Origin of the sequence: Collinsella sp. AM15-2 (assembly GCF_003471985.1) — a bacterium.
Taxonomy (GTDB): domain Bacteria; phylum Actinomycetota; class Coriobacteriia; order Coriobacteriales; family Coriobacteriaceae; genus Collinsella.
Map to the genome: position 1 here is coordinate 1 of NZ_QRKO01000015.1, position 49,429 is coordinate 49,429.

Here is a 49,429-nt window from a genome sequence, read left to right on the forward strand (position 1 = left end):
CTCCTGGGTCATCGGCGAGGGGCACAACTTCGTCAAGACCATGAAGGCGCTCTCCGACCGCGTCGCCGACCCGGACGACAAGCTCGAGCAGGTCACCGTCGTGGACGATCAGCTGGGCCGCCTGACCTTCACGCGCGACATGGCCGAGGCCATCTTCCACGTGCTGGGGACGCACGCCCCCTACGGCACCTACGACTGCACCGGCTCCGGCGCCGTGAAGAGCTGGGCGGACATCGCCCGCGCCGTCTTCGAGGCCGCCAACGGCAACGGGGGCAAGGTCGTGCCGGTGTCGACCGCCGACTACTACGCGAATGCCGCCGGCCCCGTCGCCCCGCGCCCGGTCCACTCCGCGCTCGACCTGTCCAAGCTCGAGTCGACCGGCTTCCACATGCCCGACTGGGAGGATGAGCTGGAAGAATACCTGTTTGGCTCTTCTGAAAAAGCAAATATGGAGCAGCTGTGAAAGTACTGATGCAGACCCGCCAAAACGTTTTTGATCTAGCGGGCGGTGACACGACACAACTTGTAAAGACGAAGGAGGCCCTTGAATCAAAGGGTATTGATGTCGACCTGTCCTTGGACTTGCGACCCGATGTTTCTGGATACGATGTGGTCCACTTGTTCAACCTCACGCGGGTCCAGGAAACTTTCATCCAGTCGAAAAACGCCAAGGAGGCCGGAAAGCCTGTCGTGCTCTCCACGATTTACTGGCCGACTGACAGCTTCGAAAAAAGCGCAGCAAACGGCCTGAGAGGTTTTTTGGGAAAACATCTTAGCGTCGATGGAATGGAGCGCCTCAAGGCCTTCGGAAAGTACGTCTTGCGCGGGGAGCGCAGCGAGGGTGCACGCTACCTTATGACACATAGCTTCCAAAAGATGCAGCTCGAGATATTGGACAACTGCGATGTGTTCCTGCCAAATGCAAAGACCGAGATGGACCAGATAGCGGCTCATCTCGGCTTTCGCACCGACAACTATGTGGTCGTCCCCAATGCCGTCGACGTCGCGAGCATTAAGGCCGCGAAAGAGGTTGAATCAACGGGGTACGAGCGATTCAGTGGATGGATTGTTTGCATCGGCCGCATCGACATTCGCAAGAACCAGCTCAACCTAATCAAGGCGGTGGAGGGGTCGGATTACAAGGTCGTCTTTGTGGGAAAGAAGTCTCCCGGGCATATCGAGTATGCGAACAAGGTTGTGTCGGAGATAGAAGCCAATCCGAACATGGAATGGATCGAGCAAATTCCCAACGAAGACATCTACAAGCTGTGCCGCGAGTGCCGTGTGAGCGTGTTGCCTAGTTGGTTCGAGACGCCGGGCCTCGTGAGTCTGGAGGCAGCCGCTATGGGGTGCAATATCGTGGTATCTCCCAAAGGAACGACGCGGGATTATTTCGGTGACAGCGCGTTTTATTGCGATGTCAGCAGCCCTTCCTCCATCAGGGCTGCGCTGGATGAGGCTTACGCCTTCAATTACGACGAGGTTTTCGGCCGAAAGGTAATTACGGAATACACGTGGGAGAAGGCTGCTGAGAAAACTCTCGACGGCTATCAACTTGCTTTGAAAGGCTGATATGAAAAAAGTTATGCTCGTCTTCGGCACTCGCCCGGAGGCCATTAAGATGTGCCCGCTCGTGAACGAGCTGAGGGCGCGCCCCGACGAGTTCGACACGGTGGTGACGGTCACCGGTCAGCACCGTGAGATGCTGGACCAGGTGCTTCGCGTGTTCGACGTCAAACCCGCCTACGACCTGGCCGTCATGAAGCCGGGACAGACTCTGTTCGACGTTACGTGCGACGTGCTGCTCAAGCTCAAGGCGGTCCTCGAGGACGAGAAGCCCGATGTCGTGCTCGTACACGGCGATACCACGACCAGCTTCGCCGCTGCGCTCGCGTGCTTCTACCTGCAGATCCCTGTGGGCCACGTTGAGGCGGGCCTGCGCACGCACGACATCTTCAGCCCCTGGCCGGAGGAGTTCAACCGTCAGGCGGTCGACATCGTGAGCGAGTACTATTTCGCCCCCACTGAGGCCAGCAAGAAGAACCTTCTGGACGAGGGCAAGCCGGAGTCGAAGATCTGGGTTACCGGCAACACGGGAATCGACGCCCTTCGCACCACCGTTCGCGATGGCTATACCCACCACGAGCTCGAGTGGGCGGAGGGCTCCCGCCTCATCCTCATCACGGCGCACCGTCGCGAGAACCTGGGCGAGCCCATGCACCGCATGTTTCGCGCCATCCGCCGCGTGATGGAGGAGCACCCCGACACCAAGGCGATCTACCCCATCCACATGAACCCGCTCGTCCGCAAGGCGGCGCACGAGGAGCTTGACGGCTTCGACCGGCTGCATATCATCGACCCGCTCGAGGTTCTCGACTTCCACAACTTCATGGCCGTCAGCCACATCATCCTCACCGACTCGGGCGGCATCCAGGAGGAGGCCCCGAGCCTGGGCAAGCCCGTGCTCGTCATGCGCGACACCACCGAGCGTCCCGAGGGCGTGGCAGCAGGCACGCTGAAGCTCGTCGGCACCGAGGAGGAGGCCATCTACCGCGAGTTCAGTAGGCTTCTTTGCGACGACGAGGAGTACGTCGCCATGTCCCGCGCCTCCAATCCCTACGGCGACGGACATGCGAGCGAGCGGATCGCGGAAGCTTTGGGTCGTTCTTCTCTCGAGGCTGGAATACGTGATGGTGAACGTCGATGAATCTTTATAATTGCGGACAAATCAACGAGAAGCTTAAAGGTTTGTTTTGGAAACTCCCGTTGAGCGCTGAATTTAAAGAAAACCTCAGAGTCAGGCGTTATGAGCGTATTCTCGTACGCGAAGCGGCAGCCGATGCGGGCTCCTTGCGTATTGTGGCTGATAATGACCTTTTGAGCTCTTACGCCGAGTATGTCCTAGAAAGTTATGATGCGCGTGCCGAGGGCTATGTCGGCTATCGAAGGCATGATGAGGCTAAGTCGGACGTGCTGTTGGTGGCATATTATTTGACGCAATTCCACCCCAATGCTCAAAATGACTCCTGGTGGGGACGAGGAACCACTGAGTGGAACAATGTTTGCAAGGCCGTCCCTCAGTTCACGGGGCATTATCAGCCAAGGAAGCCCGGCGAGCTCGGCTATTACGATTTGCGCTTGAAATGCAATATGCAAAGGCAGATTGAGCTTGCGAAGAATTATGGCGTAGGAGCTTTCTGTTTTTACTACTACTGGTTCGATGGTGGTCAGAGACTTCTCGAAGGACCTTTAGATATGTTTCTGGATGACTCAAACCTTGACATGCCTTTCTTTTATTGCTGGGCGAATGAAAACTGGACAAAGCGATTCAGCGGTACGAGCAACGATGTCTTGATGGAGATCACCCAGAGTTCCGAGAACTACACCGCCTTCATGAGGGATGTTGTCCATGATTTCAGCGATGAGCGATATCTCCGAATAGACGGCAAGCCCGTCCTATCCGTGTATCGCCCGTCGCTTATTCGAGATCCGGAGCATGTGATTTCTGAGTGGCGCCGCATTTGTAAGGACGAATGCGGCTCAGAACCCTATCTTATTGCCGTGCAAGAGCGTGATACCAACATTGATTGGTCGGCAGTTGGCTTTGATGCCGAGAGCGAGTTCCAACCCAAGCAGGTGCAGCACAACTGTCGCAACATAACCAAACAGGTGCGTCCGTTGCGCGAAGATTTCGGCGGCACCGTCTATGACTATGCGGATTTGGTCGAGAATAAGCGATATGCGACTTGGAGCCGCGATAAGAAGGTCTATCCCGCCGTTATGCCCATGTGGGACAACACGGCCCGAAGGAATCACAGAGGAACGATTTTTCACGGGAGCACGCCTGAGCTATATGGACGATGGCTTGCGGACACGATTGACGAGGTGCGCCGTAGGCGCGACTTAGACAAGAAGATGGTCTTTCTAAACGCTTGGAACGAGTGGGGAGAAGGTGCCTACCTGGAACCTGATTCACTGTGGGGGTATGCATATCTTGATGCGACATTGCGGGCCATCATGCAGGATGGGCCAAACGAATGAAAAAGAAGAAACTGTTCATTGCCATAACGCTTTCGAACTATCTTATTGACCGTACGGGTACGCCGAAGGTCGTTATGAGTCATCAGGTTGCTGCCAATGACGCTGGCATCAAGTATGTTGCCTTATTTCCCATTGGCGGTTCTTCTAAATTTACAAAGAGGCTTTTCAGCAACTCATTCGGTGTGATATGCGATGGTAAGTTCGCAGGAGTTTTCAGCCTTGAAGCTTTCTTGGCTAGGGTAGGACGTTTGCTCGATGGCGAGTATGAACTGGGATGCATTTACATCCATCACTTCATGGGATGGAACCTTGAATCGATTGCTGGCATAGTATCTTCGTATCCTAAGGTCCAGCTGGTCGTATATGTGCATGACTACTACCTGTGCTGCACAAACTATAATTTGATACAGGACAGTACACAATTATGCGGATCTGCTAGATTAGGCGACGCACAATGCGTGGGATGTGCCTATTACGCTGACAGCATTATTCGTGAAGATTGCATCTGGAGGCTTCTGCACAACGAGCTTCATCGCATAGTATTTGCTTGCCCTTCAAGCGTTGTCGAAAGAATGGTGCAATCTTTCCATCCGGAAGCAAAGGGGCATTGCACGGTAATTCCACATCAAAGATACGTCGGGGTTTATCTTGACAACAAGGAGATGCTTCCTCCCAATCATGCGATCAAAGTTGCATATCTTGGGAAACAACAGTCTATAAAAGGCTGGGACTGTTGGTGTCGCCTTGTTGACGCGTTTCGTGGCCAGGGAAAATATGAATTCGTTGTGTTCAACAACGAGACGAAGCCTTTACCTAGCGGAATGAGACGGGTCTTCGTCGAATTTTCACCAGGAAAACCCAATGCTATGATTGACGAGCTGCGACGCGAGAATGTGGACGCTGCTTTACTTTGGTCTCAATGCCTAGAGACGTATTCGTACACCTGCATGGAGGCATATGCCTCAAATGCTTTTATCATCACTTGTCCATCAAGCGGTAACATAGCTGAGTTTGTGAGTATGACGCATTGTGGCCAGGTTCTTTCTTCGGAGCAGGAGCTGAGCCAGCTGCTCGACGAGCCTGATAAGTTGCTGGATTTGTTGAACGGGTTCCGCGCTAATCACGATGGGGGCGCGATGGCCCTCGCGACCAATGACGCATTCATTGCTTTGGCGAAACCGAGCATGCCGACTGCGCAAAATGCCGTCGAAAATGAGAGGCAATGCCGAACCTACAGATTCCGGCTAGACAATTGCTTCTCTTTGCCGCTGCGTATTTTCTATTCATGTCGGGAGCGAAAAAAAATCGAGGCTGCAAATTCACGGAAACGTAAACAAGAGTTCGCCATATGAGTATTCTTGAGAAAAAAACAGGGTCGGGGATAGATGCACTGATAATCAGTCTGATTATGGCTAAGGTTTTTCTGCTTGAATACCTTGGTATGGCCGGAATCGTAAATAACGTTATCTTTCTTCTCATTGGAGTTCGCCTTATCTTCAGTGGCTGGAAGATTCCGAAGAAGCTGCTTTTCCTCGTCTGCCTAATTACGATGCTCCTTGTTTTGAGTTACTCTGCTGGGAGCATAGTTCCCGGTAAGACCTCATACAACCTTAAAGCCATACAGACCTTCTTTTTCTATGCGCTCTTCATCGTGATGCTGAAGACCAACGGGTCAGATTTGCTGGATTTCGGCAAGCGGCGATGGATTGTTTTCTTTAACGTTGTCTATGCCGTCAACTGTATAGTTATCCTAATTCAGGTCTATTACCCATATTCTCTTATGGCGGCCGCCCCCATGACGGGCCAAATTCCCTTCTATGAAGACCTGATTTCAGGTCTTTTCATGTATGCTTCGACCCATGCCGTTGCGTTGTTCTCGTGCTTCGTTTTGCTCATTGATTTGAACAGCATACGGGATGGAAGCGGGGAGTTGCGAATCCCCGTCGTTTGTTGCGCGGCGGCGGTTCTTGCTAGCTCACTTGGTATTGCCGCCTTGAACGACAACAAGGCCTTGTTCGCCTTGATGCCCATCGTTCTTCTGCTTTTCTATGCCGAAGGTTTGTCATCGATCAATTTCATGAGAATCGCCAAGGGCCTGATGTTTCTTGCTGTCCTGCTGGGAATTGTCTTCTTGCTGTACATATGCAATTCATCGTTCGCAAACTTTTTTGATGACAATGTCCTGTCGTTATTTGACCTTGTGGAAAGCTCTAGTTCGATAGGAACCGATGCGGTGGGCAGTGGAGAGAGAATTGCAATAATCGGTTATGCTTTAAATTTGGCGTCAAGCTGGCTTTTTGGTATCGGTTTGGGCGCAGCAACATTCCACGAGGGCGCTTTCTGCGGGTTTACTCATTTCGGCCAAGCTGATTTTGGATCGCTGGTCATCCTTCTGGGCGTTTGGTTCCTTATTGCCCTGTTTGCTTTCTATGTCTTCTGCGTGTCTTGCGGGTGTCGGGGGCGCAGACCATACGTTCTTTATCTTTCCCTTGTTGCGCTTGCGGCAACTGCGACAATCTACACTCAGTGTTTTACGAGGGCAAATAATGCCTTGCTGTTCTTGCTTATAGGGCTTGCGCTCGTCGAAAGGTGGAAGTCCATTGCTCAGAGTACGTCGACCCTTTCTAAGGAGTGACTGGTAATATGAAGGTCGGGATTGTTACTTTTACATTTGGGGACAATTATGGTCAGCGTCTGCAGAATTATGCTGTTCAGGAGCTGCTTCAAAGAAGGGGAGCGGATGCGAGCACGATTCGCCAAAGCGAGCCACGTTGCAGCCTAAAGCACCAGGTTAAAGTTTTTCTTGTCGATAGCTTCGCTGGTAAGAGGGGGGCCAAACGAGCGAGGCATTCAGCGTTTCTTCGATTCGATGAGGAACATATTAAATATGAGCCGAATTATTCTTTGCCGGATTTCCCGCCGAGAAAATCCGATGGTTTCGACGCTTTTGTAGCGGGAAGCGATCAGATTTGGTCCCCTTACATTCCTGATAGCAATGGTGCTATGTTTCTTTGCTTTGCCGAAAGTGTCAAGAGAGTGTCTCTCTCGGCTAGCATTTCTGCACCTGAGCTGCCCATGGCGAAAAAAAGCGCATACAGGGAAAGACTCGCTGCGTTTGATTTCATATCGGTTAGGGAGAAGAACGCCGCAAGATTGATTAAGGAATGCGCTGGGTTGGACGCGGAGGTTTTGATCGATCCAACCCTTATGCTTGACGCTGCAGATTGGGATAAACTCGCCGAAGCGCCTGCGGCTTTACTTCCTAGGCGCTATGCCCTGAAGTACTTTCTCGGTAGTGATTCTCCCAAGGTTGCGATGTTCGACGAATATTGCAAACGAGCGGGATTGGAGGTCGTAGATCTTCTGGGGGATCCTCGGTTCTTTGCCTGTGGACCTTCTGAGTTCATCTACCTCATAAGGAACTCTTCGCTTGTTGCTACTGATTCTTACCACGGAAGCATCTTTACGCTCCTATATCGTAAGCCGCTTCTGATGTTCGAACGCGCAGGTTCGCAATTCGACATGAGCGATCGGTTCGATACCTTGGCTGAGAAGCTTGGCCTAGGTAATTGGCGTGAAGCAAATTGGAATTACCTCGAAAGCGGGGAGCCAAAATCCTTTGATGTTGAGGATAAGCTTCGAATTGAGCGCGCAAAATTCGATTCGTTCCTTAATCGATCCCTGTTCAGCAAATCGAGAAAAGAAATTGTCTATCATGGTTAGCCAACGTAAGACCGGTGCGATACTCGGCTATGCAAACATCATAGTCAAGAACCTTGTCAACCTCGTCTATACGCCCATGCTGCTGGCATTCGTGGGCCAGGCTGACTACGGCGTATACCAGACGTCCAACTCGTTCGTATTCTCGCTTACACTTCTAACCTTCGGCTTTTCCGAGGCCTACATCCGCTTCTATACGCAGGAACGAGCGAAGGGTAGCGAGGGCGACATTCGCAGGCTCAACGGCATGTATCTCATGCTTTACATTGCGGTCTGTGTCGTGGCCCTTGCGCTGGGCCTACTCTTTTCTGCTAATGTTGGGACATTTTTCTCAGATAGTTTCACGGACAACCAGGTGGGACTCGCGGGTAAGCTCATGGTGATAATGTCGTTCAACGTCGCCGTGACGCTTTTTTCAACCGTCTTCGATGCGTACATTCTTGCCCATGAACAGTTCAAGTTTCAACAGTCGAGGCAGATGTTCACAACTTTGGCGACTCCTGGCGTGGCTTTCGTGCTGCTCAATCTTGGGATGGGGACGGCGGGCGTTGCGACGGCGCAGCTTGCAGTTACATTGACACTGTTGGTTCTGAACGCCAGGTTCGCAGTCTTAAAGCTTGGCATGAGATTTGATGTTTTCCACTTTGACGGGTCTCTCTTCCTCTCGATTGCCGCGTTCAGCGCGTGGATATTTGGTAATCAGATTTGTGAACTGGTTAACCAGAGTGTTCCAAATATGTTACTTGGCGCTCTTACGAGTGCCGTCACCGTATCAGTGTTTGCAATTTCAATTCAAGTTCGTAGCGTCTTCGTTTCCCTTTCAACGGTGATGTCGAATGTCTTTGTTCCAATGATCAATCGTATCGTAGCCACAAGCGATGACAACACTAAACTCACCCGACTCATGACGCGCGTGGGACGCTACCAGATGTTCCTATTCTGCTGGGTGTACTGTGGATTCGTCCTTCTCGGGCGCTTCTTCATTGCCAAGTGGGCGGGCGAGGGCTTCATGGACGCGTACTGGCTTATCTGCGCCATGGCGCTGCCACTGGGAATTCCTCTGTGTCAGAACACAGGAATCGAGATTCAGCGCGCCAAGAACAAGCACAAGGCTCGCTCCGTCGTTTATCTCTGCACGGCGGGCATCAACGTTGTGTTCACTTGGGCTATGTCACCTGTTCTGGGTTATTGGGCTCCGGCCATCGCCTACATTCTGAGCATTTCGTTGGGTAACGGCCTCTTTATGAACTGGTATTACCAGAAAAGGATTGGGCTCGATATGGTTTTCTACTGGCGCCGCAACCTTCCCGTGCTGTTGGTCTCCGCTTGCGTCCTCGCAGCATGCCTGCTGGGATCAGCCTTCGTGCCCGTCACTGGATGGGCGTTGTTCCTCTGCTGGGGTGCTGTCTACACCGTCCAGTTCATGGCCGCTATGTGGGCGTTCGTACTCGATGCCGACGAGAAGAACATGCTCGCTGCTCGCCTGCCGTTCCTTCGTTAGGAGTTCGCTGTGTCTTATGACGAGATGAAGATATCCAAGCTCGGCGATGCCTGTTGTGGCTGTGGTGCATGTGCCGCGAAGTGCCCTAAGTCGTGCATCTCCATGCAGGAGGATAAGTTTGGCTTCCTACATCCCGTTATCGATGCAGGCGCCTGTGTGGGGTGCCATGCGTGCGAGTCGGTATGTCCCGCGCTTGGCGGGGGCAAGTGCGACGAAGCTCTCGGGATCCGCTGGGCCAAGGGCAAGTCCAGTGAGCTGTTGGAGGCTTCCTCTAGCGGCGGCATCTTTGGCCTCCTGGCCGAAAGTGTGATTGCGGACGGTGGTGTCGTCTGCGGAGCCGCCTGGGCCGACGGTTGTCGCCGCGTCGAGCATGTTCTGGTCGAGGATGCTGCCTCTCTCGATTGCGTCATGCGATCCAAGTACGTCCAGAGTTGCGTCGACAGGGAGGTCTACGTGGGGATTCGCGATTCAATCCTCTCGGGTCGCCGTGTGCTCTTCGCCGGTACGGCGTGTCAGATCGTGGGCCTCAAGCGCTATCTGGGAAAAACGGGGGAGAGCGGCCTGCTCCTGACCGTCGACGTCATCTGCCACGGCGTCCCGGCGCCGCGCCTCTGGTCGGATTGGATTGACTACAAAAATGCGCTCCGTGGTTCGAACGTCTCTGACGTCAATATGCGGAGTAAGACAGCCGGATGGCTGTCTTACTCCGCTATGTATGAGTACATAGCGGAGAAAGACCCATTCTCTTCCTGCGAGTCCACCATTTTCAATCAAGACTGGTACATGAAAGCGTTTCTGGCCAATGCGTCGCTGAGGCCCTCGTGCTTCGTGTGTCCTGCCAAGAGGGGCTGCGGCTCCGATATCACCCTAGGTGACTTCTGGGGATTCCAGGGCATCCATCCCGAAGTCGATTATTCTAAGGGCGTTTCCGCTGTGATTTGCAACACCGAGAAAGGCGTTGCTGCCTTTGAGACAGTCGCGGATCTGGTTGATTGCGGCGATGCGACCATCGAACAGGTTCTCGCCGGCAACCCCAGCTTGGTCAAATCGGTTGCCCCGTATGAGAAACGCGACGAGTTTATGGAAGATCTTGCTTCAGGAATGGATATCGAGGAGTTGATGTCCAAGTATGACTTCAGGCCCTCTCTCGGACAGAGGCTCCACAATAAAGTTGCTTTAATTAAGCACCATTTAGCTAAGCCTATAAAAACTCTATTGAGGTAATTTTATTCAGCTTTTCCTGCATGTTGATCCGAGTTGGTGGGCCAGGCGTGGAGATGGTATGGGTGAAACGGCTGCTTTTAACATCATTTACTTGACTATTCGTGATTAAAGTATTTGATGCATTGGGTTCGAGTTTTCGAATTATTTTATGAGGGTTCCTTGATTATCCATATAGATGACAAAGATTTGTCAAACATTCTGCTCAGAAGGTCTGGTGATCTAGGAGATTTTAAGGCTTGGGATGCTGTCGGCTTAGTTCTCGGCGGATTTGTTGACTCTATATCCATATTTTTCTCCGATGTTAGTGGGTACATTAAAGGGGCTGTCGGGGTAATTGGTTTAGTTTTAATTCTGCGCGGTTTATTCCTTATATATAAGTCAGTCTTCCATCCTTATTCCGTGGATGATTTAAATAGAGAGATTCTTCAGGCTAAGCGTATTGAAATTAATAGCTCTCTTATTGCTCTGGTTGATGGGAACTATGAGTTTGGGACTAGGTTTCTTTTATATCATGATGATGGCTGGGACTGCGATTTTCTACCTAATCATAGAGGGGATGCTATCGGGGCAGGAGAATATGAAAGACAGGCGCTATCAGCTTCCTTATATAGAGGCTTTGGTATAACCATTAACCCTTCGGACATTTCTTTTGTTACCGAGTGCGATTCTAATAAACGGTCGACAGAGCATGATGGCGAACTTCGCTATTATCACTATCGTTTATACACGGCTGTCCTCTCTAATTTATCTCCAAATTGGAGAGAGTCCAGTTTCATTTCTCACAATAATCGACGTTGTCGGTGGATGACCATAGACGAAATGAGCAGTGATAGGCGTATAAGTGAAATTAATAGTGATGTCATCGCGTTGCTTAAAAATAATTTTTCCTAAGAGTCGAATTCGATAAAGCCAAACAGTCTTGATGCGCTTCTTTGCAACTTACCCGGCATCTAGCAGGCCGTGCGCTATATTGTCGCGACCGTAGCGACATCTTTGGCTCAGAAATGTGCGCTCCATCCAGGGCGTCATGAAGCGCGTGAAGGCCAAGGGTATGCCCGTGATGGTCTATGAGGTCAGGCACGATTTTGAGGCCTTAAAGCCGGCTGTGACGTGATAGTGGCCAACCGCTGGAACGACGAGCTCGCGGACGTGGCGGACAGGGTGAACATGAGAAATCTGTTTAAGAAGGGTTAGTCATCATATGGCTTCTATAAGGCGACCTGTTATTAGCCGCGTGGATGAAGAACCGACTTCATTTGCGATTCAGTCTGCTTTCGATAGAAATTCGCTAAGCAGAAAGGAAGATATTGCCATTTTCCTAAAAATGTTGCTCATGGTTAAACCACCTTATACTTTTATAGTGGATTCGCCTTGGGGAACGGGTAAGACTTTTTTCGTAAAACAAATTGAATGGATTCTTAAAAGTCTCAATCCGGCTTTTGGTGCTAATTGCATTGAATTGGGTTCTCAATTCAATGAGATATTGAAAGATGACGATATCTGCCATTTTGTTCCTTTGTATTTTAATGCATGGGAGAACGATCATTTTGAAGATCCGATTCTTCCTCTCCTGGCTTCCTTTTCCGAATCTATTGATGAGAGTTGCGTAGACACATCATTAAATATTCCGCTGTTAATTTCAGAAATCATCAACTGTTTTCTTGCAATTCACAATATTGATATTGATATTAAAAATCTATCCAACTGTTTCGATGAAAAGGATTTTCTAGAAGATTATAGGGCACGGACTGAGCTACGGCAGAAGTTAAATCGGCTTATATCGAGTTTAATTCCGAGAGTTGCAAGATTTGCCATTCTATTTATCGACGATTAAGATCGCTGTAGGCCTGAATTTGCTATTCGTTTTTTAGAGCAGACAAAAGCCATATTTCAACTTCCAAATGTAATCGTTGTTTATTCTACGGATATTGTTCAGCTTTCCCGTTCACTTGAAGGGGTCTATGGTTCTCATTTTTCTGGCAGGGCCTATCTAGAACGTTTCTATGATAAGCGTATAGAGCTTCAACGCATTATGCCTTTGGATTACTTAGAGTTTAAGGGGCTAAGAGTTAACAGGGGTCATCCGTTTATCGATATAATCGGAGAATTACTTGACTATAAAAACGCATCTTGTCGTGCTTTAAACAGATTGTTCGATCAAATTAGATCCATTTTTGAATTCATATATATTTCACCCTTTTATTCCTATAGAACCGCTGAAGTCTTTCCGAAGTTCGCGCTTCTTCCGGTTTTGATAGTGCTCTCTTATTATGAACCCGAACAATGGTATGAGGTTAAATGCGGCCGCTCATTCTCTTGTGTTTACAATTTGGCGAGCCATAGTGAACGTTTTATAAACCAGCTAGATTCTTCGATTATTGAAATTAATGAATCCACGTCGGACGAATCTCTTATTTCAGAGAAGAGTCGTCGAGCTTTTGTAGAGGGGGTATGCGCTTTAATTTATATCGGGAAATTAAATGACCCTCGAGTTGAAGCTGTAAATAAAGGGAGTTTTCTGTTCGCTAATACTTTTGCAGATGTGTTTTTTACCCTAAGGGTGCAAGACTAGCTCTTAGATTGAATAAAAAAGGCGTGCGTTACATATTTTAACAATGTATCTGTTTGAGGTGCCGTCAAGATTCTTTCGTAAATTGACGCATTTTGTCTCGTCCCCGTCTGGCCGCACACCGGAGAGCACGTGTTCCTTGAGTCGGGACAAGAAATCGCGCCAGGACTCCGCGGACTTGGTTTACCCCTCGGAGTCGTAGATGGGCTCCCGGTCGCCGACGGAGTTGACGCTGTTGGCGACCAGCAAGGCCATGTTCTCGTGGGACCTTACCCAGCTGCATTTGAGATAGCTGCCATTGATGAAAACTTAGCGGTTGCCGCCAAGTCGAATCCATTTCCAAGAATAATTAGTTGGTGCATTATTTCAATCCTTTCCTCGTATTGAACTGTGTGAATGGCTTTCTAGGTTTTTACCCGAATTCTAATGGTTTAGATAACGGGTGACGTCTCACCTACCCCAAGCTTCGGTAGGTCGCGTCAGCCATCAGGATATTGCCTGCCACCCTTGTGGTCGGCTCCCGTCTGTCGCGCTCCTGGTTGACCCGGAAGAGCTAGACGTACCAGTCGAGGTAGGCCTGCAGGTTCCTGTGCGACATCCCCGTGAACCGTCACAGGTAGCGCTTGGGCCAGGAGCACAGGCCGTTCACCATCTCCATCCGATTTAGGTATACCGAGTCGTTGACTCGGCCCTATGTGCCTCGCTCTCGAGCCCGCCGTCCCTGACCAGCGCGTTATGCGCCCTCTCCGGGTCGTGGATCAGCAGTGCCCCGGGCGCTATCCTGCCGCCCATGGGCTCCCTCATGCGCGCCGAGCTGGGCTTGCCGTGGCCGCAGACGACCGCGACGAGGTTCTTGCGCAAGTCGATGTCGACGCAGATGCAGAGCATCTGGCGGGATGGGCCGCGCATGCGAGCCTGCCCTTAGCCCTTGGAGGGATCCGTGTTGTTGATGCAGGTCTCGTCCACCCAGACGGTGTCGCGCGGCACGATCCGATCCTGGTAGCCGGACACCGTGGCGAGCACGCGGTGCCGCCACTCGAGGGCGGTCTTGTGGGTGACGCCGCACAGCTCGGCCGCGCACTCGACGGGGACGTTGTGTCGCATGAGCCTGATGAAGAAGACCCAGGTGGCGAGGGGCTTTCGGCAGTGCTCGAGGACGGTGCCGGTGAGGGAGGTGAACCTCCTGCCGCAGGAGCGGCATCGCCATCTCGGGACCCCGGCCGCGGTGGACCCGTCCCTCCAGGCGCCGCGCGCGCCGAAACCCGGGCACTTCGGGTCCGGCCGATAGGGCGCGGCGGCCTCGGCAAGCGTGCCGACGCCGACCTCATCGCGGCAGCGCCTCTCGTCGACGGCTTCTCTGAGCAGCATGAACTCGTCGGCGGCAAGGCCCGCCACGAGCGCCCTGAAGGGGTTCGCTCTTCCCATATGGATCTGTCCCATCCGCCCGAACGCCCACCTGGAGGGATTGTCGCCAAACAAAGATCCGGGTGGGCGCTCGGGCAAATTCTCTGTTTGGCTGGGAAGTTGATAATCAAGGTGGCTGGGAAGAGCATGGCATTCGGGGACCTTGCGGCCCCCGAATCATCAGCTGTTATCTAAACTGTTATCTCATAAGTCCACCAACAGGAATAGAATTGCATCATCATGAATATGGTTGCTTAAGGAGATGCTTTAATGCCCGGATTGTTCGCGATGCACTCACTTGTTGTCTATAGGCTTTGGGCAAATACCTATAGACACAAGGAGGAAAGACTTGATGTCTCGAATTACGGCAACAAACCTTTACTAGACTACATTTTTAGCTTTGTTAATGACAATAACGCGCCGTTTCAAGTAAATGAAGGTGAACGGTTCATTCAGTTCGATTCTTATAGGCAAATAAATGACAGTGTTTTAATCAATCTAAAATCTGGTCGCGCGGGACTTCATGTTGATGTCGTTGACACAAGAACAATGACCGATAGTGGAATTTCCTACACAGAGGAAATGGCCGGTATGGTCCCTTCTAGGCTACTCATTAAATGTACTCCTGGATTAGGCTATGCGCTGATTGGGATTGAATCAGTTCCGAATGGCGGAGGCGCCTCAGTGCCAGTTACAGCACTAAAGAATTATATTGCCAGTCATTCAACAGGAATATCCTTAAAATCAGAACGAGTGCAAGAAAGGTCTGCACTTGACGCATTTACGGGAGTGGAGCAATTCGAACTTCGCCGTTATCGCCCCTCCAAAAACATTGAAGACGGTACCGTGGCAAACGTGGGAACTATGTCATTCATTGCAAAGCATAAAAGAGGCCTTCGCATCCCTCTAGCGACAATTGATATGATTAAAGACAAGAAAGCGGTTGCGGAGTATTTTGGCGTTACGAGCAACTATTCTGGTCGAGAAGAAGTTTTTGCCACGCTAAAGCAACGTGACGGAAAACCTAAAACGTTTATGCTTGATAAGGAATTCGCAGTTCCCATAACTGAAGTATTAAATGAGTCAGGACAGCCGCCACTTTCTGATGATCAGTTTATCGCCGTTTGTCTTGATAGTTTCGCTAGAGCAGAGGATGTTTTCAATAGAGATAAATAGTCTATTACGTTACTCCGGAAGGTCGGTAACATGGGCAAAATTGACTTCTGGCAACTTCTAATCAAATATATTGATACACTCCGCAATTATCAAACTAATAAAATATCGCACGGCGATATATTTGTTCAGCTAATTGTTCCTGCTTTGCTGTCGGTGGCTCTGTTTTTTAATTGGCCTGACGGCTGCATTAACCTTGAAGATTTAATATCTAATCTCATTAGCTGCATCTCTATAATTTCTGGCCTTATGTGTGGTGTTGCGGTACTTCTCTTTCAATTGCGCTTGCAAATGAGCTCTCAAAAAGATCCAAAACCACTCGATCGCGAGTTTACAATGGTTGATGAATCTTTTCATATATCTATGTGGACTGTTTTGGATGGGCTCTTCGTTGTTGGCTTGCTATGTATGGCCCCATTGGCCAAGAGCATCAGTGAACTATTATCGAGAATCTTATTTTGTCTCGCCGCCTTCTTTCTTCTTAACTTTCTATTTGTCACGCTCATGGCTTTAAAGCGAATCAGTGCTGCGTACACGACTTTTTCACGTGGCTGGAAAATGTAGTCACCAAGTCTATGAGCTATCTTAGATAATGCTTTACGAGTCTCACATGCGCAGAAGAATCCAAATCGAATTAGAGCTTTGTAGATGCAGCCAACGATCTCGTTTGTACGCGCGATGATTCACGCACATCGCTTGACATGGCTCCTTCCTTTCACCGATTGGCAAAACGATTTACACCTAATTATTGGCACTTCTCTGGGGCATTTTCTTTGTCTCTGCATTGATCTCACTAAACTAATAACTGCTGCTACCAGGGCATTTTCTGGTGCACATTCTATTGGCTCCTGCGAAGATCGGAGCGGGTATGTTTGCTGCCGAGTCCTACACCAGCCGTCATTACATTGCGATTGTTGCCATGACCTGCCTATGCGTTTTGCTGGGCGTGCCTTCTTATGCCGCGGGCGCGGAGAGCCTCATCATCGCGGGCGCGAAGTACTACGAGCCGGGCGTGTCGGGCCCCGGCTGGGCCTGGACCGATGCCGACCACCTGGAGCTTAACGGCTACGCGGGCGAGGCCATCGGCGCCGAGGGCGACCTGGTGCTGACGCTTGCCGGGCAAAACTCCGTGACGGAGTCGCATGCGCCCGATGCGGACATCACGCTGTGCGGCATGGAGGTGTGGGGCAACCTGACGCTTCGCGGTACCGGGACCTTGACGGCGACGGGCTCGCAGTGCGGGATCCACGTTTCGCAGGCGCTCGTGGTGGACGGCTGCTCTGTCGATGCGCGGGCGGACGGAGCCGATATTACGGACGAGGCGGTCGCCGGCGTGATCGCCGGCAACATGGCCGTGCGCGGCGGCGGGCGCGTCGTTGCCGCTGGCGCCGGGTCCGGAGCGGGCGTGCGCGCCTACGGCGTGTATCTGCAGGACGCGGGCCTTGGCGATGGCGCGGCCGACTGCCGGCTTTCCGTCGAAGCTTCACGGCTTGATGCTACCGGCGCCGATGGCGGCGTTGCGTGCACGGGCGGCTCGCTTGTGTCCGCACGGTTTGTGACGCCTGCTGGCGGTTCCTTTGGTGCTAGTGGTGTGGTGAATGCCGCCGGTGCGGTGGCACCGCATGTGGTGGTTGAGCCCGAGGGCGCCACGCCTCCGGCGGGGGAGACCGACGGGGTCGATGTGCCTGGATGCGGGGCGGGCGAGCCTTCCGCCGATGCTAACCCCGCTGCCGGAGAGCCCACCACAGGGCCCACGACAAATCCGGCGCTGAAACCAGCGGCCGCGACAACCAAGACAACAACGACAGTAACCAAGACCACGGTCGCCAAGACCACTAAGCCCAAGACGGCTACCACGACAACCGCCACGCTCCCCAAGACCGGCGAGAACTGCTGGATCGCCGCGTCCGTGGCGCTTTTGCTGCTGGGGACAGTGCTGCTCGTCGCCGTACGCCGCTGCTGAAACACTAATTTTTCGGAAGTGCGGGGAAAGCAGAACCTGTCGACCGTAACCCGCTATTTATCAACAAAACCACAGGTCGCGAAAGCGTAAAACCGTGGGCTGGTCAGCAGATCTCGGTTTTATCCCGCACTTCCGGAATTGTCTCCATTAGAGGCCAACCAACAGTCGGCGATTGTATCTCATGCAGTCAGTTAGTTAAAATTGGCCATGATTGCGCTTGCCGACATATCATTCACCATCTCACGCGTGCTACCTCGCTACGATATTCACGAGGCTCATGATGATATAATTTCTACCAAAGCATCGTTTGGCTTGGGATGGATTTAGTTCAGTTCCCGAATGAGGGCAGGCTCTTGGGACCGAGAAATTTTTACTCCTGGGTTCAAGCCTTGCAACTGCCGGCGCATCGATACCTTTTGTTATGCCAAAGTGATACACACATAACGAAGAAAGCCCCTGCGGGAAACGCTTCCGCTACATTTTCGAATATCTGTCCCAGCGAGCATCTATCATTGGATGAGATTACTGGGCAATAGCCATAAGGATTGGAACTGCTGTGAATATCTTCAGCTGGAACGACTTGAATCCAACTGCTCGCGAATACATCTTGATGGCCAAAGATGTGCGTGATATGCAATATCGCAAACAATGGCCTACGCCTGGAGGTAAAACGCTAATCGAACTCGTTGCTAACGAGAATAAAGCCCTTAAGTTTTATCTTGATCTTACAGAGAATAAAAGAAGTTCTTCCTTAATCCTTGGACTTTCCGCTGACAGAAAAAGCACCATGCAGACACGCGTATCGGATCGTCCATTAATTCGTCTTGATTATAGTGATAATCCCGAGGTCCTTCGTCACAGAAATCCAGACGGATCGCTGGTCCTTGGTACTCATGTCCATTTTGATATAGACGGATACGGCGCCAAATGGGCTTGTGGCATCCCAGGTCAAAATATTCTGAAACCTCTGAACGACGATTTTGCATCACTCTTTTGGTCATTTCAGGAAACTTGTAATATTACAGACAAGCTTAAAGTAGAGCTATCTCTGGGGGTGTGAGATGAACGTAGATCAGGCTCGAGGCTTTATCAGCGCATACGCCAAGTTCGTAGAGGCAAATATGGTCCCGGTCCAGCAAGGTAATGGCGTCTGCATCTCCACCCCCATGCTCAATCGAAACAACGATTGCATGCGGGTTTATCTGGGTGATGACCCAGCAGGCGGCTATGTCATTTCTGATCTTGGTGAAACCATCAATGATCTTGAATTGTCTGGATTCACCATGAAAGGACAGCGAATCGATAAGCTCAATTCGATTCTTTCTGGCTTTTCGGTAAAGGAAGAAAAAGGCGAACTGTGTATAACGGCTTCCGGATCTGACCTTCCTATGAAGATGAATATGCTTCTTCAGGCTATGGCCTCTGTTGATGATATGTTCTTGTTATCTCAAAGCAGTGTGAGAAACCTCTTCACTGAAGATGTCGGCAATTGGCTGCTTGATAATGAAATCCCTTATGTTCCTGGCCCGTCTTTCCAGGGCCGATCCGGACTTTCGTTTAAATTTGACTATGCAATTGGTAAAAACAAGAGAAGACCCATGCGCCTTATTAAAACGGTAAATAATCCTGGTAAGCAAGGCATTCAAAATGCATTATTTGGATGGGAAGACATTAAGTCGGCACGCAACGATTGCGAAGGAGTCGTTTTTCTCAACTCCACCAACACTAAAGATGGTGTTGTCTCCCCCGAGTCTATCGAAGCTTGCAAAAACTACGGACTTACTCCAATCATTTGGGGCGTCGATCAAGACTCCTATGTTCCCATGCTCGCTGCATAGGCGGTTTAATTTTGAAATGCTCATGCAAGCTGATGAATGGCAATTAGGCATGCCTTGCTACTCATTCCATTCGTCTGTATGCTTTACTCAGTTTTTGTTCGTAAGGCGCGACCAATGAAATCAAAAGAACGACTACCGCGAAGATCTTGGTTGCAGAGCACGACCAATGCAATATAAATAATGCTCGCGAAGATGACGCCTTCAACTGCTTAGGTTGAAGGCGTCTTGATTTACAAGCGGTATCGACTTAACCTGTGCAGCTGAGGGTAATTCGCGTTTTTCCTGCCGGAAGCATACTACGTGCCGAGCGTGTCGGGCCCCGGATGGGCCTGGACCGATGCTGACCACCTGGAGTTTAACGGCTACGTGGCTGAGGCCATCGGCGCAGATGGCGACATGGTGCTGACGTTTACCGGGCAAAACTCCGTGATATAGTCGCATGCGACCGATGCGGTCATCACGCTATGCGACATGGAAGTGTGGGGCAACCAGGCACTTCGCGGTACCGGGACCCTGACGGCGACGAGCCCCCAGTGCATGATAACGTTTCACAGGCGTTCGCGTTGGACGTTGCACCGTCGATGCCTCGTGGCTGGATACGACCGGTGCCGATGGCAGCGTTGCGCGCACGGGCGGCTCGCTTGTGTCTGCGCGGTTTGTGGTGCCTTCCGGCGGGGTCTTTGGTGCTGAGGTGGGTAGATGCTGCCGGGGGCCGTGGCCGCGTATGTGGTGATTGGACCCGTTGTGGCCACGCCACCGGCTGTGTGGAGACCGATGGATGCGGCGCGTGGGTGGCAGGGCGGGCTAGCCTGCTGGCGGTGCCGGTCATGTTGCAGGGCAGCCCGGTGCTTGGTAGTTGACGGACCTCGTAGCGAAGCCCACGAACGCAGCGCCCAAGACAATCACAACGACCAGGCCACGGTGGCCACGTCGTCCAAGCCCAAGACTGCCACCGCGACAACTTTAGCTCTTCTCAAAACCGGCGACAACAACTGGATTACTGCTACCTTTACACTGCTTTTTCCGGGAATAGTGTTTCTAGGTGCAGCATATTATTGCTGAAACACTTTTTGAATTTTCTAGCTTAGGCACCACCAAGTACCGTGAAATGGTACCGCCAATATTGAGCTTAGTCCCCGGTGAATTATTTTTACCTGCGATCCGCCCCAGGGAGCCGCTGTATGTCGACCTTGCATATGTCGACTTTGACCGCGTTGAGCGCGATCCCGCCCATGATTGCATGCGTATTGATTCCGCCGCCGGGTCTTGAGTTCCACTCCCTCTTCTTGAACTATCTGTAGAAGACCGGTGAAGAGGTGCCTCGCCTCGCTTCATTAGCTCAAAATGCATCGACCGTCTATTAGTTGCGAACGATGTTCAATTATCAATGCAGAAGGCACCTTCGGCCTTAGGGGTCATTCCTGTATTCAGGGTTCCTGATTTGACACAGTTACCTAATTTTGAATTTGCATCAAATGGATGACTGGTAAAATACACTTCATAGCCGGTTCGAATTAGCGTTTGCGCATCGCAATCGGATATGTGTTGTTTGCACATTATATTCTGCTACGTGTCTATTAAGTACGACTCTACGGAGGAACCGGCTATCAACTTTAAGGAAAATCTGATGCTCAACGAGCTGCAGTCGAAGACAGATCTGGCAGGGTTTCTTGGCCTGTCTATAGAAAAGCTTGATTTCTTTGTCAATTCATCCTCCATGTATGACCTATACAGAAATAAATTGATTCCTAAAAGAAATGGCGGCTATCGAGAGCTATTAATCCCAAGATCTGATTTAAAAAAGGTTCAACGAATTATCGCTAAAGAGCTAGAAAAAAGCTACAACCCTTTGCCTTGTGTGCACGGTTTTGTAAAGGGTCGATCAATACAAACAAATGCTGAGACCCATATTGGCTCACAAGTAATTGCTGGCATTGATATTAAGGATTTCTTTCCTTCAATCTCATCTAAACGGGTATATGGCCTTCTTGTTTCGAAGAAGTTAGGTCTCACCCCTGAAGTTGCATTCTGCATTTCTAGACTTGTCGCCACACCAAAAGGGCTCCCTCAGGGAGCTCCCTCATCCCCTTTAATTTCGAACATGATTTGCCTTGGCATGGACAAACAGCTTATGCATCTATCGCATGAGTATCATTATCAATACACGCGATATGCCGATGACCTAACGTTCTCTTTTAAAAGCTCTTTTTATTTTTATCGACACTTTTGCTCAGAGGAAAAGCTCAGGTTGCCCAACAAAATACGAAACGCGATCACTGACTTCCATGGAACCGAGTCATTTGAGATCAACGAAGATAAATCGTTTTACAGTTGCAGTTTCTCAAGACAGCTAGTCACGGGCGTTGTCTGTAACCAAAAGACAAATATAAAGCGCGAGCAATATCGGCGACTCCGCTCAACGCTCCACCGACTAAGCAATAGCGACATTGAAGGCGCGATGGGCTGCTATTACGGTAAATCCATCGCTAAACTCACCGACGCAGAGAGAGGGATATTTCAAGCGGCTCTTCGAGGAAGTCTAAATTTTTATAAGTCTCTTATTAAGAATCCCTGGACATCGGGACCGCTCCTGCGTTTAGGCAGCCTCTACAATAAAACGAAACCAGAAGATACGCCTGTTTTCCCAGTCGCACTTCAGCAAGACTCGCTTCTGTATCTAGAAGGAGAGGATGACAAAGAAACCCCGTTTGAGGGTTTAGGGTTTTACTTAACCGGCTACGGCCTTGTGACGGCGTGGCACGTGATATGCGATGCCGTTTCTCATGACATGGAAAGAAGGGAAATAAAAGTATCCAGCTCAGATAAGACCCCGCTTGCTAAATTTAAATTTAGCAAATCGATCGTTCAAGACAACAAGCGCGATGCTGTAATACTACGAGAAGTTCCTCAAGAAATCTTAAAGAAGATCCCCAAGCTTCCAGCAGTCATGGATTTGCCCGTAAAGGGGGATAAGATCTCCGCTTATCAACAGCATTTTTCCGAATCTAGATTCAGCCTTGAATTGCACAGTGGGGATTTGCTCAGGGTCGGAGATCCAAGCGAAGAGGGCACACTTTGTTATACGAATTGCTCATTTCAGCATGGAATGAGTGGTGGGCCAGTGTTTAATGACTTGGGTCAGGTCATTGGCATAGTACATACTGCAACTGAGCAGGGAAAACTTGGCTCTTTCCTTCCTTTAAGGGATTGTATCCGCTCATCCGATGTTTATGGAGAGTGGCAGGTCTTCTAACTAGATTGTCATACATTCTGGCCCAAAACGCTCATCGCGTCAGACTTGAAACAAGGTGTCTGCTGCTTCTACTTAAACGGTGACAATCGGAAAAGCCATAAGGGGGTGCTGAGTTAGATGCTGGAAAACGGGCCAGTCAGGAAGATATAGAGCGGCGGACTGTATAACATTTCGTTCTAGTACGACTCTGAGACCTATGCGGGAAAGCATGAGGGGAGCGGCTTCTCCGGAAAGATAAAGCTCGCGGATTTCGTCGGTCTGGAGACGGGTGCTTTTTATTTAAGGCAGCGTGCGGACCGATGGGCTCTACTCATGTTCATAGATCAGGCAACCATACTTGGGGGTTACGTTCAACTTGATTATGGCATTCAGTTTGCCTACTCAGAGACACGAGAGGACGGAGCCGTTCGCGTAGCTGTCGAACGCCCGGTTGATTTTGGTGTTTACCACGTTGAACCATCTGCCTGCGGTTAGAAGGTTCAACGTCGAAGGATTTACTACTGATGACCTCAATTTCTTGACAGAATTTATTGATAAAACGCCCCGTTTATCTTTGAGCTCGCCGAACAGCAAAAAGTCGGACCAAAGCCTTCGGCGATGATTTCCTGACGTTCTATTGTTAAATGCCCAGTAAGTTGATTACCAAAATTACTGTCGACACCACTCACCCATGCCGACGACATCGTCTGAATTGTCACGCTGTTGGCGCTTCCCTCGTTAATAGCATCGCTTCTTAGGCCACAACTGGCTGTCGAAACTCCCGTTTTCCGAAATTCGGGGAAAATAGGGGCGGCTGAGCACAACCCGATTTTTGGCAACAATACCGTCGGTCGCAGAAGCGTAAATCCGGGGTTTAGTCGGCTGATCTCTGTTTTCCCGCACTTCCGTATACGACCCCTCGATTAAGGTTATATTAACGCGCGGCGATTACTTCCCATGCAATCGGCGGTAAAATCTCGCCATGGTTACGCTCGCCGATATAGCCTCTGCATTCTCTCGCGTGGACCACACCTGCAACGTCGCCGACCTGATCGACGCAGCTCTAAGAACAGAAGAATTATGAAAGGATTCAAACACCGAAGAGCCTGCAGCATCAAAAGTGTCAGACCGGCGAGATCTGTATCGTAGACATCGTTCGAGAGGGGATGACCGAAAATGACCCGCGCCTACAGTGAAGTTTATCTCGAGGACGCTATGAGAACGCTGGGCGAGGCAGTCGATTTTGCCCTCTGCGACCAGGGACTGACTCCGACCGAACTGACGGCGATCTTGTCAAACGCTTTTGAGATGAAACAGTTTGAGCGCGGTATCCCACGCGTTGTCTGCGGCATGTCGGGCGATGAGCTTGTGCGCGAGATCATTGTCCACGCGGGTCTGAAGCCCGTCGAATTCAGGGAGGCCTATCCGTTCGACCGTTCCCCGCAATACTGAGCAGGTTGGGTTTTGGCATACACGCAATGGACGTGCGGCCTAGGTTTTAGCGACCTTTTTGAAGTGGCGCCACTCGATTGGGTTATCGGCTCGTACCATCCGCTTCACGAGGCCTCCGAAGTTAAATTCGCCCAGATAGTCATTGATAAATGGAACAAAGCCCAGGCAGGCAAAAAGGGCCTCAAGGCAGCACGAAAGGCAGCCGGCCTGACCCAAAAGCAGCTGGCCGCCCAATCGGGAGTCAAAATCCGTGCCATACAGCTCTACGAGCAAAACCAACTGGACCTGCGCCGTGCCTCGGTATCCTCGGCATTGGCGCTCGCAAAACCTTACACTGCAGCATCGAAGACCTCGTCTGGCAACCGATCGTTCTTGAGTACGACTCCTGTTGCCACTGTGATGTGCTCCCCGGCATTGCGTCGCGCGTATAGAATCTAAGCATCCGCACGCCAGCTATGAAATGGAATGGACGCCACATGGAAATCCCCAGCACCCTGTGCAGCAATGTGTACGACTTCGCGTTTTGCCCCGAGCCCTGCTACGAACGCCTGGCCGACCTCGCCGACCCCGAGGACTGGGGTCCCGGCAACCGCATCCTCAAAAACTACCTGTCGTTTTCGTTTAGCCGTGCGGTGTTCCTGACCGAGCGCGACGTGGACCAGACCGCGCCGTCCAACCTGCCTTTGGTGTTCGACAACGACCAATGCCTGTTCAACACCGGCCTGTACACGCGTCGCTACGAGACCATCTACGGCCTGTTTGAGCCCAACACCAAGCCCGACGCGCGCCAGCGCTGGTTTTTGAAGGGCTTCTTTAAGGAGAGCGACCCCATGCTGGTCTCGTTTGAGTACCTGCCGTGCCGCGTGCGCTTTGCCGAGGACCCCTCCGAGCTGGTCTTTGACTACCGCTTGCCCATCCGCTCCAACATCGACCACATTCTGGGCGATGAGGAGAACCTTACGCGTATTCCCGCTAGCCTGATGGGGGAGGGCAACTCGCTGCTGCTGCGCCGTGCCTTTGAGGGCGCCGTCGTCGAGGCCGCCCGCCGCGCCGCCGCCAACCACACGCTCGCCGTGCCGCAGTTCTACGGCGGTCGGATCCAACTGCTGCTGCCGCTGTGCCTAACCGGCGACAAGCCCGAACTGGCGCTGACCATCCAGCGCGAGGACGGTTTCTACGCCGCGCGCACCTGCCTCACGCTCGACATGGCATACAACAATGCGCGACTAATCTGTCGCCCCGAGACCTCGTGGATAAAGCGGTAAATGGTGGTTAAGCTGCTGTTTTACCTATTGCTTTGGTTGCTTTGGCTTAGCTAGCATCCACGAATTTAAAATCGGGGGCAAAAAGTTCTTGGTAAACCAGGCGCGGCTATGATAGTATCTCTTTTGCCGAAAGGCGACGGGCGATTGGCTCAGGGGTAGAGCATATCCTTCACACGGATGGGGTCACAAGTTCGAATCTTGTATCGCCCACCATCAAAAGCGCAGGTCAGAGGTGTTAAGCCTCTGGCCTTTTTCTATTTGATACCAAGGGTGACACCAAAAGTGACACCAAATTTTCGATTTTTATTAGCATGGGGTCCTATTTTTTATTGATCGCAAACCCTTCATAGTTCCTACATATTGAATATTATTTTCGTTCGTTGACCAACTATAGAGTGACGTCGTCGAACATTTTGAAAATAGTTCACGCGATCTTTCAATGAATTCTTTGCATGATTCATACGCAATTGTGGAGAAAAAGACCACTGGCTCACAGCTCGTACCAGCACATTCACGCCTCGTGACAACCTTTCAACACATCCCATCCATTTTTTGGTCAGCGTTTGGTCAGCTTCCGGTACTTACCCGCATGATGCCCCAGTAGATAATCGTCCACGACCACAACCGCATGGCCTACGGCCGATACCAAGGGAGGCGCAAATGGACGAAATCGTCTGCGCAAACACCGCATTCCGCTATTGGCGCTGCCCACCGCAGGTGCGCGACCTCTACCCGCGCCTACCCAACTCCGAAGAAGGCTGGCGAGCTCTATCCCAAGCCCCATTCGTAACCGACGTCCTCAAGACCCCGATTATCGCTGTTGCTTCGCCAGGTTATTGCAATCACCACTCGGGATTGCGCTCCACTATTCGCTGGGAAGGGACATCGGATGTCAGCACAACAATCGACACTAATTTAGGCTTTAGTGTTACCAATCCGCTTAACACATTATTTACTATGACACGCTTTGTGTCCCAAATAGATCTCGTACTGGCTATGTACGAACTTTGCGGTTGCTTTTCCGTTTTCGAGCTTGCTCCCGCTGCCGAAATGCAGTTAAAAATGGCGGTAGAGGAGAATCGCAATTCCAGCACGCAGGATCTGTTCGAACTTGGAGAAGGCGAAGACGAGGTTCCTTGGAAACGAGTTTACGCCCGCGCAACCGTAAAGGCCACAGATAAAGAAGGCCAAACGAACAAGCGTGAGGATGGAAGAGAGGTTACGAAACTCAAAGGCACTTCTCTTTGGATGAGAAAGCCGCTCATCGAGCTAAGCGATCTACATCGATTCGCCGACAAGGTCAAAAGTCAAATGTGGGGAAAGCAGTTTTATGATGCCGCTCAGCAGGTTATCGGCATTGCTGCGTCTCCGCTCGAGGTCGCGGGGGTACTGCTTCTAAGTCGTTCTCGACGTCTAGGTGGTTCAGGATTCAGATACGTGTACCTCAACGATTTAACCCCTCTATCCGTGGCAGCCCAAAGCATCGCAGGCCAAAAGGTCTGCTACGGCGACATCGTGATCGTAAACCCAATCCTAATGAAGGCAGTTATTATCGAGATCCAAGGTGAGGTCATTCATGGCTCAGGTGCAATACTTGACCACGATGCGGAGCGCATGACTGCGTTGCAGAGCATGGGATTCGATGTATTCCTGGTGACTCACGATATGCTCAACGATTCAAAGCTGCTAGACACCATAGTCAGAAGTGTCTGCGACCGTTTAGGGATTCGCTATAAAGCCAAAACTGAGGCAATGAAGTGCGCCGAGACGAGACTGCGAGCAAATGTTTTGTGCAACTGGTTGGAAATCGGAAATTAGTCGGCGACAAGGCGCTAGAACTACCTAGTTTGCCTGTTAGTGAAATAATGTCATTTCAAAACTATGCCGGATTACGGGGCTGGACCCGGACTGGCCGTCCATACCCTGCATTTCACGGAATACGCAAGCCGTCTACCTGCGGTTTTGATTTTACCGATTACGGCATGCTCGGGGGTTCCCGGCCTGGCCCCGTAAACCGGCATAGTTTTGAAATCGCCGGGTCGGCGGGAGCGCGATTGGCCCCGGTAATGGGCCTGGCGCCGGCAAGACGGCCGTTGGGCGGATGGCGGCCCGCGCCGCGACTGCGAAATTTTCCAAAAATGTCCTTGCATCGCCGTCCGAGTTCCCGTATAGTACTTTTTCGCACGGGGGCGTAGCTCAGCTGGGAGAGCGCTTGACTGGCAGTCAAGAGGTCAGGGGTTCGATCCCCCTCGTCTCCACCCGAGCATTGAATGAGGCTCCAACGCAAGTTGGGGCCTTTTTTCTTATCTAACGATTGAAGCCATGTGTTGGTTGGGTAGCATCTTGGCGACATTCCCATTGTTAATTACGAATATGAATGTTAATAACTTTACGTCTCTGGATGGCAAAGCTAGTTTGCAGCGCTAACAACAAAGAGGCCGGGCGTAATGCCCGGCCTAAAATACTCTGGTGGGCCCTCCGGGATTCGAACCCAGAACCCAGGGATTATGAGTCCCCTGCGCTAACCGTTGCGCCAAGAGCCCTTATGAACGGTGAATGCAATTCTAATAAAGGCATCTAAGGCCTAATTTCTTCGCTTCACGTCGTGAAATACTACCATGCACGAGCAAGTCGCACAACGCAAGATCAAGTCCAATGCTAAACAACAACCAATCTAGGCGCGTCGCAGAAAAGACGTGTTTTAGAAAAAGTTAAGGCCATTAATTCAGGGCTCAAACACATTTAACCGCGAAATCAAGCTGATGCCATTTCAAAACACCGCCAGTTTACTACGACTGATCGGCGACTCCCGAGCACCGCGTGTTCCCCGTTTGCAAAACCGCAGGTAGGGAGCCCGACGGTTGCGTGAAAAGGCGTGCGTGGTCGAACATTCCTGATTCATCGTAGTAAACCGGCATAGTTCTGAGGCGCAGAGGAGGGGCGGTTCGCAATCGGGTCCGATAATGGGACTGGCGGAGCACGGGAAACCCGGTTGAGCGGGCGGGTCGTGTTTCGCCCGTGCCGGCACGGGCGAAAGTTTTTCCAAAATTGCCCTTGCATCGCCGTCGGAGTTCCCGTATAGTACTTCTTCGCACGGGGGCGTAGCTCAGCTGGGAGAGCGCTTGACTGGCAGTCAAGAGGTCAGGGGTTCGATCCCCCTCGTCTCCACCCGAGCATTGAATGAGGCTCCAACGCAAGTTGGGGCCTTTTTTCATATTGGCACACAAGGTCAAAGGCGGCACCATGATCCTCCTGGTCGACAAGATCGAAAAAAGCTTCGGCGCGCGCGTCCTCTTTAGCGGCGCATCCTTCCAGATCAACCCCGGCGAGCGCTTCGCGCTCGTGGGCCCCAACGGCGCTGGCAAAACCACCATGCTCAAGATCATCATGGGCATCGACAGTCCCGATGCCGGCCAGGTCCAGTACGCCAAGGACTGCCAGGTAGGCTACCTAGAGCAGGAAACTAATCTGGAGCAAAAGGACACCACCATCCTTGCCGAGGTCATGGCCGCCGCCAAGGAAATCCGCCGCATGGGCGAGCGCGCCAACGAGCTGCAGGCCCAGATCACCGAGCTCTCCGATCAGGGCAAGGACGTCGACGCACTCCTCAACGAGTATGGCCAGGTCCAGGACCGCTTTGAGCACCTGGGCGGCTACGAGCTCGAGAGCAACGCCCGCAAGATCCTTTCCGGCCTGGGCTTTAAGGTCACCGACTTTGAGCGCCCGTGCTCCGAGTTCTCGGGTGGCTGGCAGATGCGCATCGCACTCGCCAAGCTATTCCTGCGCCACCCCGACCTGCTGCTTCTGGACGAGCCCACCAACCACCTGGACCTCGAAAGCGTCCAGTGGCTGCGCGGCTTTATCGCCAACTACGACGGCGCCGTCCTCATCGTCAGTCACGACCGTGCCTTCATGGACGCCTGCGTCGACCACGTCGCCGCTCTCGAAAACCGTCGCGTAACCACCTACACCGGCAATTACAGCAGCTACCTCAAGCAGCGCGAGGACAACCTGGAGCAGATGCGCGCCAAGCGCGCCGCCCAGGAGCGCGACATCGCCCACATGCAGGTCTTCGTCGACAAGTTCCGCTACAAGCCCACCAAGGCTGCCCAGGCTCAGGAGCGCATCCGAAAGATCGAGCAGATCAAAAAGGAGCTCGTCATCCTGCCCGAGGGCCACAAGCACATCGACTTTAAGTTCCCCGACCCGCCGCGCTCAGGCGACATGGTCGTGGGCCTGGAGGGCGTGTCCAAGTCCTACGGCAACAAGCACATCTACAGCGATATCGACCTCAAGCTCTACCGCGGCGAGCACGTGGCACTTGTCGGACCCAACGGCGCCGGCAAGTCCACCCTCATGAAGATCCTCGCCGGCCTGGAGCCGCCCACTACCGGCGCCCGCGACCTGGGCACCAACGTGGGCGTGGCCTATTACGCCCAGCACGCGCTCGAAGGCATGACCGAATCCAACACCGTCCTGCAAGAGATCGACACCGTCACGCCCAAGTGGACCGTGCCGCAGCAGCGCAGCCTGCTGGGCGCCTTCCTGTTTAGCGACAACGACGCAATCGAAAAGCAGGTACGCGTCCTCTCCGGCGGTGAAAAGGCGCGTCTGGCCCTGGCAAAGATGCTCGTGGCCCCCGAGGCGCTCCTGTGCCTGGACGAGCCCACCAACCACCTGGACATCGACTCGGTGGACATGCTCGAGAACGCCCTGCAAAACTTCCCCGGTACCATCGTGCTAATCAGCCACGACGAGCACCTGGTACGCGCCGTGGCCAACCGCGTCATCGACATCCGCGACGGACAAGTCACGGTCTACGACGGCGACTACGACTACTACCTCTACAAGCGCGAGGACCTCGCAGCCCGCGCCGCCGCCGAGGCGTCCACGGAGAGCGCGCCGGCCACGACCAAGTCCGCCAAGGCAAGCGCCGCCCAGGCCGACACCCCCGCCGCGGCGCCTAAGCCTGCCGAGGGCAAAAAGACCAAGGAGCAAAAGCGCGCCGAGGCCCAAGCCCGCGCCGCGCTCAATAAAAAGCTCAAGGGCGTGCGCAACCAGCTCAAGAAGATCGAGACGGAGCTCGACAAAAAGCGTGCCCGCTATGACGAGCTTATGGAATTGATGGCAAGCGAAGAGCTTTATGCCGATCAAGACAAGTTCAACGCCGCGCTGGGGGAATATAACGGCCTTAAGCAAGAGCTACCCAAGCTCGAGGACGAATGGCTGGAGCTTTCCACCCAGATCGAAGAGGAGACCGCGCGTGAACTCTCGTAAGGCCGCTGCCGTGGCGATGAGCATCATCGCCATCGCCTGTCGCATCTGCGGCATTTTTATGAGCGCGATGACCGTGCTGCTGTGTTTTAGCGGCCTCACCGCCAAGCTGCAGATCGTGGGCTTTGTCGTCGAGCTTTCGCGCGCCCTGCCGAGCGCCATCGCCGGCTACGGCGTCATCACGTCGCCCTTTGGCGGTGTGTTCCGCTTGGATTACGCCATCGTCGCCGTGATCCTGTTTGTGATCGACTACCTGCTCACGCGCGCCTCGCGTCGCGTCCGCTAGAGGAGCGCCATGTCCAGCAGCTACATCATGAACCTGCTCGCCAGCGCCGTCGCCGTCATCGTGGGCATCGTGATCCACGAGAGCGCACACGCCGCCGCGGCCTGGGCGCTCGGCGACAAGACGGCCCGTTCGCGCGGCCGCGTGTCGCTCAACCCGCTTAACCATATCGACCCGTTTGGCACCATCATCCTGCCGCTGCTCATGCTCGCGGCCGGCGGTCCCGTGTTCGCCTTCGCCAAACCCGTGCCCGTCTACCTCAACAACCTCAAGCACCCCAAGCGTGACGAGGTCCTGGTGAGTGCGGCCGGCCCCGCATCGAACATCGCACTCGCGTGCCTCGCGGCCGCCCTCATGCACGCAACGTACGGCAACCTCTACACCAGCATGTCCTTTGCCGTAGCATCACAGATCATGAACTTCGGCACCACCTTTATCGTGGTCAACCTGTCACTCGCGTTCTTCAACCTCATCCCGATCCCGCCACTCGACGGTTCGTCGATCATCGTGCCCTTCCTCAAAGGCAAGGCGCTCAACAACTACTACCACCTGCAGCAATACGCCATGCCCATCCTCATCATCGTGCTGTACCTGCTGCCTATGTGGACCGGCATCGACGTGATCGGCCGCTATTTCGACGTTACCGTGTATCCGCTTGCTGAGCAGCTGCTCAACTTCGCAATCGCCGGCATCTAAGGTAAACTTACAGGTCGACCGTGCAAAACGGTCGTAATATGCACCCAAACCGCGCCGCGAAGGCGCCGTCAAAGGAGGTCGAAGATGTCGTATCGCGTGTCGACGCAGGTCTACAGCGGACCGTTCGACCTGCTGCTGCAGCTGGTAACCCGCCAAAAAGTAGATATCGGCGCCATCTCCATCAGCGAGGTGGCCGAGCAGTACCTTGCCGAGGCCGAGCGCATCGAGGCGCTGGACCTGGACGTGGCGAGCGACTTTTTGTTGGTCGCAGCAACCCTTTTGGACATCAAGGCCGCCTCCTTGGTGCCGCAGGAGGCCCCGCGCAAAGCCGATGACGACGATGACGAGTTCGACGAAGACCTCGAGGAGCTCAGCACGCTCGACGGCGACGCCCTGCGCGAGGTCCTGATCCAGCGCCTGATTGCCTACAAGCAGTTTAAAGGCGCGGCTGCGGCCCTCGGTGCCCGCATGCAGGCCGAAAGCCGCATGCACCCGCGTGTGGCCGGCCCCGACCCCGAGTTTTTGGGGCTCATGCCCGACTACCTGGCTGGCATCACCCTGCGCGGCCTGGCCGTCATCTGTGCCGACCTGGACGGCAAGCGACAGACCTTTCTGCTGGAGGCCGAGCACGTGGCGCCGCATCGCGTGCCGCTCGACCTGACCGTGGCCTCAGTCGACCGCTTTACCATGGCGCACCAAACCTGCACCTTCCGTGAGCTGCTGGACGGCGACGCCACCACCGAGCAGCTCGTCGTCACCTTTTTGGCCATGCTGGAGCTCGCCAAGCGTGGCTCGCTCACGCTGAGCCAGGACGAGATTTTCGGAACCATTCAAATCAACCGCGTCGAGGGCGCCCAGGCTTACGTGCCCGGCGATGGCCCCGAGCTCACCGAATAGGAGCGGCAACCATGTCAACCCTTTCCACGCTGGAGGCAAACAGCCTCAAAGGCGCCCTCGAGGCGCTGCTGCTGGTGTCGAGCGACCCGGTGAGTGCGCCCGCGCTTGCCGGCGCACTGGATATCGCCCCCGGCGAGTGCGCATCGCTGCTCGCCGAGCTCAAGGTTGAGTACGAGGAGGCCAACCGTGGCTTTCAGCTGCGCGAGGTCGCCGGCGGCTGGCGCCTGTTCACACACCCTGCCTACCACGATGTGGTCGAGGCTTACGTGCTGAGCTGGGACACGCAAAAGCTGTCGCAGGCGGCGCTCGAGACCCTGGCCGTCATCGCCTACCACCAGCCCGTCACGCGCGAGGTGGTCAAGGGCATCCGCGGCGTCAACTCCGACGGCGTCATCGCGTCGCTCGTGGACAAGGGCCTGGTGCGCGAGCTCGGTCGCGACCCCGAGCGCGGTCAGGCCATCATCTACGGCACGACCAATGCCTTCTTGGAAAAGTTCGGCCTGCGCTCCACCCGAGACCTGCCCGATCTGGAGCAGTTTGCTCCCGACGAGCAATCGCGCCAGTTTATCCGCGAGCGCCTGAGCGGCCGCAGCATTCAGTCCACGCTCGAAGAGCAGGCTGAGGATCTGGACGAAGAGCGCGAACTGATCGATACCGATGTTGAAGATGTTGAGGCAGTCGAGGACTTGGAAGCCCTAGTCGTCGACGAGACCTCGGAGGATATACATGACGAGGACTAACGACGCAGGGGAGACGCGCGTCGGCGCTGCGGTGCCCAACGCGGATACGCACGAGTCCGACGCCCAGCCCGTCTACCCGCACACCATGCGCCTACAGCGCTTTTTGGCGCGCGCGGGCGTGGCGAGCCGCCGCGGTTCGGAGGACCTGATGACCGCCGGCCGCGTGACCGTCAACGGCGAGGTCGCGACCGAACTGGGCACCAAGGTCGACGTCGATCGCGACCATGTCGAGGTCGACGGCATGCTCGTCACGCTCAACCAAGGCGCCGCGTACCTGATGCTCTACAAGCCGACCGGCTACCTCACCACCATGAGCGATCCGCAGGAGCGCCCTTGCGTGGCCGACCTGGTCCCGCGCGATCGCTTTCCGGGGCTCTTCCCGGTGGGTCGCCTGGACCGCGACACCACGGGTCTTTTGCTCTTTACCACCGACGGCGACCTATCGCAGGATCTGCTGCACCCCAGCAAGCATGTTTACAAGACCTACCAGGCGCTCGTGGACGGCAACCTGACCGATCGCGACTTAGAACCACTCCGTCGCGGCATCGAGCTCGATGACGGCCTGTGCCAACCGGCGATCTGCCGCGTCATCAACGCGCGCGAGGCAGAGGCCGTGGCTCCGCAAGGCGTAAAGCCCGGCACCACCGCCGTGGAGGTCATCATCCGCGAGGGGCGCAAGAACCAGGTCAAGCGCATGCTGAGCAAGATTCACCACCCGGTGATCCGCCTGCACCGCTGCAACTTTGCCGGCCTGGAGCTCAAGGATGTGGCCAAGGGCTCGTGGCGCGAGCTCACCGACCGCGAGGTGCAGATCCTCAAAGACGGCGGTATCCCGCCCAAGCAGGCCAGCTCCAAGCGCAGCGCCGCGCCGGCGACCAACACCGCGAGTCGCACGCGTCACCACGGTAGCCACGGCTCCGCGCCCAAGCGCAACACCTACCGCGAGCGCTACACGAGCTAGGCAATCGCAAAGCCCCAGCGCCCGCGTCCCATACCAGCACGTCAACCACCGAAAGGAAGCATTGCATGATCGTCGCCATCGACGGCCCCGCCGGTTCCGGCAAGTCCACCATCGCCAAGGAGATTGCCCGCCAGCTGGGCTTTAACAAGCTCGACACGGGCGCCATGTATCGCGCCGTCACCTTCGCCGCGCTCGACCGCGGCATCGACCTGGACGACGAGGCGGCCATTGACACCCTCGCCGAGCAAATCGAGATCCGCTTTACCAACGGCACCGGCGAGGACACGCGCCTGACCATCGACGGCAAGGACGCATCGGCCGCCATTCGCACCCCGCAGGTCGACGCCAACGTGTCCAAGGTCTCGGCCTACCCGGGCGTGCGCGCCGCCATGCTCATCCACCAGCGCCGCGCCGCCGAGGACCGCGATATCGTCGCCGAGGGTCGCGACATCGGAACCGTCGTGTTCCCCAACGCACAGGTCAAGGTCTTCCTGACTGCCGACCCGCGCGAGCGTGCCCGTCGCCGTGTGCTGCAGCGCCACCAAAACGACGCCCAGCCGCTCACCGAAGAGCAGCTTGAGGCCGAGGTCGACGAGACCCTCGACGCCCTCAAGCAGCGCGATAAGCTCGACAGCAGCCGCGAGGTCGCGCCGCTCGTTCCCGCCGAGGACGCGGTACATGTCGACTCCACCGCCCACACCATCGACGAGGTCGTCTCGATCATCGAGGACCTCATCAACCAAAGGAGGTAGCCCATGCGCCTGTTTAAGCAGACGCCCGAGGATTACTACAACGCCCCCTACGCCGAGTTCCCGGCGCTCATCCGCGGCACCGTCGCCGTGGTCATGGGCATCCTGTGGGTCTTCTCCAAGCTCATGTGGCGTTGGAAGGTCGAGGACAGCGACCTGCTGTTTGAGCGCCAGGAAGGCCGCGGCAGCGTGGTCATCTGCAACCACACATCGATGGCCGAGCTCCTAGCTGTGGAGACGGCGCTGTTCTTTGGCGGCCGCCGCATTCGCCCCATTTTTAAGTCCGAGTTTGCGAAGAGCAAGATCGTGCGCTGGGCCTTTAGCCGCGTGGGCGGCATTCCCGTCGAGCGCGGCACCGCCGACATGAAGTGCCTGCGTGCCGCCCAGCATGCGCTGCAGCGCGGTGAGGACGTCCTGATCTTCCCCGAGGGTACGCGCATCCGCTCGCGCGAGATCAAGCCCGAAGTCCACGGCGGCTTTGCGCTCATCGCCCAGATGGGTAAGGCACCCGTCAACCCGCTCGCCATCTGCGGCTGGTCCGATATTACGCCTGCGGGCAAAAAGATCATGCGCCCCAAAAAGTGCTGGATCCGCGCCGGCAAGTCAATTTCGCTTTCCGACGCGCCTGCCGAGCTCAAGCGCAAGGATCGCCTAGCCTGGTTTGAGTCCGAAGCCATGAGTCGCGTCTACGCCATGCGTGATGACCTGTGCGCCGAGCACCCGGGCAGGTTCTAGCCATGGACGAGGAAGTCATGAACACCGCCGAGGCTGTGCCCGGCAAGGCAGACGCCCCCACTATCGAAATCGCTGCCCACGCCGGCACCTGCTACGGCGTACAGCGTGCGCTCGATATGGCGCTGGCCGCTGCGCCGCAGGCAGGGGAGTGCACTCAGGTCCATACCTTGGGTCCGCTCATCCATAACCCGATCGTGGTACGCGAGCTCGCCGAGGCAGGCGTCGGTCTGGCCGACACCTTGGACGACGCCACGTCGGGCACTGTGATCATCCGCGCCCACGGCGTGGTGCCGCAGGTCATTGATGCCGCTCGCGAGCGTGGCCTTAACGTCGTCGACGCCACCTGCCCCTACGTGAAGAAGGTCCACGTGGCGGCCGAGCGCCTGGTGCGCGAGGGCTACCGCGTGATCGTCGTGGGCGAGCCGGGCCACCCCGAAGTCGAGGGCATCCTGGGCCACGCCGGCGATGACGCGCAGGTCGTGAGCTGCGCTGCCGATGCGGACGCGCTGTCGCTCAAGGGTAAAGTGGGCTTGGTTGTGCAGACCACCCAGACTGCGCAGAACTTGGCCGAGGTCGTGGCTGCTATCACCCCGCGCGTGCAGGAGCTGCGCGTGATCAACACCATCTGCGCCGCCACGAGTGAGCGTCAACAGGCAGCAGCCACACTTGCCAACCGCTGCGACTGCATGGTCATCGTGGGCGGCAAGAACTCGGGCAACACCCGCCGCCTGGCGCAGATTTGCGCAGACGCCTGCGAGCGCACGCATCACATCGAGGAAGCTTCCGAGCTCCAGGCCGCGTGGTTTGCCGACGCTCACCACATCGGCATCACCGCCGGAGCCTCCACCCCGCAAGAACACATCGAACGCGCCGTCACGCGCATCAAGGAGCTTTGCCGCTAACCATGGACCAGACCGTACCCGCATACGCCGCCGAGGTGGCCGATTACGGGCGCAGCCGCGACCCCGAGCCGGGTGAGGGCGCGCTCGTCAAGAACGTGCGTCCCGAATCGCCCGCGTGGGATGTGGGTATCGAGCCGGGCATGCGCGTGCTCACGGTCAACGGTGAGCAGCTTACCGACATGATTGTGTGGCTCTGGGAGGCCGACGATGATACCGTCGAGCTCGAGGTTTTCGACCCGCGCGACGGCACCGTCACCCCCGTCGAGCTCGACCGCTTTCCCGGCGAGGATTGGGGTTTGGAGTTCGATGGCCCCATCTTCGACGGCATGCGTACCTGCGTCAACGCCTGCGTGTTCTGCTTTATGACCATGCTCCCCAAGGGCGGCCGCTCCACGCTCTATATTCGCGACGACGACTATCGCCTAAGCTTTTTGCAAGGCAACTTTGTCACGCTTACGAACCTCACCGACGAGGACGTGCAAAACGTCATCCAGCGCAACATGAGTCCCATGAACGTGTCGGTCCACGCTGTGAGCCCCGACGTCCGCCGTCGTATGATGGGCCGTAACGCTCAGCGAGGCATGGACGTACTCGAGACCATCATGGCCGCCGGCATCGAGATTCACGCGCAGATTGTGCTGTGCCCCGGCATGAACGACGGCGAGGAGCTGGAAAAGACCCTGCGCTTTTGCGAGGAGCACGAGCAAATCACAAGCCTGGGCATCGTGCCGCTCGGCTTTACCAAGCATCAGAACCGTTTTAGCTGGTCCTACAGCGACAAGCCCGAGCTGGCGCGCGAGACCATTGCCATGATCCGTCCCTACCAGGACCGTGCCTTCGAGCGCTTTGGCCGCCACACCTTCCAGATGAGCGACGAGTTCTATCTGGACGCCGGCATCGATCCTCCCGAGGCGGACTTTTACGACGGTTACCCGCAGTACTACGACGGCATCGGCATGATCCGCTCGTATCTAGACGAGACCGACGACGTGCTTGCCGCCGATACCGAGCGTCTGGCCCGCGTCCGCGAGGCCATCGCCGCCCGCAGCCAGCACCTGCTGTGCCTCTCGGGCGCCAGCGCACGCGACACGGTGGCCCGCTTTGTGGAGTCGCCCCAGGGACTCGCCGGCACTGTCACGGCCATCAAGAACCGCTACTTTGGCGGCAACGTGGACGTGACCGGCCTCATCGTCGCCTGCGACATCTTGGAGCAGCTACCCCAAGACCTGTCGGGGGTTATGCTCTTTGTGCCTAAGCTCATGTTCAACGCTGACGGCATGACGCTTGACGAGTATCATCGTGACGATCTACTCGCAAGCCTTACCAGTCGCGGCGCCGAGGTTCATGTGGTATCGACCATGCCGCATGAGCTGCTCGATACCCTGGAGCATATCCTTGGCATTGTGCCTGCCGACTCTACTAATTCCGCTGACCCTACCCATTAAAGGAGAGCAGATGAAACCTATCGTCGCCGTCGTCGGACGCCCCAACGTGGGCAAGTCCACGCTCGTTAACCGCCTGGCCCAGACCTCGGACGCCATCGTCCACGAGTCCCGCGGCGTCACGCGCGACCGCTCGTATCACACGGCCGATTGGAACGGCCGCGAGTTCACCATCGTCGACACGGGCGGTATCGAGCCGCTCAAGAGCGACGATGTCTTTGCAACGTCCATCCGCGACCAGGCGCTCGCCGCCGCCGAGGAAGCCGCCGTCATCCTGTTTGTGGTCGACGGCCGCACCGGTGTCACCGAGGAGGACGAGTCGGTCGCCCGCATGCTCAAGCGCTGCGACAAGCCGGTCTTTCTGCTGGTGAACAAGCTCGACAACCCCGATCGCGAGAACGACAGCATCTGGGAGTTCTATTCGCTCGGCATCGGCGAGCCCACGCCACTCTCGGCCCTGCATGGCCATGGCACGGGCGACCTGCTCGACGATATCGTGGCCCTGCTTCCGGAAGAAGAGGACGAGATCGCCGACGAGTTCCCCGATGCGCTGAACGTGGCCATCATCGGCCGCCCCAACGCCGGTAAGTCCTCGCTGTTCAACCGCATCCTGGGCGCCGACCGCTCCATCGTCTCGAACATCGCCGGCACAACGCGCGACGCCATCGACACGGTCGTCGAGCGCAACGGCAAGCACTACCGCATGGTCGATACCGCGGGCATCCGTAAGAAGAGCACCGTGTACGAAAACATCGAGTACTACTCCATGGTCCGTGGCCTGCGCGCCATCGACCGCGCCGACGTGGCGCTACTCGTCGTCGACGCCTCCGTGGGCGTCACCGAGCAGGACCAAAAGGTCATGGGCTTGGCCATCGAGCGCGGCTGCGCCATCGTGGTGCTGCTCAACAAGTGGGACCTGCTCGACGACGACCGCAAGCGCGAGGCCTGCATGGAGACCGTCGACCGCCGTCTGGGCGTCATGGCTCCCTGGGCCCAGTATCTGCGCATCTCGGCCCTGACCGGCCGCAGCGTGGAGAAGATCTGGGCAATGGTCGACGCCGCCGAAAAGACGCGCTCGCAGAAGATCAGCACCTCGCGCCTCAACACGTTCCTCACCGACCTGCGCGAGTTCGGTCATACCGTGGTGGACGGCAAGCGCCGCCTGCGCATGCACTACGTGACCCAGACGGGCGTCAACCCGCCGACGTTCACGTTCTTCGTCAACCATAGCGATCTGGTCAACGACACCTACCAGCGCTACGTGGAGAACCGCATGCGCTCGACCTTCGATTTTGCCGGCACGCCCATTCGACTCTTCTTTAGGAAGAAGGAGCAAAAGGATGCATAATCCGATTCTGCTGACCGCCATCTGCGCCGTGGTCTCGTTCTTTATCGGAGCGATTCCGTTTGGCCTGATCCTGGGCCGCGTGTTTAACCACACCGACATCCGCAAGGCGGGCTCCGGCAACATCGGCACCACCAACGCGCTGCGCGTGGCCGGCCCCAAGGTGGCCGCGCTCACGCTGCTGCTCGACTGCTTGAAGGGCGCCATCTGCGTCCTTATCGCGCGCCCGCTCATCGCGAGCGTGGGCTATGGCTTCCCCGTGAGCATCATGGCCCCCGGCGCCGCCGGCGACTGGATGCTTGGCGTCGTCTGCCTGGCAGCCGTGTGGGGCCATATCTTCTCGCCCTACCTTAACTTCCATGGCGGCAAGGGTATCGCAGTTGGTCTGGGTGTCATCCTCGCCTGGTACTGGCCTATTGGCCTGTCGCTGCTGGGCATGTTTATCGTAGCCGTCGCCATCACCAAGTATGTGTCAGTGGGTTCGCTTGCCGCAGCCATCGGACTTCCTATCGCTGCTTGCGCGGTCTTTCCGTACAGCAGCCTAGGCCTCAAGTTCTGCATGGCGATGATCGGCATCACCGTGGTGTGGGCCCATCGCTCGAATATCCAAAAGCTCATGGCCGGTAAGGAGTCCAAGCTCTCGTTTACCAAGCGCGTCACCGAGCCCGACGATAAGTAGGAGAGAGTCATGAATGTTGCGCTGATTGGCTCCGGCTCCTGGGGAACCGCCGTCGCCGGCCTTGCCGCCGCGCGAGCCGAGCGCGTGACCATGTGGGCCCATAGCAAGCAGACGGCCGCCGGCATTAACGGCGAGCATCGCAACCCCAGGTATCTGGCGGACTACGAGCTGCCCGGCAACGTCGTCGCAACCACGGACCTGGCGCAGGCGCTCGACGGCGCCGAGGCCATCATATTTGCCGTGCCTTCGACGCACCTGCGCGACGTCTGCCACCAGGCGGCGCCGTTCATCGCGGACGAGATGCCGGTTCTGTGCCTCACCAAGGGCATCGAGCCCGAGTCCGGCTTGCTTATGAGCGAGGTCATCGCCAGCGAGATCGGCAACGAGCGTCGTGTGGCGGCGCTCTCGGGCCCCAACCATGCCGAGGAGATCTGCCGCGGCGGGCTTTCCGCCGCCGTCATTGCCAGCAAAGATACGCAGGTAGGGGAGACGTTTAAGGAGCTGCTCCTGTCAACTGCCTTCCGCATCTACCTGTCGCAGGACATGACCGGTGTCGAGGTCTGCGGCGCTATGAAAAACGTCATCGCCATCGTGTGCGGCATCTCCGCCGGCACTGGCGCGGGCGACAACACGCTCGCCCTTATCATGACGCGCGGCCTGGCCGAGATCAGCCGCCTGGTGCACGCACGCGGCGGACAGGCCATAACCTGCATGGGACTCGCCGGCATGGGTGACCTCATCGCCACCTGTACCTCGGAGCATTCGCGCAACCGCACCTTTGGCTACGAGTTTGCCCACGGCGTGTCGCTCGACGAGTACCAGGCGCGCACGCATATGGTGGTCGAGGGCGCCGTCGCCGCCCGCAGCGTGAGCGAGCTCGCCCGTTCACTGGGCGTAGACATTCCGCTCACCTTTGCCGTGGAGCAAACGCTCTACAACGGTGTTACTTTGGATAGGGCGCTCGAGATTCTTACCGATCGCGTACCCTCCCAAGAGTTCTACGGACTCACCGACTAGCGCAGAAAGGCTTCTACCATGGGTTCCATCAAAATTGCTCCGTCCGTCCTCTCGGCCGACATGGCCAACCTCAAGGGCGAACTCGATAAGATCGCCGGTGCCGACTACGTGCACTTCGACGTCATGGACGGTCACTTTACCGGCAACCTCACCTTTGGCGTTGACATCCTCAAGGCCGTCAAGCGCTCCACCGACGTGCCGGTCGACGCGCACCTCATGGTATCGAACCCCGATGAGACGGTCGATTGGTACGCCGACGCCGGTGCCGACATGATCACCGTGCACTATGAGGCCTCCACGCACCTGCACCGCACGCTCACGCATCTTCAGCAGCGCGGCGTCAAGGCCGGTGTGGCGCTCAACCCCGCCACCCCCGTGTGCGTGCTCGAGAGCATCATCGACGTCGTCGATATGGTGCTGCTGATGAGCGTGAACCCCGGCTTTGGCGGCCAGAGCTTTATCCCGGGCACCATCGCCAAGCTCCACGAGCTCAAAGCCATGTGCGAGCGCCACGGCGTGTCGCCCATGATCGAGGTCGACGGCGGCATCTCTTCCAAAAACATCGCCGAGGTCGTCAAGGCCGGTGCCAACGTGCTCGTGGCCGGCTCCGCCGTATTTAAGTCCGAAGATCCCGCTGCCGAGGTTGCGCTGCTGCAGAAGCTGGGCAACGAGGCCGCACAGGAGGCATAAACCCTTATGACCGCAGGTCAAAACCGCATACCCGTTAATCTTGACTATGCCGCCTCGACGCCCATGCGCGCCGAGGCGCTCCTTGCGCAGCGCGAGTACGACGACAGCGAGCTTGCCGGCGTCAACCCCAACTCGCTGCATTCGCTCGGCCGCAAGGCCGCTGCACGCCTGGAAGTGGCGCGTCGAGAGATTGCCCGCAGCTTTGGCGCGCGCCTCCGCCCATCAGAGATAATCCTGACCAACGGCGGCACCGAGGCAAACCAGCTGGCGCTGCTCGGTCTTGCCGAGGGCGCCCGTCAGCGCGATCGCAAGCGTAACCGCGTGATCGTATCTGCCATCGAGCACGATTCGATTCTGGACAACCTGCCGCTGCTGCGTGCCGCCGGTTTTACCGTCGACCTGGCGACGCCTTGCCGCGCGGGCTACATTGAGCCTGCCGCGCTTGTCGAGCTACTAGGCGACGACGTGGCGCTCGTGAGCATCATGGTTGCCAACAACGAGACCGGCGTGGTGCAGCCCATCCGCGAGCTTGCCGCGGCCGCGCATACCGTGGGCGCCCTTTTCCACACCGATGCCATCCAGGGCTATCTGCATATTCCGCTCGATGTCACCGAGCTGGGCGTCGATGCCATGTCCGTTGCCGCGCATAAGATCGGCGGCCCTGTGGCATCCGGCGCGCTCTACCTTAAGAACCGCACGCCGCTGCGCCCCCGAATCTTTGGCGGTGGACAGGAAGCCGGACGACGTGCCGGCACGCAGGACCTGCGCACGCAGCTCGCCTTTGCCGCTGCCGCCCGCACGCTGACGCCCCATGTGGCCGAGGAACGCGAGAAGCTGCAAGCCCTTTCCGACAAGCTCTACGCCACGCTTACGGCCCATCCGCGCATTCACGCCACGATGGGCGACTATGCGCATGCCGACCGTCTGCCCGGCATGGTATCGATCTACATTGACGGCATGGACTCCGAGGAGCTCATCATCAAGCTCGACGCTGCCGGCTTTGAGGTATCGGCAGGCTCGGCATGCTCGAGCGGCAGTATGGACCCCAGCCACGTTTTGAGCGCGATGGGCATCGGTCGCGAGCAGGCATTGGGCGCACTGCGCATTTCCTTTGATGACCGCGTGAATCCGGGCGATCTGGACGAATTTGCCCAGACGCTACTCTCGATCGTAGGCGCCGCATGATCGTCGCCGAGCTTGAGCGCGCGCTGCTGGCACGCTATCCCAAGGCGGACGCCGAGGGCTGGGATCACGTAGGACTCTCCGTTGGCGATCCGGCCGCGGAGATCGCCGGCGTTGCCTGCGCACTCGATGCGACCGAGGCTAATGTTCGCCGCGCCCAAGAAGCAAGCGCCAACGTGCTGCTGACGCATCATCCCATATACATCAAGGCACCCGAGGCCTTTTGCCCGGCGGATGCCACACGACCCCAGTGCAGCGCGGCCCTCTACGAAGCTGCCCGCTGCGGGGTGAGCATTATCTCGCTCCACACCAACCTGGACCGCTCGCACGAAGCCCGCATCTGCCTGAGCGAGCTGCTGGGTGCCGCACCCGTGTGCTCACTGGAGCACGTGGACGACCCCGAGACCACCGGCCTGGGCGCGCTTGCAACGCTCAACGACCCGTGCACGCTGCGCGATCTTGCCGCCCGTGCTGCCACGGCCTTCGGCAGCAACCCGCGCGTATGGGGTGAAGCCGAGCACCCGTGCCGAACCGTCGCCATTTTGGGCGGCTCCCTGGGCGACTTTGGAGAGCTTGCTATCGCCGCGGGCGCAGATGTTGTCGTGACGGGCGAGGCGGGCTACCACGTGGCGCAAGACCTTGCCTTGCGCGGGCTGCCGGTGATCTTGCTCGGTCACGACCGCTCCGAGGAACCGTTCGTTGATATATTGATGAACTCTGCAGTTGACGCCGGGGTCAACCCCCGTCATGCGATTAAAATACTGAACCCTTGCCAATGGTGGACTGTGACAAAAGGAGAGAACTTATGAGCGCCGGCGCTACGCTACTCAAGCTGCAACAGATCGATTTGGAGCTCGCCCGCAACAAGAGCGAACTTGCCAATATGCCGGAGCTCAAGGAGCTCGCTTCAAAGCGCAAGACCTATGTGAAGCTCAAGTCCGAGATGACCAAGCTCTACGCCCAGCGCAAGGATCTGGACATTGAGCTCGACGATCTCAACACCACCGAGATTCAGACCAACAACGCCATCGAGGCCGCCAAGAAGCGCCATGTCGACGGCTCCGACTACCGCGAGGTTCAGGACCTAGAGAACGAGCTCGCCACCCTGGCCAAGCGTCTGGACAAGATCGAGCACACCCGCAAGGACGTCGTCGTCGCCCACAAGGAGGCGCTCGACCGCGAGGCTCGCGCGCAGGCCATCATCGCCAAGTTCGAGGAGGGCGTGAAGGCCGATACCAAGGCCGCCCGCGCCAAGGCTGCCGATCTGCAGGCTCAGATCGATGCCGCCACCAAGGAGCGCATCGCGCTTGCCGCCATGCTGCCGACCGACGTGCTCACCGATTACGAGCGTCTGCTCAAGCAGTTCCGCGGCCTGGCCGTCGAGACCATCAAGGGCAATATCCCCACGGTCTGCCACACCGCGCTGCAGGCGTCGTCCATGAGCGACCTCAACCACGACGGCAGTGAGATTACGCACTGCCCGTACTGCCACCGCCTGCTCGTGCTCCCCAGCAAGGAAGCCTAACGATGACGGCGGCACCCAACAATTCAATGCAACTTGAGGGAAAAACGATCCTGCTGGGCATTACCGGCGGGATCGCCGCCTATAAGTCGTGCAATATCGTGCGCCTGCTGCAAAAGCGCGGCGCCCGCGTGAAGGTCGTTATGAGCGAGCATGCCACCGAGTTCGTGGGCCCGCTCACCTTCCGCGCGCTCACCAATGAGCCGGTCGCCGTGGGCTTGTTCGACGATCCCTCCGACCCCATCCACCACATTTCGCTGGCGCAGGAGCCCGATCTTGTGGTCGTGGCGCCCGCGACGGCCAATATTATCGCCAAGATGGCCAACGGCATCGCCGATGACCTCATCTCCACCACGCTGCTGGCAACGCCGCGACCCATCGTGATCGCACCCGCTATGAACAACGGCATGTGGAAGGCGCCGGCAACGCAGGCCAACATGGCCACGCTGCGCGAGCACGGTGTCCATGTGGTGGGACCCGGCAGCGGCTACCTTGCCTGCGGCGACGTGGACACGGGGCGCATGAGCGAGCCCGAGGACATCGTCGAGGCTGTCTGTGAGGTGCTCAACCCCGTGCCGCAAGACCTGACGGGCAAGCGCATCGTCATCACCGCCGGCCCCACGCACGAGCCGATCGACCCGGTGCGATTCATTGGCAACCGTTCTTCGGGCAAGATGGGTATCGCCCTGGCGGGGGAGGCCGCACGTCGCGGTGCCGCCGTCACGCTCGTGCTGGGACCGACATCGCTCGACGTTCCCCGCGGTGTGGAGTGCGTGCACGTACAGACCGCCTCAGAAATGCTCAAGGCAGCGCTGAGCGCCTTCCAGACGGCCGACGCGGCCATTTGCGCCGCCGCCGTCGCCGACTACACGCCGGCGGCCCCAGCGGACCATAAGCTCAAAAAGGCCAACGAGCGCCTGGATCGAATCGAGCTCGTCGAGACCGTTGACATCTTGGCCGAACTTTCACGCCAAAAGGGCGATCGCCTCGTAATCGGCTTTGCAGCCGAGACTGATAACGTCGTCGAGTACGCCGAGCGCAAATTGACCCGCAAAGGCTGCGATGCCATTATCGCCAACGATGTCTCACGCGCCGATTCGGGCTTTGGAACCGACACCAACAAGGCTTGGATCGTGAGCATAGCGGGTACGCAAGAACTACCCGTACTAACAAAACCCCAGCTCGCAGATACAATTTTGGACTTGCTTCAAAATTTGTAAAAAAGTTCTTGCACAAGGACAAAGTTTCGGGTTAATATACTCCCTGTTGCGAGCGAAAGCAGAGCAACAAACAAAAGCTTCGGGACGTGGCGCAGCTTGGTAGCGCACTTGACTGGGGGTCAAGGGGTCGCTGGTTCGAATCCAGTCGTCCCGACCAGAAGTTTGCAGGTCAGGCACTTAGCGCCTGACCTTTTTTGTTTTAAGCAATTGCTTAATTTTCAGTAAGCAACAGGGTGCCAAAAATCTACCTACGCGATAATCGCCTTTTGCGGCTACTTGCGCGTTTTGCACGCGCTTGAGCCGATTTATTAACGCGATATGAATCTACATACGCGTAGCTGGTATGCAGCCGAGTACAGGCTGTATTTATCGCGGCGATTAACACAGATATAGCGACTATAACGGACAAGCGTGTCGCTGTATTTATTCCAGTAGTTCACTTGATCGGTGGACAAGTTGGCAGTTGCAACGAAACGCCAAGCAGGATGGGCTCTATACGAGGACGCCGCAGGGTAATGGCGGGGGAGTGCGGCGGGCGCTCTGAGAGCCGCTGTGTGACCCCATGTCTCCTTAACTCGATAATTTGTGTTTCAAGCCACGAATCGGTCGAGCAATTGCCAAAAGAACGGCCCATGCAGGATTGCACGGGCCTTACATCAGATCAAATTTGAGCTAGAAGCACCAAGCGGAGCAGACGCAACACCATCTCGTCGCGGCCTCGGCGAGCGACATATCGCAGTCGAGGTAGACAACGAGGAAGTCGTCAGGCCCCGCAGAGGGGGACCGCGATGGTGGCCACCGCGCCGCCCGAGGGGCTGTTGGCGAGCGAGACGGAGCCCCCGTGGGCGCTCGCGGCCTCGGAGGCGACGTGGAGGCCGAGCCCGTAGTGGCGGCCTCCGTCGCGTGAGGAGCGGGAGGAGTCGTCTGTGAAGAGGCGCTCGCAGCCGCGTTCGAGGGCGGCGGGAGAGAAGCCCGGTCCGTCGTCGGACACCTCGATGACGAGGTGTCCGCCCGCGACGTCGCAGGAGACCGCCACGCGCGAGCGCGCGTGCTCGGCGGCGTTGACCACAAGGTTCGCGGCGGCTCGCGCCAGGGCGGTTCGGTCGAGTGGGGCCTCGGGCGCGCCCGCGACAGCGGGGCCCGTGGCCGCGTTGAGCGTCACGCCTCGCGCCCGGGCGATCTGGGCGGCCTCGGCGAGGACCTGTTCGCAGAGCTCGGCCGGCCGCATGGGGGCCCTCTCCGCCCCGCCGGACCCGCGCGAGGCCTCGATGAGCAGGCGCACGTAGCCGTCGAGCCTTTCGACACTGCCGGCTATGTCGCGCGCGGCGGCCGCGAGGTCGGCGTCTTTCTCGTCTTCCAGCTCCTCCGCCACGAAGTCGGCGTTGGCGCGCAGCACGGTGAGCGGCGTCTTGAGATCGTGGGCGAGCGACGCCACCTGCTCGCGCTGCCCCCGCTCCGCGGCCCAGCGGGCCTCGAGCGACTCGGCAAGGGAGGCCCGCATGGCGTCCATCGCGGCGAGGACGTCGTTCACCTCGCGCACGTTGGTGCTGCCGACCGCGAAGTCGAGCTCCCCCGCGCCGACGCGCCCCGCCGCCTCCGCGAGCGGCGCCATCTTGCGCGAGATCACGCGGCTCGCGCGGCGCGCCACGAGCGCGAGCGCGAGCGCGCTTCCCGCCGCGACGCCGACGAGCATGAGGTTCTGCGGGTTGGGAAGCAGGCCGGCGAGATCGCGCGAGACCCACTGCGGCAGGTACTCGCTGACAAGCGCGCATGCCCCGCCGTCCTTGAGCGGGAACGCGGCGTAGGTGAGGCCCGAACCCCCGCCCTCGATCTTCACTGTGCCCGGTTCCGCGGCGAGTGCCGTACGGGCCATTTCCTTCGCGTCCTCGAGCCGCGTGCCCTCGAGGTCTGTCATCAGCACGTATCCGTCCTTGTTCAGGATGAGGTAGCGGTACGCCGTCGGCACGTCCTGCTGCCCGCAGACGCCGTCGCGTCCCAGGCCCTCCGCGACCTCGCGAACATTGGCCGGCCCCCAGCTTGCCTCGTAGACGATGCCCGCGTTGATCGCCACGGAGAGCACCATGAACGAGGCGAGCCACGCCGTGGCGACCGCCGCGAACGCGTAGGCGAAGTAGCGCGCGATGACGAAGGAGAGTGGCATGCCCCCGCGACCTCGCGCCCCGATCTTCAGAGCTGCCACTTGTACCCCATCCCCCAGACGGTCGCGATCGGATCGGCGCCGGCCTCGGAGAGTTTCCTCCGGGCGCGGCTGACCTGCATGGATATGGCCGCGTCGTCGGCGTCGCTCTCCCAGCCGAGCACCGCCTCGCGTATCTGCGCGCGGCTCATGACCTGCCCGGGGTGGCGCGCGAGGTACTCGCAGATGGCGTACTCGGTGGGCGTGAGCGGCACGGTCTCGCCGCCCACGGCGAGGTCGCGCGCCCCGAGGTCGATCCGCACCTCCCCGAAGGAGAGAGCGTGCGAGCGCGGCCGGCGCTCACGGCGTAGATGGGCCGCGACCTTGGCGCGCAGTTCCGCGGCACCGAAGGGCTTGCGGACGTAGTCGTCGGCGCCCAGGCCGTAGCCGGCCACGGCATCCTCCTCGGCCACGCGCGCGGTCAGAAAGACGATGGGCCCGTCGAAGTCCGGGCGGATCTGCCGCACGAGCTCGAAGCCGTCGAGCCCCGGCATCATGACGTCGCAGAGCACGAGGTCGAAGCGCGAGAGGTCCATCCCCGGGACCGCCGTCGGGTCCGTCGCCCTGACGACCTCATGGCCGTCGCGGCCGAGGACGCGCGCGAGCGCGTCGAGGATCGCCCGTTCATCATCCACTGCCAGTATCCTCGCCATGTTCGACCTCCTGAAACTCTCGTCGGAATTGTACTAACGCCGCGCTCAGCGGTCCAGAGCCCTGCGCGCAGCCGCGGGCGCCTCAGCCGCTTCGCAAGCGCGGTAGCGCACGCCCGAGCCGCCGCGCGCCTCGATCCCGAGCCAGCCCTCGCCGTCCGACTCCCGCCCGAAGAAGATGAGCTGGAGCTCTCGGACATTGCCCCTGTCGTCCGCCGCGTCCACCAGGTAGACGTAGTTCGCCCCCGCCCCGGTGGCGTCGGCGTAGAAGCTCGCGTGGCTGCCGGGCCCGAGCGCGGGCGCCCACATGGCGATCTCAAGGTTGGGCAGCACGCGGTCGGCGATCGAGCGCAGCGCCGACCCCCCCCAGCCGGCGTCGAGCAGGGCATTCCTGCCCAGGATGAGCGCTGCGGAGAGGAGGGCGAGCACGGCGGCGAGCGGCCTCCTACGCATCTGCCCTCCCGTCCTCGAAGCGGCAGAACCAGGCGAGAAGGACGGCGGCGGCTGCCAGGGTGAGCGCGAGGCCAGCGAGCGCAGTCGTGAGGAGAGGGCCCGCCGCGCGTGCGGCGTCGATGAAGGCCTCCACCCCGAGCGACCCCAGGCGCGCGGGCCAGGCGAGCGGCACCCAGCCCAGGGGCGTCGCCAGGGTACCGGTGAGCTCGCCGGTCATGAGGCCGTGTGCAAGTCCGCCCACCGAGAAGAACGCGAGGAGCGCCCCCGCCGCGCCGCCGCCGATGGCGGCGTTGCGGCCGAGGCGCAGGGCCACGCCGAGCCCCAGCGCGTAGAGGGGCAAGCTGCCCAGCACGATGCCCGCCCAGGCGGCCGCAAGCGGAGCGGGCCCGAGCGGCAGGCGTCCGGCGACGGCG

At 56.9% G+C, this 49,429-nt stretch carries 45 protein-coding genes, 5 tRNA genes and 2 pseudogenes; 45 read left to right on the plus strand and 7 right to left on the minus strand.

From position 1 onward, the window contains the following. From DW171_RS07180 to DW171_RS10435, 11 genes and pseudogenes are all read left to right on the plus strand, one after another. A partial coding sequence (locus DW171_RS07180) for a sugar nucleotide-binding protein (RefSeq protein WP_147357347.1) occupies positions 1–463 on the plus strand: 463 nt, incomplete at its 5' end. Continuing rightward, a complete protein-coding gene (locus tag DW171_RS07185; protein WP_118270830.1) occupies positions 460–1,572 on the plus strand; it encodes a glycosyltransferase in 1,113 nt (370 codons plus the stop codon). The genes DW171_RS07180 and DW171_RS07185, both read left to right, overlap by 4 nt. A gap of 1 nt (position 1,573) precedes the next feature. Continuing rightward, positions 1,574–2,707: a non-hydrolyzing UDP-N-acetylglucosamine 2-epimerase gene (gene wecB, locus DW171_RS07190; protein ID WP_118270831.1), complete on the plus strand. Its 1,134-nt coding sequence runs from the start codon at positions 1,574–1,576 to the stop codon at positions 2,705–2,707. Further along, complete coding sequence (locus tag DW171_RS07195; protein WP_118270832.1) at positions 2,704–4,041, plus strand: glycoside hydrolase family 99-like domain-containing protein; 1,338 nt, start codon at positions 2,704–2,706, stop codon at positions 4,039–4,041. Before wecB ends, DW171_RS07195 begins: the two co-directional genes overlap by 4 nt. Beyond that, positions 4,038–5,393 carry a hypothetical protein gene (locus tag DW171_RS07200; RefSeq protein ID WP_118270833.1) on the plus strand — a complete coding sequence of 452 codons (1,356 nt, stop codon included), beginning with the start codon at positions 4,038–4,040 and terminating at the stop codon, positions 5,391–5,393. Before DW171_RS07195 ends, DW171_RS07200 begins: the two co-directional genes overlap by 4 nt. Beyond that, positions 5,390–6,676: a hypothetical protein gene (locus DW171_RS07205; protein ID WP_118270834.1), complete on the plus strand. Its 1,287-nt coding sequence runs from the start codon at positions 5,390–5,392 to the stop codon at positions 6,674–6,676. Before DW171_RS07200 ends, DW171_RS07205 begins: the two co-directional genes overlap by 4 nt. A gap of 8 nt (positions 6,677–6,684) precedes the next feature. Then, on the plus strand, positions 6,685–7,764 hold the full coding sequence (locus tag DW171_RS07210) for a polysaccharide pyruvyl transferase family protein (RefSeq protein ID WP_118270835.1): 1,080 nt from the start codon (positions 6,685–6,687) through the stop codon (positions 7,762–7,764). Continuing rightward, complete coding sequence (locus tag DW171_RS07215; protein WP_158571035.1) at positions 7,757–9,262, plus strand: lipopolysaccharide biosynthesis protein; 1,506 nt, start codon at positions 7,757–7,759, stop codon at positions 9,260–9,262. Before DW171_RS07210 ends, DW171_RS07215 begins: the two co-directional genes overlap by 8 nt. A 9-nt stretch (positions 9,263–9,271) precedes the next feature. Next, the gene (locus DW171_RS07220) at positions 9,272–10,486 is read left to right on the plus strand and encodes a Coenzyme F420 hydrogenase/dehydrogenase, beta subunit C-terminal domain (RefSeq protein ID WP_118270837.1); all 1,215 of its coding nucleotides are present in this window, start codon (positions 9,272–9,274) and stop codon (positions 10,484–10,486) included. Positions 10,487–10,645: 159 nt separating this feature from the next. Next, positions 10,646–11,377, plus strand: a complete 732-nt coding sequence (locus DW171_RS10085; protein WP_147357349.1) for a hypothetical protein — start codon at positions 10,646–10,648, stop codon at positions 11,375–11,377. A 442-nt stretch (positions 11,378–11,819) separates the two neighbouring features. Further along, positions 11,820–13,058: pseudogene (locus tag DW171_RS10435) on the plus strand (P-loop NTPase fold protein). 660 nt (positions 13,059–13,718) lie between these two features. Here the strand turns inward: DW171_RS10435 and DW171_RS07240 are convergent. Both DW171_RS07240 and DW171_RS07245 read right to left on the minus strand, forming a co-directional pair. Continuing rightward, positions 13,719–13,964 carry a hypothetical protein gene (locus tag DW171_RS07240; protein WP_118270839.1) on the minus strand — a complete coding sequence of 82 codons (246 nt, stop codon included), beginning with the start codon at positions 13,962–13,964 and terminating at the stop codon, positions 13,719–13,721. Positions 13,965–13,976: 12 nt separating this feature from the next. After that, a complete protein-coding gene (locus tag DW171_RS07245; RefSeq protein WP_147357350.1) occupies positions 13,977–14,495 on the minus strand; it encodes an IS1 family transposase in 519 nt (172 codons plus the stop codon). A gap of 234 nt (positions 14,496–14,729) precedes the next feature. Here DW171_RS07245 and DW171_RS07250 point away from each other — a divergent pair, with 234 nt between their 5' ends. The 14 genes from DW171_RS07250 to DW171_RS07300 all read left to right on the plus strand — a co-directional run bounded on the left by DW171_RS07250 (position 14,730) and on the right by DW171_RS07300 (position 27,640). Next, the gene (locus DW171_RS07250; RefSeq protein ID WP_118270841.1) at positions 14,730–15,635 is read left to right on the plus strand and encodes a hypothetical protein; all 906 of its coding nucleotides are present in this window, start codon (positions 14,730–14,732) and stop codon (positions 15,633–15,635) included. 30 nt (positions 15,636–15,665) lie between these two features. Beyond that, positions 15,666–16,196, plus strand: coding sequence for a hypothetical protein (locus DW171_RS07255; protein ID WP_118270842.1), 531 nt, complete (start codon positions 15,666–15,668; stop codon positions 16,194–16,196). Positions 16,197–16,500: 304 nt separating this feature from the next. Further along, on the plus strand, positions 16,501–17,595 hold the full coding sequence (locus tag DW171_RS07260; protein WP_118270843.1) for a hypothetical protein: 1,095 nt from the start codon (positions 16,501–16,503) through the stop codon (positions 17,593–17,595). A 556-nt stretch (positions 17,596–18,151) separates the two neighbouring features. Further along, complete coding sequence (locus DW171_RS10090; protein ID WP_124786174.1) at positions 18,152–18,655, plus strand: hypothetical protein; 504 nt, start codon at positions 18,152–18,154, stop codon at positions 18,653–18,655. 1 nt (position 18,656) lies between these two features. Further along, positions 18,657–19,433, plus strand: coding sequence for a DUF1828 domain-containing protein (locus tag DW171_RS07265; RefSeq protein ID WP_055250181.1), 777 nt, complete (start codon positions 18,657–18,659; stop codon positions 19,431–19,433). 309 nt (positions 19,434–19,742) lie between these two features. Further along, positions 19,743–19,868, plus strand: coding sequence for a hypothetical protein (locus DW171_RS10395; protein WP_255413158.1), 126 nt, complete (start codon positions 19,743–19,745; stop codon positions 19,866–19,868). Positions 19,869–20,475: 607 nt separating this feature from the next. Continuing rightward, a complete protein-coding gene (locus DW171_RS10240) occupies positions 20,476–20,703 on the plus strand; it encodes a hypothetical protein (protein ID WP_124786173.1) in 228 nt (75 codons plus the stop codon). Between the two features lie 357 nt (positions 20,704–21,060). Continuing rightward, complete coding sequence (locus tag DW171_RS07270) at positions 21,061–22,686, plus strand: reverse transcriptase domain-containing protein (RefSeq protein WP_158548966.1); 1,626 nt, start codon at positions 21,061–21,063, stop codon at positions 22,684–22,686. Positions 22,687–23,841: 1,155 nt separating this feature from the next. After that, positions 23,842–24,117, plus strand: coding sequence for a hypothetical protein (locus DW171_RS07275; RefSeq protein ID WP_055250177.1), 276 nt, complete (start codon positions 23,842–23,844; stop codon positions 24,115–24,117). A gap of 12 nt (positions 24,118–24,129) precedes the next feature. Further along, positions 24,130–24,555, plus strand: coding sequence for a helix-turn-helix domain-containing protein (locus DW171_RS07280; RefSeq protein ID WP_117564777.1), 426 nt, complete (start codon positions 24,130–24,132; stop codon positions 24,553–24,555). 38 nt (positions 24,556–24,593) lie between these two features. Beyond that, positions 24,594–25,382, plus strand: a complete 789-nt coding sequence (locus DW171_RS07285) for a DUF3825 domain-containing protein (RefSeq protein ID WP_118270844.1) — start codon at positions 24,594–24,596, stop codon at positions 25,380–25,382. A 138-nt stretch (positions 25,383–25,520) separates the two neighbouring features. Then, positions 25,521–25,595 (plus strand) — tRNA-Val (locus DW171_RS07290). Positions 25,596–26,042: 447 nt separating this feature from the next. Beyond that, on the plus strand, positions 26,043–27,200 hold the full coding sequence (locus DW171_RS07295; protein WP_117564779.1) for a hypothetical protein: 1,158 nt from the start codon (positions 26,043–26,045) through the stop codon (positions 27,198–27,200). 367 nt (positions 27,201–27,567) lie between these two features. Beyond that, positions 27,568–27,640, plus strand: a tRNA-Ala gene (locus DW171_RS07300). Positions 27,641–27,849: 209 nt separating this feature from the next. On the opposite strand, the gene DW171_RS07305 is transcribed toward DW171_RS07300, so the two are convergent. Beyond that, positions 27,850–27,925, minus strand: a tRNA-Ile gene (locus DW171_RS07305). A gap of 552 nt (positions 27,926–28,477) precedes the next feature. Here DW171_RS07305 and DW171_RS07310 point away from each other — a divergent pair. The 20 genes from DW171_RS07310 (at position 28,478) to DW171_RS07405 (ending at position 45,873) form a co-directional block, all read left to right on the plus strand. Beyond that, a tRNA-Ala gene (locus DW171_RS07310) sits at positions 28,478–28,550 on the plus strand. Positions 28,551–28,625: 75 nt separating this feature from the next. Further along, positions 28,626–30,659, plus strand: coding sequence for an ABC-F family ATP-binding cassette domain-containing protein (locus tag DW171_RS07315; protein ID WP_118270845.1), 2,034 nt, complete (start codon positions 28,626–28,628; stop codon positions 30,657–30,659). After that, entirely contained in the window at positions 30,646–30,942 is a 297-nt protein-coding gene (locus tag DW171_RS07320) for a hypothetical protein (protein ID WP_168170409.1), read from the plus strand. The genes DW171_RS07315 and DW171_RS07320 overlap by 14 nt, the downstream gene beginning before the upstream one ends. A 9-nt stretch (positions 30,943–30,951) precedes the next feature. Beyond that, positions 30,952–31,635 (plus strand): site-2 protease family protein, encoded by a 684-nt coding sequence (locus tag DW171_RS07325; RefSeq protein WP_118270846.1) that lies wholly within the window; start codon positions 30,952–30,954, stop codon positions 31,633–31,635. A gap of 84 nt (positions 31,636–31,719) precedes the next feature. Next, complete coding sequence (locus DW171_RS07330) at positions 31,720–32,532, plus strand: ScpA family protein (RefSeq protein ID WP_118270847.1); 813 nt, start codon at positions 31,720–31,722, stop codon at positions 32,530–32,532. A gap of 11 nt (positions 32,533–32,543) precedes the next feature. Continuing rightward, positions 32,544–33,272, plus strand: a complete 729-nt coding sequence (gene scpB / locus DW171_RS07335; protein ID WP_118270848.1) for an SMC-Scp complex subunit ScpB — start codon at positions 32,544–32,546, stop codon at positions 33,270–33,272. Next, entirely contained in the window at positions 33,259–34,233 is a 975-nt protein-coding gene (locus DW171_RS07340) for a pseudouridine synthase (RefSeq protein WP_118270849.1), read from the plus strand. Before scpB ends, DW171_RS07340 begins: the two co-directional genes overlap by 14 nt. A 65-nt stretch (positions 34,234–34,298) precedes the next feature. Further along, on the plus strand, positions 34,299–34,985 hold the full coding sequence (gene cmk, locus DW171_RS07345; RefSeq protein WP_117840618.1) for a (d)CMP kinase: 687 nt from the start codon (positions 34,299–34,301) through the stop codon (positions 34,983–34,985). A gap of 3 nt (positions 34,986–34,988) precedes the next feature. Continuing rightward, positions 34,989–35,717, plus strand: a complete 729-nt coding sequence (locus DW171_RS07350) for a lysophospholipid acyltransferase family protein (RefSeq protein WP_118270850.1) — start codon at positions 34,989–34,991, stop codon at positions 35,715–35,717. Positions 35,718–35,719: 2 nt separating this feature from the next. Beyond that, the gene (locus DW171_RS07355) at positions 35,720–36,619 is read left to right on the plus strand and encodes a 4-hydroxy-3-methylbut-2-enyl diphosphate reductase (protein WP_233539133.1); all 900 of its coding nucleotides are present in this window, start codon (positions 35,720–35,722) and stop codon (positions 36,617–36,619) included. 2 nt (positions 36,620–36,621) lie between these two features. Further along, positions 36,622–38,064: a DUF512 domain-containing protein gene (locus DW171_RS07360; protein WP_117654758.1), complete on the plus strand. Its 1,443-nt coding sequence runs from the start codon at positions 36,622–36,624 to the stop codon at positions 38,062–38,064. Between the two features lie 10 nt (positions 38,065–38,074). Then, positions 38,075–39,409, plus strand: coding sequence for a ribosome biogenesis GTPase Der (der, locus tag DW171_RS07365; protein ID WP_118205687.1), 1,335 nt, complete (start codon positions 38,075–38,077; stop codon positions 39,407–39,409). Beyond that, on the plus strand, positions 39,402–40,085 hold the full coding sequence (plsY, locus tag DW171_RS07370; protein ID WP_118270851.1) for a glycerol-3-phosphate 1-O-acyltransferase PlsY: 684 nt from the start codon (positions 39,402–39,404) through the stop codon (positions 40,083–40,085). Before der ends, plsY begins: the two co-directional genes overlap by 8 nt. A gap of 9 nt (positions 40,086–40,094) precedes the next feature. Next, the gene (locus tag DW171_RS07375) at positions 40,095–41,102 is read left to right on the plus strand and encodes an NAD(P)H-dependent glycerol-3-phosphate dehydrogenase (protein ID WP_118270852.1); all 1,008 of its coding nucleotides are present in this window, start codon (positions 40,095–40,097) and stop codon (positions 41,100–41,102) included. Between the two features lie 18 nt (positions 41,103–41,120). Further along, positions 41,121–41,792 (plus strand): ribulose-phosphate 3-epimerase, encoded by a 672-nt coding sequence (rpe, locus tag DW171_RS07380; protein WP_118270853.1) that lies wholly within the window; start codon positions 41,121–41,123, stop codon positions 41,790–41,792. A 6-nt stretch (positions 41,793–41,798) separates the two neighbouring features. Further along, positions 41,799–42,977, plus strand: coding sequence for a cysteine desulfurase family protein (locus tag DW171_RS07385; RefSeq protein ID WP_118270854.1), 1,179 nt, complete (start codon positions 41,799–41,801; stop codon positions 42,975–42,977). Then, positions 42,974–43,783, plus strand: coding sequence for a Nif3-like dinuclear metal center hexameric protein (locus DW171_RS07390; protein WP_118270855.1), 810 nt, complete (start codon positions 42,974–42,976; stop codon positions 43,781–43,783). Before DW171_RS07385 ends, DW171_RS07390 begins: the two co-directional genes overlap by 4 nt. Then, the gene (locus DW171_RS07395) at positions 43,780–44,499 is read left to right on the plus strand and encodes a zinc ribbon domain-containing protein (RefSeq protein ID WP_118270856.1); all 720 of its coding nucleotides are present in this window, start codon (positions 43,780–43,782) and stop codon (positions 44,497–44,499) included. The genes DW171_RS07390 and DW171_RS07395 overlap by 4 nt, the downstream gene beginning before the upstream one ends. A 2-nt stretch (positions 44,500–44,501) precedes the next feature. Then, on the plus strand, positions 44,502–45,716 hold the full coding sequence (coaBC, locus tag DW171_RS07400; protein WP_233539134.1) for a bifunctional phosphopantothenoylcysteine decarboxylase/phosphopantothenate--cysteine ligase CoaBC: 1,215 nt from the start codon (positions 44,502–44,504) through the stop codon (positions 45,714–45,716). A gap of 80 nt (positions 45,717–45,796) precedes the next feature. Next, a tRNA-Pro gene (locus DW171_RS07405) sits at positions 45,797–45,873 on the plus strand. Between the two features lie 606 nt (positions 45,874–46,479). On the opposite strand, the gene DW171_RS07410 is transcribed toward DW171_RS07405, so the two are convergent. The 4 genes and pseudogenes from DW171_RS07410 to DW171_RS10175 all read right to left on the minus strand — a co-directional run. Then, complete coding sequence (locus tag DW171_RS07410; RefSeq protein ID WP_118270857.1) at positions 46,480–47,916, minus strand: sensor histidine kinase KdpD; 1,437 nt, start codon at positions 47,914–47,916, stop codon at positions 46,480–46,482. Further along, positions 47,904–48,566: a response regulator transcription factor gene (locus tag DW171_RS07415; protein ID WP_117842661.1), complete on the minus strand. Its 663-nt coding sequence runs from the start codon at positions 48,564–48,566 to the stop codon at positions 47,904–47,906. Before DW171_RS07415 ends, DW171_RS07410 begins: the two co-directional genes overlap by 13 nt. Before the next feature lie 45 nt (positions 48,567–48,611). Beyond that, positions 48,612–48,992: a hypothetical protein gene (locus tag DW171_RS07420; protein WP_199586906.1), complete on the minus strand. Its 381-nt coding sequence runs from the start codon at positions 48,990–48,992 to the stop codon at positions 48,612–48,614. A gap of 16 nt (positions 48,993–49,008) precedes the next feature. Continuing rightward, a pseudogene (locus tag DW171_RS10175) lies at positions 49,009–49,429 on the minus strand (lantibiotic ABC transporter permease); the annotation flags it as partial.

Excerpts from the sequence above, each read along its gene's own strand:
- wecB (WP_118270831.1), top strand. The coding sequence starts at position 1,574 with ATGAAAAAAGTTATGCTCGTCTTCGGCACTCGCCCGGAGGCCATTAAG.
- DW171_RS07195 (WP_118270832.1), top strand. The coding sequence starts at position 2,704 with ATGAATCTTTATAATTGCGGACAAATCAACGAGAAGCTTAAAGGTTTG.
- DW171_RS07200 (WP_118270833.1), top strand. The coding sequence starts at position 4,038 with ATGAAAAAGAAGAAACTGTTCATTGCCATAACGCTTTCGAACTATCTT.
- DW171_RS07205 (WP_118270834.1), top strand. The coding sequence starts at position 5,390 with ATGAGTATTCTTGAGAAAAAAACAGGGTCGGGGATAGATGCACTGATA.
- DW171_RS07210 (WP_118270835.1), top strand. The coding sequence starts at position 6,685 with ATGAAGGTCGGGATTGTTACTTTTACATTTGGGGACAATTATGGTCAG.
- DW171_RS07215 (WP_158571035.1), top strand. The coding sequence starts at position 7,757 with ATGGTTAGCCAACGTAAGACCGGTGCGATACTCGGCTATGCAAACATC.
- DW171_RS07240 (WP_118270839.1), bottom strand. The coding sequence starts at position 13,964 with ATGCGCGGCCCATCCCGCCAGATGCTCTGCATCTGCGTCGACATCGAC.
- DW171_RS07245 (WP_147357350.1), bottom strand. The coding sequence starts at position 14,495 with ATGGGACAGATCCATATGGGAAGAGCGAACCCCTTCAGGGCGCTCGTG.
- DW171_RS07250 (WP_118270841.1), top strand. The coding sequence starts at position 14,730 with ATGCCCGGATTGTTCGCGATGCACTCACTTGTTGTCTATAGGCTTTGG.
- DW171_RS07255 (WP_118270842.1), top strand. The coding sequence starts at position 15,666 with ATGGGCAAAATTGACTTCTGGCAACTTCTAATCAAATATATTGATACA.
- DW171_RS07260 (WP_118270843.1), top strand. The coding sequence starts at position 16,501 with ATGTTTGCTGCCGAGTCCTACACCAGCCGTCATTACATTGCGATTGTT.
- DW171_RS07265 (WP_055250181.1), top strand. The coding sequence starts at position 18,657 with ATGAACGTAGATCAGGCTCGAGGCTTTATCAGCGCATACGCCAAGTTC.
- DW171_RS07270 (WP_158548966.1), top strand. The coding sequence starts at position 21,061 with ATGCTCAACGAGCTGCAGTCGAAGACAGATCTGGCAGGGTTTCTTGGC.
- DW171_RS07275 (WP_055250177.1), top strand. The coding sequence starts at position 23,842 with ATGACCCGCGCCTACAGTGAAGTTTATCTCGAGGACGCTATGAGAACG.
- DW171_RS07285 (WP_118270844.1), top strand. The coding sequence starts at position 24,594 with ATGGAAATCCCCAGCACCCTGTGCAGCAATGTGTACGACTTCGCGTTT.
- DW171_RS07295 (WP_117564779.1), top strand. The coding sequence starts at position 26,043 with ATGGACGAAATCGTCTGCGCAAACACCGCATTCCGCTATTGGCGCTGC.
- DW171_RS07315 (WP_118270845.1), top strand. The coding sequence starts at position 28,626 with ATGATCCTCCTGGTCGACAAGATCGAAAAAAGCTTCGGCGCGCGCGTC.
- DW171_RS07325 (WP_118270846.1), top strand. The coding sequence starts at position 30,952 with ATGTCCAGCAGCTACATCATGAACCTGCTCGCCAGCGCCGTCGCCGTC.
- DW171_RS07330 (WP_118270847.1), top strand. The coding sequence starts at position 31,720 with ATGTCGTATCGCGTGTCGACGCAGGTCTACAGCGGACCGTTCGACCTG.
- scpB (WP_118270848.1), top strand. The coding sequence starts at position 32,544 with ATGTCAACCCTTTCCACGCTGGAGGCAAACAGCCTCAAAGGCGCCCTC.
- DW171_RS07340 (WP_118270849.1), top strand. The coding sequence starts at position 33,259 with ATGACGAGGACTAACGACGCAGGGGAGACGCGCGTCGGCGCTGCGGTG.
- cmk (WP_117840618.1), top strand. The coding sequence starts at position 34,299 with ATGATCGTCGCCATCGACGGCCCCGCCGGTTCCGGCAAGTCCACCATC.
- DW171_RS07350 (WP_118270850.1), top strand. The coding sequence starts at position 34,989 with ATGCGCCTGTTTAAGCAGACGCCCGAGGATTACTACAACGCCCCCTAC.
- DW171_RS07355 (WP_233539133.1), top strand. The coding sequence starts at position 35,720 with ATGGACGAGGAAGTCATGAACACCGCCGAGGCTGTGCCCGGCAAGGCA.
- DW171_RS07360 (WP_117654758.1), top strand. The coding sequence starts at position 36,622 with ATGGACCAGACCGTACCCGCATACGCCGCCGAGGTGGCCGATTACGGG.
- der (WP_118205687.1), top strand. The coding sequence starts at position 38,075 with ATGAAACCTATCGTCGCCGTCGTCGGACGCCCCAACGTGGGCAAGTCC.
- plsY (WP_118270851.1), top strand. The coding sequence starts at position 39,402 with ATGCATAATCCGATTCTGCTGACCGCCATCTGCGCCGTGGTCTCGTTC.
- DW171_RS07375 (WP_118270852.1), top strand. The coding sequence starts at position 40,095 with ATGAATGTTGCGCTGATTGGCTCCGGCTCCTGGGGAACCGCCGTCGCC.
- rpe (WP_118270853.1), top strand. The coding sequence starts at position 41,121 with ATGGGTTCCATCAAAATTGCTCCGTCCGTCCTCTCGGCCGACATGGCC.
- DW171_RS07385 (WP_118270854.1), top strand. The coding sequence starts at position 41,799 with ATGACCGCAGGTCAAAACCGCATACCCGTTAATCTTGACTATGCCGCC.
- DW171_RS07390 (WP_118270855.1), top strand. The coding sequence starts at position 42,974 with ATGATCGTCGCCGAGCTTGAGCGCGCGCTGCTGGCACGCTATCCCAAG.
- DW171_RS07395 (WP_118270856.1), top strand. The coding sequence starts at position 43,780 with ATGAGCGCCGGCGCTACGCTACTCAAGCTGCAACAGATCGATTTGGAG.
- coaBC (WP_233539134.1), top strand. The coding sequence starts at position 44,502 with ATGACGGCGGCACCCAACAATTCAATGCAACTTGAGGGAAAAACGATC.
- DW171_RS07415 (WP_117842661.1), bottom strand. The coding sequence starts at position 48,566 with ATGGCGAGGATACTGGCAGTGGATGATGAACGGGCGATCCTCGACGCG.